General features: G+C 69.0%; 56 protein-coding genes, 1 tRNA gene and 2 pseudogenes (2 of these 59 only partly in view). 17 read left to right on the top strand and 42 right to left on the bottom strand.

Going from position 1 to position 56423, the window contains the following annotated elements:
* From ABH926_RS13185 to ABH926_RS13175, 3 genes are all read right to left on the bottom strand, one after another.
* Window positions 1-457, bottom strand: the beginning of a protein-coding gene (locus ABH926_RS13185) for a hypothetical protein (RefSeq protein WP_370365764.1). The gene continues 1052 nt to the left of window position 1, outside the view; only the first 457 of its 1509 coding nucleotides appear in the window; its start codon is at window positions 455-457; its stop codon lies beyond the left edge, outside the window.
* Complete coding sequence (locus ABH926_RS13180) at window positions 457-933, bottom strand: hypothetical protein (protein WP_370365957.1); 477 nt, start codon at window positions 931-933, stop codon at window positions 457-459. The genes ABH926_RS13185 and ABH926_RS13180 overlap by 1 nt, the downstream gene beginning before the upstream one ends.
* An 847-nt stretch (window positions 934-1780) precedes the next feature.
* Entirely contained in the window at window positions 1781-2614 is an 834-nt protein-coding gene (locus tag ABH926_RS13175) for an enoyl-CoA hydratase/isomerase family protein (protein WP_370365763.1), read from the bottom strand.
* Window positions 2615-3013: 399 nt separating this feature from the next.
* Between ABH926_RS13175 and ABH926_RS13170 the strand changes: the two genes are divergently transcribed.
* Window positions 3014-3772, top strand: a complete 759-nt coding sequence (locus tag ABH926_RS13170; RefSeq protein ID WP_370365762.1) for an SDR family oxidoreductase — start codon at window positions 3014-3016, stop codon at window positions 3770-3772.
* Window positions 3773-3804: 32 nt separating this feature from the next.
* Here the strand turns inward: ABH926_RS13170 and ABH926_RS13165 are convergent, their stop codons facing one another.
* The 7 genes from ABH926_RS13165 to ABH926_RS13135 all read right to left on the bottom strand — a co-directional run bounded on the left by ABH926_RS13165 (window position 3805) and on the right by ABH926_RS13135 (window position 11942).
* Window positions 3805-6150, bottom strand: coding sequence for an FUSC family protein (locus tag ABH926_RS13165; RefSeq protein WP_370365761.1), 2346 nt, complete (start codon window positions 6148-6150; stop codon window positions 3805-3807).
* Window positions 6151-6283: 133 nt separating this feature from the next.
* A complete protein-coding gene (locus tag ABH926_RS13160; protein WP_370365760.1) occupies window positions 6284-6901 on the bottom strand; it encodes a VOC family protein in 618 nt (205 codons plus the stop codon).
* A gap of 149 nt (window positions 6902-7050) precedes the next feature.
* Window positions 7051-7218 carry a hypothetical protein gene (locus ABH926_RS13155; protein ID WP_370365758.1) on the bottom strand — a complete coding sequence of 56 codons (168 nt, stop codon included), beginning with the start codon at window positions 7216-7218 and terminating at the stop codon, window positions 7051-7053.
* A 421-nt stretch (window positions 7219-7639) separates the two neighbouring features.
* Window positions 7640-8431 (bottom strand): alpha/beta fold hydrolase, encoded by a 792-nt coding sequence (locus ABH926_RS13150; protein WP_370365757.1) that lies wholly within the window; start codon window positions 8429-8431, stop codon window positions 7640-7642.
* Between the two features lie 533 nt (window positions 8432-8964).
* Entirely contained in the window at window positions 8965-9741 is a 777-nt protein-coding gene (locus ABH926_RS13145; RefSeq protein WP_370365756.1) for a hypothetical protein, read from the bottom strand.
* A complete protein-coding gene (locus ABH926_RS13140) occupies window positions 9704-10264 on the bottom strand; it encodes a SigE family RNA polymerase sigma factor (protein WP_370365755.1) in 561 nt (186 codons plus the stop codon). Before ABH926_RS13140 ends, ABH926_RS13145 begins: the two co-directional genes overlap by 38 nt.
* Before the next feature lie 235 nt (window positions 10265-10499).
* Window positions 10500-11942, bottom strand: coding sequence for a hypothetical protein (locus ABH926_RS13135; RefSeq protein WP_370365754.1), 1443 nt, complete (start codon window positions 11940-11942; stop codon window positions 10500-10502).
* A 654-nt stretch (window positions 11943-12596) separates the two neighbouring features.
* On the opposite strand from ABH926_RS13135, the gene ABH926_RS13130 reads away from it, so the two are divergent.
* Entirely contained in the window at window positions 12597-13784 is a 1188-nt protein-coding gene (locus ABH926_RS13130) for a non-reducing end alpha-L-arabinofuranosidase family hydrolase (RefSeq protein ID WP_370365956.1), read from the top strand.
* 26 nt (window positions 13785-13810) lie between these two features.
* Window positions 13811-14890 (top strand): glycoside hydrolase family 11 protein, encoded by a 1080-nt coding sequence (locus ABH926_RS13125; RefSeq protein WP_370365753.1) that lies wholly within the window; start codon window positions 13811-13813, stop codon window positions 14888-14890.
* A gap of 21 nt (window positions 14891-14911) precedes the next feature.
* Here the strand turns inward: ABH926_RS13125 and ABH926_RS13120 are convergent, their stop codons facing one another.
* Window positions 14912-15208 carry a circularly permuted type 2 ATP-grasp protein gene (locus ABH926_RS13120; RefSeq protein WP_370365752.1) on the bottom strand — a complete coding sequence of 99 codons (297 nt, stop codon included), beginning with the start codon at window positions 15206-15208 and terminating at the stop codon, window positions 14912-14914.
* On the opposite strand from ABH926_RS13120, the gene ABH926_RS13115 reads away from it, so the two are divergent.
* From ABH926_RS13115 to ABH926_RS13105, 3 genes and pseudogenes are all read left to right on the top strand, one after another.
* Window positions 15150-15485, top strand: a complete 336-nt coding sequence (locus ABH926_RS13115) for a hypothetical protein (protein WP_370365967.1) — start codon at window positions 15150-15152, stop codon at window positions 15483-15485. The two genes, ABH926_RS13120 and ABH926_RS13115, sit on opposite strands and share 59 nt — an antisense overlap.
* A 248-nt stretch (window positions 15486-15733) precedes the next feature.
* Window positions 15734-17614: a cellulose-binding protein gene (locus ABH926_RS13110; RefSeq protein WP_370365751.1), complete on the top strand. Its 1881-nt coding sequence runs from the start codon at window positions 15734-15736 to the stop codon at window positions 17612-17614.
* A 109-nt stretch (window positions 17615-17723) separates the two neighbouring features.
* Window positions 17724-17813: pseudogene (locus ABH926_RS13105) on the top strand (alpha/beta hydrolase fold domain-containing protein); the annotation flags it as partial.
* Between the two features lie 215 nt (window positions 17814-18028).
* Here ABH926_RS13105 and ABH926_RS13100 read toward each other — a convergent pair.
* Window positions 18029-18217, bottom strand: a complete 189-nt coding sequence (locus ABH926_RS13100; protein ID WP_370365750.1) for a hypothetical protein — start codon at window positions 18215-18217, stop codon at window positions 18029-18031.
* A gap of 77 nt (window positions 18218-18294) precedes the next feature.
* Between ABH926_RS13100 and ABH926_RS13095 the strand changes: the two genes are divergently transcribed.
* From ABH926_RS13095 to ABH926_RS13080, 4 genes are all read left to right on the top strand, one after another.
* Complete coding sequence (locus tag ABH926_RS13095) at window positions 18295-18501, top strand: hypothetical protein (protein WP_370365749.1); 207 nt, start codon at window positions 18295-18297, stop codon at window positions 18499-18501.
* A 703-nt stretch (window positions 18502-19204) separates the two neighbouring features.
* Window positions 19205-20044, top strand: coding sequence for a phosphoribosyltransferase (locus ABH926_RS13090; RefSeq protein ID WP_370365748.1), 840 nt, complete (start codon window positions 19205-19207; stop codon window positions 20042-20044).
* A gap of 1 nt (window position 20045) precedes the next feature.
* Window positions 20046-20909, top strand: a complete 864-nt coding sequence (locus tag ABH926_RS13085) for a DNA-processing protein DprA (protein ID WP_370365747.1) — start codon at window positions 20046-20048, stop codon at window positions 20907-20909.
* A 292-nt stretch (window positions 20910-21201) separates the two neighbouring features.
* Window positions 21202-22035, top strand: coding sequence for a hypothetical protein (locus ABH926_RS13080; RefSeq protein ID WP_370365746.1), 834 nt, complete (start codon window positions 21202-21204; stop codon window positions 22033-22035).
* A 35-nt stretch (window positions 22036-22070) separates the two neighbouring features.
* Here ABH926_RS13080 and ABH926_RS13075 read toward each other — a convergent pair whose 3' ends face one another.
* The 4 genes from ABH926_RS13075 to ABH926_RS13060 all read right to left on the bottom strand — a co-directional run bounded on the left by ABH926_RS13075 (window position 22071) and on the right by ABH926_RS13060 (window position 24134).
* Entirely contained in the window at window positions 22071-22751 is a 681-nt protein-coding gene (locus ABH926_RS13075) for a GntR family transcriptional regulator (protein WP_370365745.1), read from the bottom strand.
* 147 nt (window positions 22752-22898) lie between these two features.
* Window positions 22899-23087 carry a hypothetical protein gene (locus tag ABH926_RS13070; protein ID WP_370365744.1) on the bottom strand — a complete coding sequence of 63 codons (189 nt, stop codon included), beginning with the start codon at window positions 23085-23087 and terminating at the stop codon, window positions 22899-22901.
* 395 nt (window positions 23088-23482) lie between these two features.
* Window positions 23483-23554: transfer RNA gene (locus ABH926_RS13065), tRNA-Arg, on the bottom strand.
* Window positions 23555-23630: 76 nt separating this feature from the next.
* Window positions 23631-24134, bottom strand: a complete 504-nt coding sequence (locus ABH926_RS13060) for a PaaI family thioesterase (protein ID WP_370365743.1) — start codon at window positions 24132-24134, stop codon at window positions 23631-23633.
* A gap of 241 nt (window positions 24135-24375) precedes the next feature.
* On the opposite strand from ABH926_RS13060, the gene ABH926_RS13055 reads away from it, so the two are divergent.
* Entirely contained in the window at window positions 24376-24810 is a 435-nt protein-coding gene (locus ABH926_RS13055; RefSeq protein ID WP_370365742.1) for a hypothetical protein, read from the top strand.
* Between the two features lie 283 nt (window positions 24811-25093).
* Here ABH926_RS13055 and ABH926_RS13050 read toward each other — a convergent pair whose 3' ends face one another.
* From ABH926_RS13050 to ABH926_RS13000, 11 genes are all read right to left on the bottom strand, one after another.
* Entirely contained in the window at window positions 25094-25447 is a 354-nt protein-coding gene (locus tag ABH926_RS13050; RefSeq protein WP_370365741.1) for a chorismate mutase, read from the bottom strand.
* 239 nt (window positions 25448-25686) lie between these two features.
* The gene (locus ABH926_RS13045) at window positions 25687-25983 is read right to left on the bottom strand and encodes a WXG100 family type VII secretion target (RefSeq protein ID WP_370365740.1); all 297 of its coding nucleotides are present in this window, start codon (window positions 25981-25983) and stop codon (window positions 25687-25689) included.
* 13 nt (window positions 25984-25996) lie between these two features.
* Window positions 25997-26401, bottom strand: a complete 405-nt coding sequence (locus ABH926_RS13040) for a WXG100 family type VII secretion target (RefSeq protein ID WP_370365739.1) — start codon at window positions 26399-26401, stop codon at window positions 25997-25999.
* 145 nt (window positions 26402-26546) lie between these two features.
* Window positions 26547-28199, bottom strand: a complete 1653-nt coding sequence (locus ABH926_RS13035; protein WP_370365738.1) for a succinic semialdehyde dehydrogenase — start codon at window positions 28197-28199, stop codon at window positions 26547-26549.
* Window positions 28200-28330: 131 nt separating this feature from the next.
* Entirely contained in the window at window positions 28331-28858 is a 528-nt protein-coding gene (locus tag ABH926_RS13030; protein ID WP_370365737.1) for a hypothetical protein, read from the bottom strand.
* 93 nt (window positions 28859-28951) lie between these two features.
* Window positions 28952-29926, bottom strand: a complete 975-nt coding sequence (locus ABH926_RS13025) for an oxidoreductase (protein WP_370365736.1) — start codon at window positions 29924-29926, stop codon at window positions 28952-28954.
* A 44-nt stretch (window positions 29927-29970) separates the two neighbouring features.
* The gene (locus ABH926_RS13020; RefSeq protein WP_370365735.1) at window positions 29971-30459 is read right to left on the bottom strand and encodes a glutathione peroxidase; all 489 of its coding nucleotides are present in this window, start codon (window positions 30457-30459) and stop codon (window positions 29971-29973) included.
* A gap of 92 nt (window positions 30460-30551) precedes the next feature.
* A complete protein-coding gene (locus ABH926_RS13015) occupies window positions 30552-32261 on the bottom strand; it encodes a glycerol-3-phosphate dehydrogenase/oxidase (protein WP_370365734.1) in 1710 nt (569 codons plus the stop codon).
* 86 nt (window positions 32262-32347) lie between these two features.
* Window positions 32348-33457, bottom strand: coding sequence for a GuaB3 family IMP dehydrogenase-related protein (locus tag ABH926_RS13010; RefSeq protein ID WP_370365733.1), 1110 nt, complete (start codon window positions 33455-33457; stop codon window positions 32348-32350).
* 137 nt (window positions 33458-33594) lie between these two features.
* Window positions 33595-35091, bottom strand: a complete 1497-nt coding sequence (gene guaB, locus ABH926_RS13005) for an IMP dehydrogenase (RefSeq protein ID WP_370365732.1) — start codon at window positions 35089-35091, stop codon at window positions 33595-33597.
* A 173-nt stretch (window positions 35092-35264) separates the two neighbouring features.
* A complete protein-coding gene (locus ABH926_RS13000) occupies window positions 35265-35876 on the bottom strand; it encodes a response regulator transcription factor (RefSeq protein ID WP_012785233.1) in 612 nt (203 codons plus the stop codon).
* 842 nt (window positions 35877-36718) lie between these two features.
* Between ABH926_RS13000 and ABH926_RS12995 the strand changes: the two are divergent.
* Window positions 36719-37030, top strand: a pseudogene (locus ABH926_RS12995) (WhiB family transcriptional regulator); the annotation flags it as partial.
* A gap of 318 nt (window positions 37031-37348) precedes the next feature.
* Here the strand turns inward: ABH926_RS12995 and groL are convergent.
* From groL to ABH926_RS12980, 3 genes are all read right to left on the bottom strand, one after another.
* Entirely contained in the window at window positions 37349-38977 is a 1629-nt protein-coding gene (gene groL, locus ABH926_RS12990) for a chaperonin GroEL (protein WP_370365731.1), read from the bottom strand.
* Between the two features lie 106 nt (window positions 38978-39083).
* Window positions 39084-39383, bottom strand: coding sequence for a co-chaperone GroES (gene groES / locus ABH926_RS12985; RefSeq protein ID WP_041541161.1), 300 nt, complete (start codon window positions 39381-39383; stop codon window positions 39084-39086).
* Between the two features lie 181 nt (window positions 39384-39564).
* Window positions 39565-40095 (bottom strand): hypothetical protein, encoded by a 531-nt coding sequence (locus ABH926_RS12980; RefSeq protein ID WP_370365730.1) that lies wholly within the window; start codon window positions 40093-40095, stop codon window positions 39565-39567.
* A gap of 37 nt (window positions 40096-40132) precedes the next feature.
* On the opposite strand from ABH926_RS12980, the gene ABH926_RS12975 reads away from it, so the two are divergent.
* Window positions 40133-40372: a hypothetical protein gene (locus tag ABH926_RS12975; protein ID WP_370365729.1), complete on the top strand. Its 240-nt coding sequence runs from the start codon at window positions 40133-40135 to the stop codon at window positions 40370-40372.
* Window positions 40373-40402: 30 nt separating this feature from the next.
* On the opposite strand, the gene ABH926_RS12970 is transcribed toward ABH926_RS12975, so the two are convergent.
* From ABH926_RS12970 to tsaB, 5 genes are all read right to left on the bottom strand, one after another.
* Window positions 40403-41416, bottom strand: coding sequence for a polysaccharide deacetylase family protein (locus ABH926_RS12970; protein WP_370365728.1), 1014 nt, complete (start codon window positions 41414-41416; stop codon window positions 40403-40405).
* A 112-nt stretch (window positions 41417-41528) separates the two neighbouring features.
* Window positions 41529-41828 carry a hypothetical protein gene (locus ABH926_RS12965; RefSeq protein ID WP_370365727.1) on the bottom strand — a complete coding sequence of 100 codons (300 nt, stop codon included), beginning with the start codon at window positions 41826-41828 and terminating at the stop codon, window positions 41529-41531.
* The gene (tsaD, locus tag ABH926_RS12960; protein ID WP_370365726.1) at window positions 41825-42892 is read right to left on the bottom strand and encodes a tRNA (adenosine(37)-N6)-threonylcarbamoyltransferase complex transferase subunit TsaD; all 1068 of its coding nucleotides are present in this window, start codon (window positions 42890-42892) and stop codon (window positions 41825-41827) included. The genes ABH926_RS12965 and tsaD overlap by 4 nt, the downstream gene beginning before the upstream one ends.
* Window positions 42889-43359 carry a ribosomal protein S18-alanine N-acetyltransferase gene (rimI, locus tag ABH926_RS12955; RefSeq protein WP_370365725.1) on the bottom strand — a complete coding sequence of 157 codons (471 nt, stop codon included), beginning with the start codon at window positions 43357-43359 and terminating at the stop codon, window positions 42889-42891. The genes tsaD and rimI overlap by 4 nt, the downstream gene beginning before the upstream one ends.
* A gap of 16 nt (window positions 43360-43375) precedes the next feature.
* Window positions 43376-44032 (bottom strand): tRNA (adenosine(37)-N6)-threonylcarbamoyltransferase complex dimerization subunit type 1 TsaB, encoded by a 657-nt coding sequence (gene tsaB, locus ABH926_RS12950; protein WP_370365724.1) that lies wholly within the window; start codon window positions 44030-44032, stop codon window positions 43376-43378.
* 34 nt (window positions 44033-44066) lie between these two features.
* Between tsaB and ABH926_RS12945 the strand changes: the two genes are divergently transcribed.
* Window positions 44067-44696, top strand: coding sequence for a hypothetical protein (locus ABH926_RS12945; RefSeq protein ID WP_370365723.1), 630 nt, complete (start codon window positions 44067-44069; stop codon window positions 44694-44696).
* Between the two features lie 23 nt (window positions 44697-44719).
* On the opposite strand, the gene tsaE is transcribed toward ABH926_RS12945, so the two are convergent.
* Complete coding sequence (gene tsaE, locus ABH926_RS12940; RefSeq protein WP_370365721.1) at window positions 44720-45268, bottom strand: tRNA (adenosine(37)-N6)-threonylcarbamoyltransferase complex ATPase subunit type 1 TsaE; 549 nt, start codon at window positions 45266-45268, stop codon at window positions 44720-44722.
* A 172-nt stretch (window positions 45269-45440) separates the two neighbouring features.
* On the opposite strand from tsaE, the gene ABH926_RS12935 reads away from it, so the two are divergent.
* Together ABH926_RS12935 and ABH926_RS12930 are read left to right on the top strand one after the other, a co-directional pair.
* Entirely contained in the window at window positions 45441-46787 is a 1347-nt protein-coding gene (locus ABH926_RS12935; protein WP_370365719.1) for a lipopolysaccharide biosynthesis protein, read from the top strand.
* Between the two features lie 189 nt (window positions 46788-46976).
* Window positions 46977-48566, top strand: a complete 1590-nt coding sequence (locus ABH926_RS12930) for a hypothetical protein (RefSeq protein ID WP_370365718.1) — start codon at window positions 46977-46979, stop codon at window positions 48564-48566.
* A 75-nt stretch (window positions 48567-48641) separates the two neighbouring features.
* Here the strand turns inward: ABH926_RS12930 and ABH926_RS12925 are convergent, their stop codons facing one another.
* From ABH926_RS12925 to alr, 6 genes are all read right to left on the bottom strand, one after another.
* On the bottom strand, window positions 48642-50321 hold the full coding sequence (locus ABH926_RS12925; protein ID WP_370365717.1) for a DUF2142 domain-containing protein: 1680 nt from the start codon (window positions 50319-50321) through the stop codon (window positions 48642-48644).
* Window positions 50318-52252, bottom strand: a complete 1935-nt coding sequence (locus ABH926_RS12920; RefSeq protein WP_370365716.1) for an NAD-dependent epimerase/dehydratase family protein — start codon at window positions 52250-52252, stop codon at window positions 50318-50320. Before ABH926_RS12920 ends, ABH926_RS12925 begins: the two co-directional genes overlap by 4 nt.
* Entirely contained in the window at window positions 52249-52623 is a 375-nt protein-coding gene (locus ABH926_RS12915) for a DUF2304 domain-containing protein (protein WP_370365715.1), read from the bottom strand. Before ABH926_RS12915 ends, ABH926_RS12920 begins: the two co-directional genes overlap by 4 nt.
* Complete coding sequence (locus ABH926_RS12910) at window positions 52620-53342, bottom strand: glycosyltransferase family 2 protein (protein ID WP_370365714.1); 723 nt, start codon at window positions 53340-53342, stop codon at window positions 52620-52622. Before ABH926_RS12910 ends, ABH926_RS12915 begins: the two co-directional genes overlap by 4 nt.
* Before the next feature lie 92 nt (window positions 53343-53434).
* Window positions 53435-54592 (bottom strand): alpha/beta fold hydrolase, encoded by a 1158-nt coding sequence (locus ABH926_RS12905; RefSeq protein ID WP_370365713.1) that lies wholly within the window; start codon window positions 54590-54592, stop codon window positions 53435-53437.
* Window positions 54593-54644: 52 nt separating this feature from the next.
* The gene (gene alr / locus ABH926_RS12900; RefSeq protein ID WP_370365712.1) at window positions 54645-55826 is read right to left on the bottom strand and encodes an alanine racemase; all 1182 of its coding nucleotides are present in this window, start codon (window positions 55824-55826) and stop codon (window positions 54645-54647) included.
* A gap of 104 nt (window positions 55827-55930) precedes the next feature.
* Between alr and ABH926_RS12895 the strand changes: the two genes are divergently transcribed.
* Window positions 55931-56423 carry the 5' portion of a GNAT family N-acetyltransferase gene (locus tag ABH926_RS12895; RefSeq protein ID WP_370365711.1) on the top strand. The gene runs 314 nt beyond the window's last position, so the window shows 493 of its 807 coding nt (coding positions 1-493); it begins with the start codon at window positions 55931-55933; the stop codon falls past the right edge of the window.

Genomic DNA, 56423 nt, shown 5'->3' with positions numbered 1-56423 from the left:
TCACCACCGGCGCCGCGCCGGCGACCAGTTCGTGGTCCATGCCGTGCCATCCAGCCCGCGCCACGTCAGCGAGCCACGACCGCGCCGCAGCGAGCAGATTCGCAGGCTGCTGCGCCACCTCGCCACCGTCCGGCCACGCCCCCCGCGTCCGCCCCGTCACCTCGTCAAGCCGCGCCACCAGCGCGTCATGGACCGACCCGAGGATCGCGACCCGCGCACCCGCCAAGGCAACCAGGTGATCCTCCCCCGCCGCCCCAGCCGCAGCCTTCTCCGCCGCCTCAGCCACCAGCGAGCCAAGCGGCGTTCCCCCAACGGCGTCGGCAAGAGCGGCCAACGCGGCATCCGCCCCGGCCCGCGGCCGCAGCAGCCCGCCAGCCAGCACCCGATCGAAGCCGTCCACCACGGCCAGGGCCTCAGCACACCCGGCAATAGGCTCGCCCAGAAGATCGGCGCGCATCACGCAGCCACCCTCGACGGCGCGAACCACTGCATCTCCGGAAGCGGCTCCGTAGTCGGCTCCAACTCCAGATACGCGAGATGCCGCAGGAAGCGGCTGAACACCTGTGCCGCCGGCTTCGCGGCCGACGCCGAAGGCCCCGCCTGATCCATCAGGAACCTGATGGCAGTCGCATTCGGCGCCATAGAGCCGAGGTCTATGCGCAGATACCGGGCCACACGCTGGCCGCCGTACTGCACCACCGCCTCACCGATCATCGCATCGATGTGCTTGCAGAACGCCCCGCGGGCGCCCCCGCACGGCCGGTTGTTGTTAGTGCTGCACGCGAACGCAAAATCGCCCGCCTCAACCGAGGAGACATACACCCGCTCGATATCCGAGCCACTGGAGACCACCCCCTGCAACCGACCATCGGCCAGCTCCACAAACGGCACCTTCGCCAGCTTCCGCGGCCGCGCGGCTGGCAGCACCCGCATGCCGCTGAGCTCTTCCCACTCTGACAAAGCCCGAATCTCCTCACATGCAGGGGGTGTTCCGCCGGCAACTGCGGCAGCGCGAGTGAACCTACTAGCGCGTGGTGACAGGAGAGGGACGCCCGGGGCGAGGAAAGCGATCATGCCGAGGAGTTCTGGCTGCCGTGACTCAGAGCGCACCATCGTCTGCCCGGGTCGTTAGCCTCTGCCGCCATCTGGCACGTTCGTGAGCCCTCGGGCTGCTCCCCGCTTAGAGCTCTTGCTGTCGCCACCACCGCTGGCGCTAGGTGTGACCATCCTGGCGGTGCCATGGGTAGGATTCGAACCTACGTACCCACATCCGGAGTGGATCAAAGGTTCGACTCATCTGCGCATCTCAGAGGGCTTCGAGGTACCGTGAGTGCGGCTTCTCCATCTGGCACAGGTCGGGCAGCCAGTGAACTGCGGCGCGTTCTGGAGCAGTTCGACGTCGGCGTCGTGGTGCGCAGGATGGAGGTCGGGTTCGGCCGGCTGCCGGCCTACACCCGGTTCGAGTGGCCCGTGGATCGGACCGACGTGATGCGATGGAACGTCGACCTCCTACTGCGCTGGATAGTCAACGGGATCCCGCCGGACGGCTATCTGCGATCCGAGCTCCATGAGTTCCTGCGCGCCCGCGCTGTCGCAGGCCAGCCGATCGAGGACAGCATCCAGGTCTACCGCCGCGGTGCGCGCATGTTCTGGGAGGCAATGCTCGATCTGGCCGTTGACCAGGACCGTGCGGTGCTCCTCGCGGAGGCGGACATGGTCTGGGGCTGCCTGAAGGACTATCGCTTCACGCCGGAGGAGTCGGCCATCGACAAGGGCACGCTCAGGCCCTCAGACGCAGCCTTCCGATGGCAGTGCCGAGGTCGGTCTCGATACCGTCGGGCTGCTGCAGTCCCTTGTCGAAGAGCATCCGGATGAAGGGGCGGTTCTCCGGTCGGCCGGCAGTGGCGAAGTAGGCCGCGAGTCCGCGTGCGAACTCCTCGTCATCGGGCAGCGTGGCCATGTCGACCAGCTGCTTGATGCCGGTGACGGCGACCTTCTCGAAGGACGCGATCCTGCGGGCGAACGCGTCGGTGAACTCCTCGATCTGCGCGTCTGGCACGAGTCGGTTCACGTAGCCGTAGTCGGCGGCGAGGGCTGCGGGGATGTCGTCGCCGCCGAGCAGGATCTCCAGGGCGCGGCCGCGGCCGACGAGGCGGCCGAGGCGGGCCATGGGACCGCCGCCGGGAACGGTGCCCACCCCGATTTCGAACTGGCCCAAGGTCGCTTGTTCGGATGCGAATCGGATATCGGTGGCGAGCACGAATTCGCTGCCGGCGCCGCGGGTGCGACCGCGGATCTCGGAGATGGTGGCCAGCGGTAGCCGGCTGAGCCGTACGAAATTGTCCACGTACGGGTTCAGCCCCGTGGGGCCAGGCTGCATGCCCAGCACGCGCGCGCTGTCGGATGCGAAGTCCCAGTGGGCCATGAAGTAGCCGGGCTTCTCGCTGCGGAAGACCGCGACCGTCAGGTCCGGATCGTTTTCCATTCGGCCGACGAGTTCGGCGAGTTGCTCGACGCTGTCAGGATCCAACAGGTTGACGGGGCCGTTGTCGAAGGTCACCCGCCAATAGGAGCTGGAGACTTCGTCAACATGAAAATGTTCTGTTTCATTCATTGCTCCACGATTCGCTTTCTGCGACTGTCGGCAGTACCGGATTCCCGAAGGATCCGGAAATGAGCGGACCGGACCTGCATCACGAGCGAGCGAACACACCTTGGCGGATGCTCCAGACGCGACCGTGCAAGGTTGTAACCAACAGTACAACGCTGACGAAAAACCCGCCCGGTGACCACAAGGCCGTGTGTGATCACGTCTGAAATATGTTTTGGGATGAGAAACAGCCCGGGCCCTGGATGGCGTATGCGCACGAGCGGTGGTTCGCTACTCGTTCGATCGTGAAGGGAGTTGTGCCGCTGCCCGTCGAGTGACTCCGGTTCGCTGATGTCCCCGCCGTTCAGGCCTCCGCCTGACGCGGGTCGCGCAACCGCGACGGCCGCCTCGCGAGGAGGACGAATGAACACCCCGAACACCTCGACCGCGGCTCGGCGTGAACCCGAACTACTCGGGCAGACCGTCGTCCTGATAGGCGGAAGCGCGGGCATCGGCCTGGAAACGGCCCGACGCGCCCGAGCCGAGGGTGCCGACGTCGTCATCACCGGCCGCAACCCCGAACGGCTGGAGCGAGCTGCGCGAGACCTCGGCGTGCAACGCACCGCGGCCTTCGACGCCACCGACGCCGCAGCTCTGCGGAGTTTCTTCCGGGACCTGCCCGATCCCGTCGACCACGTGTTGGTCACGGCCGGCGGCCCGAGTTACACCCCGCTGCTGGAGATGGACGCGGACCAAGTGCGCGAAGCCCTCAGCGACCATGTCGTGCTCGGGCTCGAGATCGCGCGCAACGCGGCCGGCAAGATGAGACCCGGAGGCACGCTGCTGCTGATGGGCGGAACTGGAGGGCGGCGCGTCCGTCGCGGCCTCGGGATCGTGCCCGCCGCCACCGCCGCGCTTCCGCCGTTCGTCGCGGCGCTGGCGCTCGAGCTCGCGCCCGTTCGCGTCAACCTCATCGCGGCGGGTTTCGTCGACACCCCACTCTCGGCGTCACTGCTCAAGGACAAGCTCGACGAACGTCGAGAAGAACTACGGGAGAACCTCCCGATCGGCCGGGTCGTCGGCCCTGCCGATGTCGCCGCACTCGCCGTGCACATCATGGCCAACACCGCACTCACCGGGGCGACTTATGACATCGACGGCGGACAGCAGTTCGCCTTCTGACACCGGGCCGCGAGTACCCGTTCCGACGTTGATCACGCGGACGCCGGTTCTACGGATGTGCGCAGCAAGCGTGGTCCACCGCGGCGTGCCCGACCAGTGGCATGGACCTTCCCAACCGGTCCGGCCACGCCGACCTCCAAGCAGCGGGCCGTCTCGACGTGCTGCGCGGTCCAGATCATGCGTACCGCCGCTGCCGCGCCGCGTTCGTTGTCACCGTCGAGATCCCGGCCGAGCGCGGCGACCAGCCGCGTGCGCGAGGCATCGTCCCGACCGGCGGGCCGCGGCGGCTCGCCCGCTCCGAGCAGCGCGTCGGCCGCCTCGGCGAACCACGCGGTCATGCGGTCCGCCGTGCTTCGTACCTCCTGCCTGGCCTGCGCCCGGTCGCCGTCCGCCCTGGGCCCGACGTCGTTCCACAGATCCAGCACCGCATCCGCGGTCAGCCGCAGTTCCGCGACCACGTTGAGCAGGGTCGTGAGGTCAGCGAGCGGAAGATGCTTGGCGCCCCGCTCCGCGAGGTAGTTGCGGAACGCGTCGTCCAGGCGCCTGGACGACGCCGCCGCGCGACGCGCCTCACCTGCCGGCAGCGACAACGGAACCGGGACGCGGTCGCAGCGGCTCACTCCGTAGTCCACGGCTTTGCCGAGGTAGCGAGCGCTGTCGAACAGTGCCTCCGACAAGGACCGGGACAAAGCGCTGGCGGCACCGCGCGGCCAGAACAGCAACCCCACCAACAAGGCGACGGCGCAGCCGATGACCACATCTTCGACGCGTACGATCCCGATCTGCCACCCCGCCGGTTCAATGATGTTGTACAGGATCAGCACCGTCGCGGTGAACCCGGCCTGACCAGCGGCGAAGGAGATCACGGAAGGAGCGATTCCGGCGAAGAAGACGGCGATCGGCAGCAGCAGCCACAGCACCGACATCTGCGAGCCCAGGAAATACACCACCGCTCCGCCGACGACGATGCCGACAGCCGTGCCCGCGACGGCGCGCAGCGCGTTCTGCCCGGTGGTCAACGCGTTCGACCGCAGCACGGCCAGTGCACCGAGCACCACCCAGAAGGCATGTTGCACGTCGGAGACCTCAACGACCAGCACGGCAACGGCGAGCGCCGCTGCGCCGCGCAAGCTGTTGCGCAGCCACACAGAGTGGACCTCGACGTGCGCCGCTGCACGCTCCCGCGCGGAGGCGAGCGGCGAGCCCACCGCGTCCGGATTCCTCCGCCCGGTCAACCGCTGCCAGTTGGTACGGGTGAGATCAGCCACTGCTGACTCGGCTGTCGTCGCGATCGCGGTGACGGCGGAGGTCAGTTCTTGTGCCCGAAAGCTCGGCAGCAGATCGTCGACGAAGCCGGCGGCCGCCTGAGCGGGGCCCGCACCGGCCTGGGCGGCGAGTACCGCGGCAGAGTGTCGGACTGGCAGCCCTTCGGTGGTCAACTTCTCCATGTCCGCGCGTGCGCTGCGCAACCGGTCCAGACCCGTACCCAGCCGGGGTGCCGCGGCGGAGCCGGTCTGCAGGACATCGGCCACGCAATCGAGTACTTCCGCCGCCGCGAGCTTCACGCGGGTGACCACTTCATCAGCCGGCCCCTGCCCCGCCTCGAAGGGCATCCGCTCCAGTATCGACTCCAGCCGGATGATCTGGTCGACAAGACGCACCAGGATACGTGCCGACGCGGTCAGGCCGGTGGGACGGTATGGCGTGCGGAAGAAAGCGCTCCGCAGTGCGGCGACGGCTTTGTCCGCCTCGTCGGCGACGGAGCGCTCGGCTTGAAGGGCGCGCGGGTCGAAACCGCTTCGTACGCAACCAGTCTCGGCCCTCAACCGCTGCGCAGTCAGACGGCAGGCCTTAGCAGCCGGCGACCGTAGCGGCTCGCGGGTCGGGGCGGGCCACAGCAGGACGATCGCGACCAGTGACGCGGCCCCGGCCAGAAGCCACCCGAGCACCCGGTCGGATACCGTGCTCGGCGATCCAGGCAGCGTGACCGCCAGGACGAAACTGAGCAGCAGTGCGTTCGTCGCGGACGCCAGCGCCGAACTGACAGCCCCGGCGAAGAACACCGCGAACCCGATCACGAAGGTCACCGGCACGGCGAGCCAGATGTGCCGCGACGCCAGTGTGCCCACCACCACGAGAAGCGCCCCCACGGCCACCAGCCCGGTCTGCGAGGCCAGACGCTCGCGCATCGTGCCGGTGAAGTCGACGAACGACAAGGTGGCGAACGACCCGAACGCTGCGAAGGTCGCGAGAACCGGATTGCCGATCACCCTGTCGGCCACCGCGAACACGGCTGGCATGACCACCGCGGCCCTTGCGGCCCGCCTCAACGCGATGAAGCCGGGATCACGCTGTTTCAGCCAGACTCGCAGGTTCATCGCAGCCGTGGTCCGAGCGAACCGCCGCCCGCCGCGATCACACCGTCGGTGCCGTTCATTCACCACCTCCAGATTCCTGCGCCCCGACGATCGCTCCGGCAAGCGCGGCGCCGCGCTGCGGGTTCAACGGCACCTACGTCGGCAACTCGGTCCCAGCCTGTTCGCCGACCAAGTAGCGGGCGTACCAGTCCGGCCAGTCCGGGTCCTCCGTGCCAGTTCGCTTCTCGTGTTCGCCATGCGCGGCCGCCGCGCGGCGCAGCGCACCGGCGAGGTCCGAGGCCGAGGAGAAGGCCGTGACCGACGGATCGAGCCGTCCCGGCAGCCGGGTGGTGATCTCCTGGAGCACCCAACCGTTCCCGTCCGGGTCGCTGAATGAAAGGAACGAACCGTAGCTGCCACGCTGCGGGTCCGGACCCGGCACCCGAGCGTCTGTCCCGCCGTGGTGGAATACGCCGCCGGCATCATGGAACACCTCGCTCGGCTCAGCGCCGGCGCTCTTGAGCTCGTCGTGCGCGGCCTGGATGTCGTCGACGATCAGGTGCAGTCCCTGCGCCGTGCCCGGAGCCTGCGCGGTGACGCTCGTGCCGAAGATGACCGAGGCCGGAGAACCAGGCGGGGTCACCTGTACCACGCGGAAATCCTCGCCCGTGGGGACATCCGCATCCAGCCGCCAGCCCAGACCCGTGTAGAAGTCTTTAGCCCGCTCCACGTCCGCGACCGGTATCACCACCACTTCCAGCTTCATGTCCATGACCGGCGCTCCTCCCGCGCTTGAAAAGCGAATACCTTCACCCTCGTACGATCGCCCGCCGACCGCACGCCGGAGGGGACACCGAACCGGCCAAGCGGCGCCGCGGTGCAACGGGACGTAGAGTGCTAACGGATCTGTTTCGGGTGGCGTCAGACCCGAACGCCATGCGCGCGCCGACCGGCCAGGTCGGGAAGCCACACATGCAGCGAGAGGTTGTACGGCCCGGACGTGGCAAAGGCGCCGTGAACGGCTGGCTGTTCGGCCAGTAGACAACCGGCCCCGTCCAGGCCGTCCGGGCTGACTCGGAGCTTGAGCATGGCGTCGATCCTCCGTCAGCTCCCAGCCACTCCGGCGGTCCATCTCAGTGGAGACGGCCGTCGTTCTGCCCTGCGCGTCACCTCCGACGAACGGGATGTCGCCGCGGGCCGCGGGCGACGGCGCCGAGTTTTGTCGTGCCACACACGGATGTGCAGCATCTGCGCGCCCGACAGCCCGCCCTCCCGGGAACGGGCGATCAGCGAGATCACGACGCGTGAGATTCCCTCAGTCGTCATCGCCTGCCAGCGGCGCCTCCAACGGCACCTTCAGCGATGCAGTCGGTCACGCCCAGTTCGCCGCCGCAGCCGAGTTCACGCTGCTCACCCGCTGGATGGCCTACGACACCGGCAAATCCGACACCGCAGGGAACTGCTTCGCCCACGCCTGCTACACAAGCGAGTCTCACATCAGTCCAATTGCTCACCGGACCAGGTGCCGCTCCAGCTCGGCGGGAAACGCGTCCGGGTTCTCGAGATGACATGCGTGATCGCCGGGCAGTTCGAGGACTCGGGTGTCGGGCAACCGCTCATCGAGGACGGCGACGACCCGCTTGAGCCAGTCGGCGGTCAGGTTCCCGTGGACCAGCAGGACCGGGCACGAGACGCCCGCCAGGTCATCGACACTCCGCTCCGGGCGGTCGGCCTGTTCCGAGCCCCAGGACAAGGCCATCCGGTGCGGAACCCAGCTCGCCCAGTGGGCATTGTCCCGGGCCTTGTCTGCTGAGGAGGCGAGTCCGGCGAGCTGACAGAATTCGGCCAAGTCGTCTTCACTCACGTCTTGGCCGGCCAGCCCGTGAAAGAAACGGTTGAGATGAGCAACCTCTGGATCGGGCTCACCAAGCCCGTCGAGGATCCAGTAGGCCGCAGGTTCCACGAGCGTCAGCGTCCTCACCCGCTCTGGATACGCCAACGCGAACTCGATGAGTGCGCGCCCGCCACCGGACCATCCCACGAAGTCGGCTGTTCCAATCCCGAGGTCATCCAAGGTCATGAGCAGCGAGTCGCGCTCGATAGCCGCGGTGTACCCAGCCTCGCCACGCTCACCGGACGAACCGAGCTCGTTGTGGATCGGCTGGACGCGAACGGTCTGCCACCTCGACGCCAGCGAGTCGGCGTAGGACGCCCATGACACCCATCCTGTGAGGCCGCCCGGCAGCAGGACCAGCGGGGACCCCTCACCCTTCACCTCGTTGGTCAGAACCCTCGGCTCCATGGCCCACCTCTGACAAGTCGACAGCGGGATCCACATCAACGTACCCGTGGCCCAGAATCTCCGCACGCGATCACCAACGTTGGCGTGAAGGCAGCCTGTGTCTCGTCCGCGGCCGGCTGACGAGGCAATCCGCATCGGCGAGGGGAAAGAAGAGACCCGGCTTAGTTGAAGATTCAACTGGGACGGTCTGCAACGTGCCCCCGAAGGGGAACGCGGCAGACCAGCCCGCAGGCGACCTGCGGAAACAGGGTGGACATGTTCGCCTGGTCGGCCTCTATTACACCGGCTGAATGCGGGGGCGCAGCAACGACTGCCAGGAACACACCCATGCGTACAGGATGCTGCGGTACGCACGAACTGGGCAGAGCCCTCTAGCGCTGACGGTGTGATTCGGGGTCTGGCACGCTTCCGGCGGGTGGATCACTTCCGGGGTGTGCGGCGCCAGGGCGTGCTTCCTACGCTCGCCGGAGCGCTCGTCCCGGCAGGGCCGTGACGCCGACCCCGGCCACCGGTGCGCGACTTCCCAGGAGCGCTCACCCTCCGGACGCGAAGCCGCCCCGTACCGTGGCGGTCCGGCCGGCGGCTGTGGCCTCGACGAGAAAGGTGTCATTGCTCGCGTCGCGCTTGCCGGTGGCGTGGTTGAACTGGGCGGCGAAAAGCTGGCGTGCCGCCGGGATCGTCCGGCCGGGCTTCAGGGTCCAGCGGTAGACCAGATATCCGTCGGCCTGCGTCACGCTGACCGTGAAGTCGTCGGGCGGTGCTGTCTGCCAGCTTCCCGTGCTCTGCACTCCGGTGGACTGCGCGACCCGCAATTCCACGGTCAGCGCGTTCAGCGGCTGCGTCACATCGACGGTGAGATCGTTCTGCTCCCAGTAGACGGTGCTGTGCGCGTTGACGTCGCCGTGTGCCGCGATCGGCCCGTCAGCGGTCGTTGTGGGCGAGTGCCGTGGTGTGGACGGAGACGGGCTTTCGCGGGTCTGCACTGCCGGTTTGGTGGTCGGTGCGTGGGACTCCCGTGTGGCGCCGGATGCCTGGCTGGTCGGCATGACGTCCAAGGGGGCGGGGTGCTGGGGCGCCAGCTGCTTGACCCCGGCGGCGACCGCCAGTCCGCCCAGGCCCAGCACGCCGACACCCAGGAGCCCGGCGAGCGAGACCTTGAGCCAGGACGCCTGTCGCCGCCTGCGGTACGCCCGGGCCCGTTCGGCATCGGTGGAACGGGTCATTCCCTGTTCGATCCGGGCCAGCATCACGGCCCGATCGGGCTGGTGGGCCTCAGCGGCCTGGCGCAGAAGCTCGCGGGCGTCGTCCACTGAATCCCTCCTCCACCAGATCTCCGGACGCTTGTCCACCGAGCAGCCGTCGGAGCTCGGCCATGCCCTTGGACGTCTGACTCTTCACAGTACCGACCGATATGCCCAGCGCCTGCGCCGCCTCCTTCTCCGACAGATCGAAAGCATGCCGCAGAACGACACAGGAACGCTTGCGGAAGGGCAGCCGCGCCAGCGCCGCCCGCACATCCAGCCCCGCGGCCAGGTCCGGCTCGTCGATTCGCTCACTTCGGCCGGCCCACAGCACCCTGATGCGGCTCCGCTCACGCATCGCCCGGCGCGTGCGGTTACGCGCCATGTTCGCCACCACCCCGCGCGCGTACGCGACGGGATGATCCGCTCCGCGCAGCCGATCCCATCGATGCCACAGCGCGAGCATCGCATCGGCGGCCAGATCGTCCGCGACGTCCGCCTCGCCGGTCAGGAGAAAAGCCAGGCGGCTCAGCTCCGCATAGTGGCGTTCGAAGAAGTCGTGGAATTCCGCCGAGGCATCGTCGAAGACCATCTTCGCGAGGGAAGCCTCTCATATTGATGAACGTTCAACCGCTTTCGTGGACGAGCGGCTTAGCAGGCTGTGGCACGGCGGATCGGCGACGACCGATGGAGTTCATCGGGCGGTAACCGACACATGGCAGGCGACCCACGTATCGCATGGCAGGCATCGGGTAACGCAGTGCCCGTTGCCGGCCGTGGCACCGTCCCCGTATGCCGGTTACGACTGGCTACGACACCGTCCGGCGCTACCGGAGGGCGACGCCACCTGAGCCGTGATAGGCGATCGTCTTGCCGATCAGGTTCCCGCCGTCGGTCTCGACCGTCGTCTGTTCCTGTTGCCCCGCACCGAACAACAAACCGGCGACATGCGCGTTCGCCACCTCGTTCATGTGCGTGAAGAACCAGTCCACCTTGTCATCCTGATAGTGGTTCAGGGTGTTGTTCTGTGCCATGTTGCCCACGGGGATCTGCCACAGCACCACAGGCTTGCCCAGCGCTTCGGCCATCGTCTTGTAGAAGCCGAGGGCGGCGCGGGCCTTCTGGTCGGTCCAGAAGGTGTCGCGCCCCCCGTGCGCCGGCTCGGCATACCAGCCCGCGTCCCGGTCAGAGACGTCGGTGACCAGGAAGTCGGCGTTCTGCGCGCCGAGGGCCTGGTAGTCCCTGATGCATCCGGCAGTTTCAGTCTGCCAGTCCCAGCAGGTGAGGTGCAGACCCACGGCGGCGTTCGGCGCGTATTCGCGGGCCATGGCGACCAGGCAGCGGGCCAGGCCGGCGGCGCTGTTCTCCTGCGACCCGCAATCGGTCGGGTCCGCGGCCGAGACCTGCGCGGGCACCTGGTGCGGATCGCCGAGCGAGCGGACGTAGCCCCAGAAGTCAGGTTCGAGGTCGATCATGTCGTTCCTGCCGCCGATCTTCTGAAGGAAGAACCGGTAGTCGTTCAGGTAGCGGGTGAGCAGGTCGACCCTGTTGATGGCCACGACCTCCCCAGGACCGTCCCCCTGGCCGGCCAGGTCTCCGAGGTCGCGCAACGAGTACCAGGTCCAGAGCATCTTCTGCGGACGTGGGCTGCCCTTGTACGTCGCCTGAGCCGCACGGGATTCCGTCAACGTCAGCTGAAAGCCGGGTGCCGTGGTATCCCCGGTCCAGCAGCCCCACCAATTCGACCAGGAAGCCTGGCACAACGACGCCGTATAGGCGGCCGGCGAAGGCGCCGGCTGGCTGTGTATATAGGCGTATCGCACATCGAACGGCGCGGCGTTCGCCGAGGCGTCGGACATCGAGCCGCCGATGAGCACCGTACTGCTGCCCATGAAGCGTCCGGTAAGGCCGCCACCGGTCGCGGACGGCGGCGCGGGCGAGCCCGTGTTGCTACTGGGCACCCGACCGGGCGGAACACCGCCGCCCTTCGCGGTGGTCGTGCCGCCCGGTGCGTGGCTGGTGGGACCGGGCGTGGCGCTGCCGTGCGCAGTGGGTGTGGCGGCAGAACTACTCGACGCTCCCGGCAGGGACGTGCCGCCGTCGCTTGTCGGGGCCGTCCCGGCCGTGGTGCTGGACGTTGCCGCCACCGCCTGCCCGTGAGGCGTGGCGGTACCGACCATCCCGGCGACGACGCCGACCACCGCGACCACGGCGACGACCGACCAGACACCTCGATGCGCGAACAACGAACGACTGCGACGCCTGCTCACTTCTCATCACCCCGTGCCGGCCGGACGGGACGACAACCGGCGACGACCACGGGCGCGGCCACCGGCACGGCGGCCATCAGCGCGGCGCGCCACCGGTGAGGCGGGTGGGCGAGGGACATGTCTGTGCTCTCTTTCGACCGTTGCACCAGACCCGGCCGTCTGGCCGGACAACACTGAGTGGTCCGGGAAGCCGAAAAGGTTGCCGTCCCGCGAAGATTCACAGATCCATCCGCCTACCTGCGGCGCGTCTTCCTCACAACCGACTCGCGCACCATGGCTGGCGGCGTTCGCCAGCGGCACACGCAACGCTCGCGTATTGCTCGTGGTCCCGGCGCGCACGGCGCCTTGGAGAACTTCAAGGCGCGATGTTCTCGGGCGGCAACCTTTTCGGCTTCCCGGACCACTTGGTGTGGTCCGGCCAAGGTGGTCCGGGCCGACGCGGCGACTGAAAGAGAGCGCAGACATGTCCTTCCCTCGGCGATCCACGCCACGGCCGCTTGGCACACCGGCTGCGGCAACGCCTGCAGTAGTCGCCGGTCGCCCTGCTCGGCCGTCGCGGGGAGACGAAAAGTGCTGATTCCGGGCCTTCGCCGATTGTTCGCGCGCCGGGGTGTTTTGGCTGCCGCCGTCATAGCCGCGGTCGTGACCGTCAGCATGGCCGTCCTGGTCACTGCACCCCCGGGGTCGTCCCGTGCCGCCAGTGGCGCGACGCCGATCGGGACCAGCGGCTCTTCCGCGCCGGGACCGTCGGCCTCGCCCGGCAGGCCCATCGCGATCGCGGCAGGCAGCAGCGCGGCCACAAGCCACAGTCCGAGCGGCACGCGCCCCTCGTCGTCTGCGGCGTCGTCGTCTCCCCCGGCCGGCGGCGGCAGCTCGACGCCACGCTCCACGCCGACCGCGATCCCGACCACGTCCGGGAACAGCGTCAGCTGCTCGCTTCCGTCGACGTACCACTGGTCGTCGACGGGTGCGTTGGCCACGCCGCAGAACGGGTGGCTCTCGCTCAAGGACTTCACCAACGTGGTCTACAACGGCAAGCACCTCGTCTATGCCTCGGACGTCTCGGGGGCCTCTTACGGCTCGATGGCCTTCGCTCCCTTCACAAACTGGTCCGACATGGCCTCGGCCAGCCAGACCGGGATGGGCCAGGCCGCGGTGGCACCCACGCTGTTCTACTTCGCGCCGAAGAACATCTGGGTGCTGGCCTACCAGTGGGGCCAATGGCCCTTCGTCTACCGGACGTCGAACAACCCCACCGACCCCAACGGGTGGTCCTCGGCGCAGCCGCTGTTCACCGGCAGCATCCCCGGCTCCGGCACCGGCACCGGCCCGATCGACCAGACCCTGATCGGCGACGGCACGAACATGTACCTGTTCTTCGCCGGCGACAACGGAGACATCTACCGGGCCAGCATGCCGATCGGGAACTTCCCGGGCAGCTTCGGCTCCTCGTACACGACCGTCATGACCGACTCCACGCCCAACCTCTTCGAGGCGGTCCAGGTTTACAAGGTCCAAGGCCAGAACCAGTACCTCATGCTCGTCGAGGCGGAGGGGGCGCAAGGACGCTACTTCCGTTCATTCACCGCCTCCAGCCTGAGCGGTTCGTGGACCCCGCAGGCCGCCGCAGAGAGCAACCCCTTTGCGGGCAAAGCCAACAGCGGAGCCACGTGGACCAACGACATCAGCCACGGTGACCTGGTCCGCGACAACCCGGACCAGACCATGACCGTCGACCCCTGCCACCTGCAGTTCCTCTACCAGGGCAAGTCCCCCGGCGCCGCCGGCCCCTACGACCAGCTGCCCTGGCGGCCCGGCCTGCTGACCCTGAAGCACCAATGACCCGCGCAATGGCGACAGGAGAGGCCATGAACGACGCACCCGCCCATCCGGGCCGCCGCAGAAGCGGCCGCATCGGGCCGCTTCTGCGGCGTGCATGCGCCGCAGCTGTGATGATCGGGTCCCTGTTCGGCATCGCTCATGCGGACACGACCATCACCACCAGCCAGGAAGGCACCAGCAACGGCTACTTCTACTCGTTCTGGACCGACGGCGGCGGGTCGGTGACCATGACCCTCGCAGCGGGCGGCGCATACCGCACCACGTGGAGCAATGCCGGGAACTTCGTCGCGGGCACCGGCTGGAACACCGGCGGCCGCAAAAGCATGACCTACTCGGGCAGTTTCAACCCGTCCGGCAACGCCTACCTGTCCCTCTACGGCTGGACCACCAACCCGCTGGTCGAGTACTACATCGTCGACAACTACGGCAGCTACCGGCCCACCGGGACGTACAAGGGCTCCGTCACCAGCGACGGCAGCACCTACGACATCTACGAGACGACACGGACCAACGCACCGTCGATCCAGGGCACCGCGACGTTCAACCAATACTGGGCCGTCCGGCAATCCCGGCGAACCGGCGGCACCATCACCACCGGCAATTTCTTCGACGCCTGGGCCAGCCACGGAATGAACCTCGGCAACTTCAACTACATGATCCTGGCCACCGAGGGATACCAAAGCAGCGGCAACTCCGACATAGCCCTCAGCGGCTCCACCGTCCCGCCGACGCCCGTCGGGACGACGGCGGCCCCGCCTACCGCCGGGACGCCGTCGAGCGCCGGGTCGCCGATCCGGTCACTTTCAAGTGCCGCTTCGCCCGCCCGGACGCCATCGAGCGTTCCGTCTCCCTCCCGAGCGCCGACGACCATCGGGCCGACCCAGCCAAGCACCCCCTCAGCCGTCCCGACCGGCGGCGTGAGCACCGATTCGCCGGACACTCCGACGACCGCGACGGCCACCGCCCTGGCGCAGATCGGCATCGCCGAATCGCGCGCCGCGCGCTCGCCGTCCCTGTGGTGGGCACTGTTGCTGCTTCCTCTAACGCCCGCCGCAGTGTGGCTCGGCAGGCACCGTCGACGACGGGCGCGGCCCAGTCCGCGATGACGGACAGCTGCCCGTACCGCGCTATGCCAGCCGGTTGAAGCGCACCGTCACCTTCAGATCCCGCCCGGGCGCGCCGTGATAGATCCCTTTGTGCGGAAGGACATCCCCGTAGTCCCGACCATGCCCGACCACGATGTGGCGCGCGCCGGGCACGTCGCGGTTGCCGTCCACGTCACGGACCAGGTCGATGCCCGCGACATGCACACGCACGCCGTTGGCCGGATCGATGCCGTGCGCGGCGCGGTAGAATCCGCTGCCGGTGAGCATGACGGAGCGTGGGACGAGCCTGTCGGCCAGGATCGACTGCCGCCCATACACGTCGGCCAGGAACGCCTCCAGCGCGCGCCCGCTGCCGTACGCCGCGGTCGATCTCGTCCCATTCCGCCGCGGCGATCACCCGTGGCACCAGGTCGAGCGGGAAGGGTCGTTCCTCGCCCCCGAAGGCGAACGTCACACCGCCGTCGGTGAACGCCCGCGCCACTTGCTCGGCTCTGAAGCGCACCTCGTCGGGATCGAGATGTTCCAACGCCGCGAACACCCGCTCATAGGCGCGCCGGGTGTGCCCGGCGCCTCGAACATCTCGTCCCAGGCATGAGAGAGCGTATACGCATCGAAAGCGTCCGCCATGGCGAGAAGGTAGTGCCCCCGTGCTTCCAACACGTGTATGCGCTGCGACAAAGGATCAGCTCACGTGATCGGGCGAAGGGGAGCGGCCAGCGGGTGGAAGGGGAGTCGCCAGCCGGTGGTCTGTCGAAGATTTCTTGACCGGAGCGGCAACCTTTCCGCATCGGCCAGACCACTGAGGGAGCGCACAGTCCGCGTACTGCTGAAGGGATGCTCTCCGTGTCACCCACCGACCCGATCACCGTCCGACCACCGGCCCGGCGCAGCCGCATGCGCCGCCGCGCGATATCCGGAGCGGCCGCGGCCCTCGTCGTGGCAGGCGCCGCCGGCGTGGTGACCACTTCGGCGCAGGCGGCGCCTGCCGTCGCAGTGTCCGTGGACGCCGGCACCTCCCTGGGTACGGTGCCCGATACCGGGATCGGCCTCAACACCGCCGTCTACGACCAGCACATGACCGACCCGGCCGCGGCGTCGCTGATGAAGGCGGCCGGGATCCGGCAGTTGCGCTACCCCGGCGGCTCCGTCGGCGACGCGTACCACTGGAAGACCGGCACGCTCACAGCGGGGGCCGGCAGCTGGGTCGCCCCCAACACCGACTTCGACCACTTCATGGCCATGGCGAAGACGGTCGGTGCCCAGCCGATCCTGATCGCGAACTACGGCTCGGGCTCTCCCCAGGAAGCCGCAGACTGGGTCAAGTACGCCAACGTCGACAAGGGCTACGGCGTGAAGTACTGGGAGATCGGCAACGAGATCCCGGGCAACGGGCACTACGGCAGCGCCTGGGAGATGGATCAGCACGCCGACAAGAGCCCGACTGCCTATGCCAACAACCTGGTCGCCTACGCCAAGGCGATGAAGGCCGTGGACCCCACGGTGAAGATCGGCGCGGTGCTCACCACCCCCGGAGGCTGGCCGGACGGCCTCACCGGACCTGGCGACCAGGCCGACTGGAACCACACGGTGCTGTCCATCGCGGCCAACTCGATCGACTTCGTCATCGTCCACTGGTACCCCGGCGCCGGCGCCGGGGTCGGCAGCGGCGCCGGCAGCGGCGGCACCGCCGCCAACCTGCTGAACACACCCGGCAGCCAGGTCGCGTCCATGACCGCCACGGTGCGCTCGCTGATCGCCGCCTACGCCGGATCGCGCGCCTCGTCCGTACAACTCGCCATCACCGAGACCAGCGCCGGCGGCTCGGTGGCCCAGACCAGCCAAGCCGCCGCGCTGTTCGCGCCGGACGCGTACATGACCTGGTTCGAGCACGGCGCTGTCAATGTCGACTGGTGGGATCTGCACAACGGTCCCGGAAACATCAGCACCGTCGACGGCCAGACCGACTACCAGGACGGCGGTGTCCTCTCCAGCGGCGGTTGCAACAACGGCGCATGCGAGCCGGCGCTGGAGACACCGTTCCCGACGTACTGGGGCATCCGCTCACTGACCGCGCTGGCCGCACCCGGCGACACCATGGTGAAGGCGTCCTCGGGCAGCACGTCGCTGGCCGTGCACGCGGTGCGCACCAGCAACGGCGGGCTGAACGTCATGCTGATCAACAAGGATCCGGCGAACCCGGTGACGGTGTCGCTGTCCTACACCGGATTCACGCCCGCGCCGGGGACGGTCAGCACCGTCTCGTATCTCAAGGGCGGCACCGGGCTGACAACCGCATCAGCAGGCACCGCGGCCGCGCAGACGCTGCCGCCGTACTCGATCACGACCCTTCAATTGAAGTCCACTGGGCCGGTCACCGCTCCGACGACTACCGCTACCGGGACGTCCCCCGCCCAGCCCCTGACGCCTTCTTCTGCGGGCACGGGGCCAGCCGGGCACCGGCCGTCCCAGTCACCACACGGCTCAACAACCTCCGCCGCTCCCGGCTCGAACTCCAGCGGCGGCGTGGCACGCGCACCGGCTTCCAGCGGATCGAGCAGCGCGGCCGCCGATGACGCGCAGGCTCGCAGCAGCAGCGGTTTGCTGGCCTTCACCGGGGCCGGCAGCGGCGTCACCTACGGCATGATCGGAAGCCTCGTCGCCATCGCCGCCGGCAGTGTCCTGGTGACGCGCCGACGCCGCGCGAAGTCCGCGCACCGGCGGTGACGAACCCGGACGGCTGACCACGAGCCCGTGGTCTGAGTCCTCTCCCCGACCGGAGCCGGCGGCTCCGGTCGGGGAGAGGACGTCAAACCCCTGCAGACGTGGACGACTTCGCGCCGCCGGGCTGCGGGCAACCTTCGTGGACTACCGGCTGGCTCCCGAACACCCCTCTCCCGCGGCCGTCGACGACGGGCTCGCAGCCCTGTGCCCTGCCCGCCGCGACGACGGGAGCGGCTGCCCTGTGGATGCCGCGCTGACGCCGGGGCTCAGATGCTCCTCAGGTCCGCCTGCAACGTGGCAATACGCCATCTGCTGCACCCCGCCCTATACGCAGTGCATCCACTGGTCGTCGTAGCCGAGGATCGGGATGGCCTGTCGGCCCTCGACGCTCTGGTTCTGCCAGTCGGAGACGAGCGTTTACGCCTGGCCGGCCTGGAACTGCTCCATGGCGTTCGTCGGCACCTGGATGCCCACGTAGACGCCACCGAAGTAGGCGATCGCCTGCCGCAGCGAGTCGAGCGAGTGCACATTGACCGGCGCGCACCAGGCGATCTTGTTGCCCCACAGGCCCGAGCTCATCCACTTCTTCAGGACCTGCGACTCCACCAGGCCGGTCCGGAAGCCTTTACACAACGCCGGAATCAGGTATCGCCGTGGCGACAGGCGCGAAAATCGCTTCAACCATGCTCGCCACCTCCAGCAGTACCGGCACTCCTCCGAAGTCCATCCGCATCTCCAGCACCAACCGCAGCACCACCTCGATCGCAGCTCCCGGCAAGGCCCCCCGGTCGGCACGCCACACCGTCATCACCGGCTACGGCCTGAATGTGGACATCCCGCTGGAACCCATGTTGGCCTCGCCGAAGCAGGCTGCGCTATCTCACGGATGACAACCCCCTGACCGCCGGTATCGGTGCCGAGACAAAGCCTTCCTCGGCCGAACGCGTCCAAGACCGCCGCCAACGCCCTCAGCGGCCCGAGCTTCAGCGCACACATGGAGCTAGCAGCTCAAGGCGGTTGACTCCAGATGGCCCGCACCTGATCAGCCCTGGCGAAAAGCTGTCGCGCAGTGCCCCACGACTAGAGCGACCCAGCGCTACTAGCGCTCGCCAGCAGACAACGTGCCTGCGATCTGCGAGCTTCGTAAGTAGCCCGCGGTCAAACCTCCGGGCGCGATTATTCGGATCTTCCGATCACCATATGTGCCCCCGGTAGGATTCGAACCTACGCACCCGCCTCCGGAGCAGAGGGCTGATCTACTCGAACGCCCTGCTCACAGGCTGTTGCCGATCTGGGCAGTATTTCTCAGACACGTGTCAGACAGGCGATCAACGCAACCCAGCAAGCCCGTCGCTTCCGACCGGCAGCCTCTGCACCTCGGACGTGCGGCGGTCACGGACACCCACAACTGGCCTCAGCTCTCTACGGCCGTCGGCCCCGTCGCCCCAATCGCACCGCAGCATCGCCACTGCCCCAAACGGAGGTATGACCCCCAAGTGGCTTCCCCGTGTCAGCGCTGAGGGGCAGACTCTAGGGCGAGCGAGACGGAGACAGGTCGAACGCACCCAGGCTGCCAGGAAGTGAGTTTAGATTATGGGGCGAACGGTTATTCCAGCGTACTTTCCCGACAGTCGCGCAAACAAGCTCCTCGACTATCAAGTATGGGAAGTAACCGGAAATGCCACCCCGGACAACTGGCTGTACCTCAAAGGCTCCAATGAAGTCGCACGTCAGTTTGAGGTCCTTAATGGGAATAGCTGCTATTCAATTAAGGACCGGCAAATGCGAAGCGGGAACTGGTCTCATGGCTACCACTTCCCCCAAGGGATGAACTTTAAGAATAATCGAATGGCGAACCTTCTAAAGGAGGTGCTGACGATGACGCTGGTCCGCAATGCGAGCATAGATTGCGCGATCGCATTTGACTGGTATAAAATACCTCCAGAAGCTGGCACGCAGTCAGAAAAATGGGATAACACCGAGACTGGCGAGTTGGTCCACCGGGGCAAATACTACAAAGGCGTCAGCAGGGCCAAGGAGATGGCGAGGGCGGCGCTCTCGGAAAAATATCTTCTGTTTGTGCAGCGACACCCACTCTACGCTCAATGCGAAACAATCATTACTGTGCCGGGACACAATGCCGACGGCGCTAGTTTTGGCGAAACCATGGCCCAAGAGGTTGCGGACCTGGCAGACAAAGAGCTTGTTCTAACGAAAAGCCTACACGGACCGAGACCGCAGGCTAAGTCAGGGTCAGAGTCACCGTCAGCCGAGCAATTCCATATCCCCATATCGCTAGCAGGAGACGTCATCATTCTCGATGACGTCTATAAGAGTGGAGGAACAATGAACGCAGTAGCCGAAGCGGCGAAGAGAGCGGGCGCGAGTCGCGTCTTTGGCGTCGCCGCCGTACGAACCATGAAGAGAAACTGAAATGCAAACAGAGCTACAGCGTTCTATTTACCTTTCCCTGGTCGCATTCCACGCAGCACGTACCCCCACGCGAATTGACGAACTTCTTCGCACTCAGGGCAGAGCTGGCCTAGAAGCTCTCACTGAGGAGGTAGATGCTAGCGATGCTGCGGCGCTTCACACTGCGGCGAACAAGCTTGCCGAAAGCAGAATCTATCCAGTGATGCGGGGTGACGCAAATTATCCCGATAGGCTGATCTATAGAGACCGCACCAGTTCTCCAATTCTGTACTGCATGGGGAACCTAAACCTACTGAACCATGACGGCGTAGGAATGTGCGGGTCCCGGTCTGCCACAGAGCTTGGACTACGGGCTGCCGCAGAATGCGGCGAAGAGGCCAGTCTAAAGAACCTGACAGTCATCTCCGGGTACGCGAAGGGCGTCGATACGGCAACTCATCTTGCGGCATTGAACTCAGGCGGAAGTACCGTCATTGTCCTCGCGGAAGGCTTTGATCACTTCCGCATCAAAAGCTCGTTCAAGGGCCAATTCGACCTAAGCCGCATCCTAGTTATTTCGCAGTTCCCGCCCTCGCAGCCATGGTTAGCCCATGCCGCTATGACCAGGAACAAAATTATTTTTGGCCTGGGGAGAGCGCTGGTCGTGGTCGAGGCCGGAGAACGTGGCGGCACGCTGGCGGCCGGCGAAGGAGCGTTGCGTATGGGCCGTCAAGTGTTCGTGCTTAATTTTGGCCCAGACACTCCACCCGGCAATGTCACCCTTCTAAAGAAGGGAGGCGTTGCAGTACGTTCACGCGAGGAGCTAGGTCGAATGCTAGAATCTTCGCCCGCCGAGTCGGACTGGTATACCGAAGCGCTCTTTTAGGGCAGCATGCAAAAGCCGGTACGGTCGTTTGAGTTTACTCGCCGCTCTGGATACGTCCAGACAACGGACGTTCGCCAGATCGCGCGCGGCCTTGGGCTCGGTTATGCGTCCACGGCCGCCTGCCGTAGGTCACGTCCGCTGTCACTCACTTCGACGCGCGGCTGAGATATCGTCCAGCCATGGGGACCAAGCGTCTCGTGTTGGGGCTTGACCCACCCGTGAGGGCCCCGGACGAACAGGCACGGCCGTGATAACCACCCCATCAGACCTCGGATGGGGCACAATGTCTGACATGGCAGGGCTAGCCTTGACGACGGAGCGTCGCGACCAACTGGCAAAGCTACTGAACGATGAACGGCTGCTAGAAGCCAAGTACCCGAAGGTGGCGGACTACCTTGACACGGCAATGCGCCTGTCAGGAAGCGGTGACGATCAAGCAGATGCGGCATTTGATCTGCGTTTCGTTCACTTCATGACGGGCGGACAGTCAGTCAGCGCTAACCCGTACTGGGACATCGTCGCACCGTCAGTGCACGAGCGGGATGGTCGCCGCGTAGTAGATGGCGGTAACGCCGATGGAAGCCCGCGCCTGCTGTTTGCACAGATGGCGCTTCAAGCGGCGTACGCTTACGCCATCCCATCGCCAGAAACCCTCAAGTGGGTATCGGGCTTCTGCGATGGACGCCCAATCAGCGAGCTGGGGGCAGGACGGGCCTACTGGGCCGGGCAGCTATCACGGGCTGGGCAAACCATCAGTGCGTACGAGCTAGAGCCACCACACGAAGCCGAAAACGTCTCGTTCCCTCACGCCGAGGGGCAGGCAGACGTGTGGCACCGCGTGTCTGGCCTCGATGGCTTCAGCTTCGACGGCCACGCGGACGACGTATTGTTTCTCTGCTGGCCGCCCGGTTGGGGAAACTCGATGGCGTCAACCGCGCTCGCAGATTTCGAATCGAGCGGGGGAAGTCGGCTCATTTACATCGGAGAGCCAAAGGGCGGCAAGACCGGCGACGACGCATTCTTCGATGCACTGTCGGACCGGTGGCGGCTGGACTCCGTCGATCCCCAATTTGTCTCATGGTGGAACTTGGCGGACACAGCGCAAGGCTGGGTCCGCCAACGATAAGGAGCGCTTGCCCCGTGGCCATGCAGCCACCAGTACTACTCCGAAGTTTCGGGCCTGAGACTCATCCGGAACAGAAACGAGTCGTAACGTCCCTGCGGGTACGAGATGTCAGACCTCATGATGAGACGCCCATCCGGTGCGAGGAACCGCTGATGAACCGTCTTGATCAGGTCGCCGGGAGAGGTACGCAGCCACTCACCGTGTGAGGGCGTAGGCAACCGGTCCGCGATACTTTCCTCCAGCTCAGTGGCCATGGCAATGCCATCGATGTCGATGGGCTGATAGGTGTCTGAGATCGAGACGGGTTGCCCGTCCTCGGTCACGCTTGTAACGACACGCGTGACCATGTCGCCGGCGGTGAGGCCAAACGCTTCCACCAGCTCATCCGTCGCGGGGATCTGTTCGACCTCGCGATTGATCTGAACATCCCGGTCAGATTCATGGCTGAACGTTGCCTCAGCGGATTCCGTCTGCCGTTCGGGCGAGACCCGGACAAGGTTCGGGCGATCGGTCACGAAGTTGCCGCGCCGGCGGACCGATCGAACGAGGCCCTGGCTCTGCAACAGGTCGATGGCCTTCCGCGCCACGATGTCGGAGACCCCGTGTCGCTCAGCGATCTCAGCGAGACTCGGGAGCTGCATGCCGGGGGGCATTTCGCCGGTGCGAATGGCCCGCGCGTAGGTGCCTGCGATGTTGACGTAGGCCGGTTGAGTCATGACTCGGTCCCTTCAGATGCACTGTGACGTGCGGTTTCAAGTCTTCGTATACGTAGAGCTTGTGCGTATACGAAGCTTCGTATACGTTAAGCCTAGCAACTCACGGCGACGAAGCAACACGCCGGAGGAGCACATCGAGAGACCTGTTCAGCCCACAACTGAAGTAGCTGCGACGCCGTCGGGGTGACGCTCCACCAAGAACCACGAAGTCCCCGGGCCGCGAGTCAACGCAGCAGGCAGCACATCGGCGTCGTCGGCGATGCCGTCCGCGCGGTCGGCGTGGTACCTCGCGGCATTGGCGTTGTGCGCCCATTCCTGCTTGCTGGACAGCTCCATGGGCGGTTCCCCTCGCGCTCCTGGTGTTGGTGGGTGACACCCGAAAAGCCCCGGCCGAAAGGCCGGGGCATCAGTGGCGTGCGGGATTGGGTCATGCCCGGATCCGGGTTCAGTCCTCGGCGTCGTGGTCGAGGTCCAGGTAGCGGCCCACCGCCAGCGGCGGCCGACGCACACGCCGGCCGCCGCTTCGGCGTGCCCACAGAAGGGCTCAGCACCCTATGAACCTCCCGGTACCAGACCACCGATACGACTACGACGACGCCCCGGCCGACCACGACCCATCACAGGGGTGGTCGGGTCCAGCGCGTCCAGCTCCCAGGAGGAGGGGCCGTGCACCTTGATGTAGTCGGTGCAGCGCGAATCGGTGAGCTTGGCCGGGTTCGGCGGCGGGTAGGTGCCCCCGGTAGGATTCGAACCTACGCACCCGCCTCCGGAGGGCGGTGCTCTATCCCCTGAGCTACGGGGGCTCGGGACGTAGAAACGATATCAGGTCCGCGGTGGGGGTTGCGCCACTGTTTCGGTGGGTGCGGCGGGGCTGGGGTGTCAGGCGGGGAGTGCGTGGACGGTTGTGGCGTGCGCTGCTGGTGGGGCTGGGGGTGCTTCCGCCGGCTCCGGTGCCGTTTGCTCCGGTCCCGCAGCCGCGGTCACTCCGCCCTTCGGCGCCGGCGTCATCGTGACGTCCGTGAATGCCAGGGTGCGGCCGAGTTTCGTGACGTGGGCCGTGATCAGGACGTCCGCGTCCTTGATGGGTCGCTGGAAGGTGGTGTTCTGCTGGACGGTGGTCATCGGGCAGAAGGCGCCTCGGGCGGCGCTGATGGCGATGACTGTCGCTGTGTCCGCTGCTGCCATCAGGGCTTGGCCGCAGAGGGTGCCGCCTTCGCGGGCCAGGGTGCTGCTCCAGGGGAGGCGGAGGGTTGTGGTGGTGAGGGTTGTTTTCTCGACGGTGAGGTTGAGGGTTTGGATCCAGGGGGCGAAGTTTTCGGCGAGGATTTTTGCTGCTTCGGATTCGGTGAGGGGGGTTGGGGGGTGGGGGCTGCTCACCGTCACACCATAGGGCGGGGTGTGGTGGTGGGGTGGAGTGGTTGGGGTGTTCTGGTGGGGATTTTCTGTGGGGTGGTCGGGGTGGGGTTCTGCTGTCAGATGTCTGAGGGCGAGGTGGTGGAAGGCGTCTTGGCGGCCGGGCTGGTTACGGTAACCTAAGCGCTCACTACTCGGCCGCACGTCGGGCCCCGGGCCGTGCGTCCGGTCCGTTGCGGTCTACCCTCTACCGCGTTCGAGGACATAAACAATGGGACAGACTCTGCAGGAGAGCCTCCTCAATCCGACCAACCGCCCGCAGGTCGTGAAGGACTGCGCGCAGCTGGTGGATGAGCAGGTCAAGGACTCGGGGCTGATGGTGAAGGGCGCCTACAAGGTCGTCACCGCGTTCAAGTCCGACATCATCCCGGATGCTGTGGACACGCTGGTCGATGACTTCGTGGCGCGGCTGGAGCCGTTCCACGAGGACTTCGTTTCCGCCGGTGGCGGTTCGTTCGGCGACTACCTGGCCGGGAGGGGGCCGGAGGTCTCGAACGCGCTGCTGGGGGTGACCGACGACCGGGCCGCTCAGTCCGACCGCGCCACGCTGCGCAAGGCGTACGAGCAGGTGCGTCCGAAGGGCCAGGACAACATCGAGAAGGCGCTGCCGAAGCTGGGCAAGATCGTCGAGAAGTACACCGCCTGATTGTGCGGTGCCGCGGCGGCTGTCCCGGGCGTCCCCGGGGCAGCCGCCGCTTTTCCCTGGTGGCCGGCCCGCTGTCCCCTGCGGTTGGACCACTGGCACCGGCGAGGTGTCCCACATCGCCTTCACCGGCCGGGCGCATGAGCGTGGGGCGCCGACCGGGCTCCGCGATCCGCACCGGTGATTCGAGCGGTTCAACGAGCCGGGGACCCGGCGGTTACGGCCCTGCGCGCGCGAGGTTCGTGGGGGTTTCGGGGAATGCGTCCGGGAGGTGCCCCACAGCGCTTCAGACGCGCCCCCGGCACAGCTCCAGGACCGCCATGGCGACGGTCACGCCGGGACGGCCCAGCGCCTCCCGGTAGCGGGCGATGATTTCCGTCTCGCGCTTGAGGTCGAGGCGGCGGCCGCCCTCGGCGATGCGGGCCGCCTGGATGTCGGCGGCGGTGGTGACGCGCTCGGTGATCAGGGCGAGGATGCGTGCGTCCAGGTCGTCGATCTGGGCGCGGCCGGTGCGCACGCCGGCGGGCGTCGGCTGGCCGGGGGACACAGCCTGGCCGGTGGATACAGACTGGCCGGTGGACACAGCGTCGAGGGACACAGAGTCGGGCGAGGTGGGGTCGGCGGTAGCGCTGGCGGTCATGGGTGGGGCTCCTCGGGCTCGGCCCGGGCTCCGACCGGCCCGGCAGCCCCCGCCAACGGCGAGCGCCCCGAACCGGAAGGGGTCCGAGGCGCTCGTTGGCTTGTTCTGCTCAGCAGCCGACGATGGCTAGGGACCCTGGTCCGTAGCCATAGAAAAATCGGCGGTTCGCGAGCATGCCGCCATGCTGCCACGGCGTCCGCGGCGCGGTCCAGTCGGTCCCGCGATCCGGACGGCGCCGCTCAGCCCCACACGTCGATGTTCGCCCGTTCGGCGTCGCCGTACTGCTGCTGGGCGACCTCCAGCACCTTCCCGATCTGCTGCAGCACCTCGTTCAGGTCCGCCTGCGCCTGGTCCCACTGCCGCTGCCGGTCCTGGTAGTCCGCGGCCGCCTGGCCGCTCCAGGTCTGCGTCAGCGGCTGCAGCAGCGTCCGCAGATCGTGCAGCTTGCTGTTCAGCTCGTTGTGCGCCGCCGCCACGTTCTGTGACGCCGAGGACAGCGTCTCGGCGTGGACGAGCAGTTCGCCTCCGTAGCTCATAGCCGCTCCTCCCTCAGCCGATCAGGCCGGCGACGCGGTTGACGGCGGTGGTGTTCGACTCCTCGGCCGCCGTGTAGCGGCGGTGGGTGCCGGACAGGGACTCGGCGATCCCGCCGAGCGCGGCGTTGAGTTTGCGGGCGTCGGCGTTCCAGCGCTGATGCAGGTTCTGGAACGCGCCCGAGGCGGCGCCCTTCCAGGTGGAGGCGATCGGCTCCAGCTGGGCCAGCAGCGTGGCCAGCAGGGTGGCGATCTCCTCGTTGACCGTGCCGACGTGCGCGGCGGCCTGCGCCATCACGTCCAGGGTGGCGCCGAACTGCGCCGGTGCCTGGGGCACCGATGCCTGGGGCACGGGTCCCTGGGACGCCGGCGCCGCGCCGGCGGGCGCGGGGACGAAGGCGGACGAGGCGGGTTCCGTCATGCGGATCACCATCCCCTCTGGTGCGATGCGGTGACGTCACAGAGGAGGCGGTCGGTGACCTTGGGTGACGCCGGACCACCACCGTAGCGTCCGGCACCGACAATCGGAACCGAACGGTCGCGGCGTCACCCGTTCTGCGGAACGGCTATTTCATCCGCAACGTCTTGAGAAGCTTCAGCGAGCGCAGCATCAGCGCGCCCCACCGCTGCTCCGGCATCCCGAACCAGGGCGCGATCGGCAGCAGCCGCTGCCGGGCCGCGGTCTGGGCCTCGGTGAAGCGCAGGATGCCCTCGGCGCCGTGGCGGCGGCCGAGGCCGGACTGGCCCATGCCGCCCATCGGCGAGTCGACCGAGCCCCAGGCCGCGGCGTAGGCCTCGTTGACGTTCACGGTGCCGGCGTGCAGTTGCCGGGCGATCTCGCGGGCGCGCTTGTGGTCGCGGGTCCACATCGAGGCGTTCAGGCCGTACGGCGTGTTGTTCGCGTCCGCTATCGCCTCGCCCTCGCTCTTGAAGGAGTACACGGACACCACCGGTCCGAAGGTCTCCTCGCCGTAGACGCGCATGGTGGTCTTGACGTCTCCGAGCACTGTCGGCTCGTAGAACAGCGGACCGATCTCCGCACGGCGGCGGCCGCCGGAGAGCACCTTCGCGCCCTTCGCCTTGGCGTCCTCCACATGCAGCGTCACGTTCTCCAGCTGCTTGGTGTTCGTCAGCGAGCCCATGTCCGCGGAGTAGTCCAGACCGGATCCCAGACGCATCGCGCGGACCTCCGTGAGGAACCGCGACAGGAACTCGTCGTACTTGGTGTAGTGCACGTATATGCGCTCTATGGATATGCAGAGCTGTCCGGCGGAGGAGAAGCAGCCACGCACCGCGCCGGACACCGCCTTCTCTATGTCGGCGTCGTCGAGCACGAGCATGGCGTTCTTGCCGCCGAGTTCCAGCGAGCAGCCGATCAGGCGGGAAGCAGCGGCCTGAGCCACAGTGCGCCCGGTGGCGGTGGAACCGGTGAAGGCCACGTAGTCGGCGTCCGCGACGACCGCGGGACCGACGACCGGTCCGTCGCCCACGACCACCTGCCACAGGTCCTCCGGAAGCCCGGCCTGGACGGCCAGCTCACGGAGCCGCAGACCGGTGAGCGCGGTCTGGGTGTCCGGCTTGTGCACCACGGCGTTGCCGGCGATGAGTGCCGGGATGACGTCGGAGACGGCGAGCGCCAGCGGGTAGTTCCACGGCGTGATGACGCCGATGACGCCCTTGGGGATGCGGTTCTCGGTGACCTTCGTCAGGATCGGCAGGACGCCGCGGCGGCGCTTGCTGCGGATGTAGCCGCGGGAGGCGTACGCGTAGTGGCGGGTCGCGGCGGCGGCCGACAGGATCTCGTCCAGGGCGTGCTTGCGGGCCTTGCCGGTCTCGATCTGGACCAGGTCCAGCAGCTGGTCGGAGCGCTCCAGGAGCAGGTCGTGCAGGCGGGCGGCGACCTTGGTCCGGTGCGAGATGTGGGTGCTCCCCCACTCCCGCTGTGCGGCGCGGGCCTTCGCGTAGGCGGCGCGGACGTCCTGCGGCGCGCTGGCGGGGAAGTCGGCGATGAGTTCACCGGTGAGCGGACTGTAGGACTGCGTCCGACCGCCCACCGCCCCGTGGATGGCCACTTTCCCGATGAGCCGCTCGACCAGGTCGGCGGACAGTCGGGTGTGGATGCTGTCGAGGCGGGTGGCTTCCTGGGGGCCGGCGCCGGCCGGAACGTCCTGAGCGTCCTCGGATATGCCGTTGCCGGGGTCGATGGTGTCGGCGGTCATGGCGATGAGCCTCCCAGAAAAAACCGCCTGTGTCAGCCGTCGATGGCAACACGTGAAGACCGGCGTGACATCGGGCCCCTTCCGAAGTCCCAGGCACTTCGGAAGGGGCCCGACGCTTTCGGGCGGAACCGTCAGCCGACGCTGATGGCCGCGTTCTTGACGCCGTCGATCACCTGGCGGGAGCCCAGCGGGGCGTCCAGCTTCGCGGTGGACTGGCCGTCGCGGGAGAAGTCGGGGCACATGATCCCGACGCGGTAGTGCGAGACGGTCTTCAGCTCGACGACGACCTTGGTCGCGTCCTGGCTCTTGATCACCAGCTGCGGCTGGTCGTTGCAGCCGCCCCAGCTCACCTCGGTGACCAGGGTGACGCCGTCCTTGTCCAGGGACAGGCCCTGCAGCGGGACGTACTTCACCGTGCCGGGGTTCGAGGGGTTGGACGGGTTCGACGAACTGGAGCCCCCGGTCTGGCCGGGGCTCGACGGGGCCGTCGGGTTCGACGACGAAGAGGACGAGGGGGACGTGGGCGACGACGCTGAGGTGGACCCGCCGCCGGCACCGGGGCCGGACGCGTCGGAACCTCCCGAGCTGCGGGATGCGCACCCGGCCAGCGCCGCGAGCACGACGGCGGTGGTCGCCACGGACTTCACCAGGGCCTTCATTTCGCTCCATCTCCTAGTCGACATTGTCACTGGCAGTTGGACGCAGCGACTGTCGCGCCGGTTCCCCGCTTCTTCGGGGATCTTTTGGAGCGCTTAGCGGGACAGTTCCTCGTACCCCACTCCGGTGGCGGCCACGGACTGGTCCCACAAGGCAGCGGCCACCATCTCGTCCTCAGCGATCGGGCTCATGGCCGCCTGTGCGGGCGCCCCACGCATCTCCCCAGGCCCGCGCGGTCCGATGTACTCGCCGCCGAAGAGGTCTACGTGAGTCGCGGCGTATAGAGAGGGCCACGCGCCAGTGGCGGAGCTCTGGCCGGTCGCCCAGGTGACCACATGGGACAGTCCGGACACGACGCGGTGGTGCCGACTGAAGGAGGTCTTGGTGAACAGCCCGGTAGCCGTATAGCCGGGGTGCGCAGCGACGCTGGCCAAGCCGAACCGCGCTCGTTTCGCTCTACGGTCCAGCTCTCGCGCGAACAGGAGGTTGGCGAGCTTGGAGCGGCCATAGGCGGAGACCCGATGGCGGTGCCACTCGGCCTCGCTGTAGGACTCCTTAGCGTTCGCCGCCGCGGGCTCGAAGTCCCAGACCGGCCGGGCGCGGCGGTGCGTGAGGCTGGAGACGGTGACGACCCGCGCGGACTCGGCGGCCAGCAGCAGCGGCAGCACCCGGCCGGTGAGCGCGAAGTGGCCCAGGTGGTTGGTCCCGAACTGGAGCTCGAAGCCGTCGGAGGTGGTGCGGCCGTCCGGCACCATGACTCCGGCGTTGTTCACCAGGATGTCCACCGCCGCCGTGCGGTCGGCCAGGTCCGCGGCGGCGTCCTCGATCGAGTCCAGGCTCGCCAGGTCGACCGGGACGACCTCGACGAGTCCGCGCGCGGAGGGGACCACCGCGGTGATCCGCTCGCGCGCGTACTCTCCTCTGCCCGGATCACGGACGGCGAGCAGGGTCCGGGCTCCGTGACGCGCGAGCTCCAAGGCTGTGTGGAACCCGATACCGCTGTTGGCCCCCGTGACCATGGCGACTCGCCCCGTCAGATCCGGCATTTCCTCCGGAGTCCAATGCGGCATAGCGCCATCCTGGCGTGATCAGCCGCGTATGTCACTACCTGTAACTAGGCCGGGAGCGCGGCTTCAATGGCCTCGACCACTTCGGACGCCTCCGGCTCGGTGCGCGGACGGAAGCGCTTGAGGACCGTTCCGTCGGAACCGATAAGGAACTTTTCAAAGTTCCACTGGATGTCGCCGTTGTTGCCCTCGGCGTCGGCCGTCTTGGTGAGCTCGGTGTAAAGGGGGTGCCGGTCGTCGCCGTTGACTTCGATCTTCTCCAGGAGCGGGAAGGTCACGCCGTAAGTCGCGGAGCAGAACTCCTGGATCTCCTCGGCGGTACCCGGCTCCTGGCCCATGAACTGGTTGCAGGGGACGCCGACCACGGTGAAACCGCGGTCCGCGTAGCGCTCGTGGAGGCGCTCCAGGCCCTCGTACTGCGGCGTGAGGCCACAGCGCGAGGCGACGTTGACGAGCAGGATGGCCTTGCCCTCGTAGTCCTTCAGGGAGGCCGGCTTGCCGTCGAGGGTGTTGATCGGGATGTCGTAGAGGCTCATGTCGGTATCAAAGCACGCGGGCTTGAACAGATTCCCCGCGACCATGTGTTCCCGGCGACCATGTGTTCCCGGCGACCACGGATTCCCCGCGGCTACTTGACCGGGACGATGTCCGGCGCGCCGAGGCGCGCGGCGTCGGCGGTGGCGTCGTCCGGCTGCTCCTGGGACTCCCGCTCCGCGCCCACCCGCGCCACGTAGTGCTCCACCTCGCGCTGGATCTGTTCCTCGGTCCAGCCCAGGACCGGGGCGATGAGGCGTGCGGTGGGTTCGGCGGCGCCGACGCCCCGGTCGAAGGTCTCGATGGACACGCGCAGGCGGCGGGCCAGGACGTCGTCCAGGTGCAGGGCTCCCTCCGCGGCGGCCGCGTACACGACCTCCGCCTTGAGGTAGTCCTCGGCGCCGGGCAGCGGCTCGGCCAGCTCGGGCTGCTCGGCCATGAGGTCCAGGAGCTCGTCGATCAGCGAGCCGTAGCGGCGCAGCAGGTGCTCCACCCGCGCCACGTGCAGTCCGCTGCGCGCGGCGATGCGTCCGCGGTTGTTCCACACAGCCCTGTAGCCGTCCGCTCCGAGCAGCGGGACGTTCTCGGTGATGGAGGCGGGCACGCCGCCTCCGAGGCCGTGCACGGCCGCGTCCACGGCGTCCTGGGCCATCACGCGGTACGTCGTGTACTTGCCGCCGGCGACCACGACCAGGCCGGGGACGACGTGCGCGACGACGTGCTCCCGGGACAGCTTCGAGGTCTCGTCCGACTCTCCGGCGAGCAGCGGACGCAGTCCCGCGTACACGCCCTCTACGTCGGCCCGGGACAGGGGAACGTTAAGCACCGAGTTCACGTGGTCCAGCAGGTACTGGATGTCGGTCTGCGACGCCGCGGGGTGCGCCTTGTCGAGGGTCCAGTCGGTGTCGGTGGTCCCGATGATCCAGTGCCGGCCCCACGGGATGACGAAGAGCACGGACTTCTCCGTGCGCAGAATGAGTCCGGTCGAGGAGTGGATGCGGTCCTTGGGGACCACCAGGTGGATCCCCTTAGAGGCGCGCACGTGGAAGCGTCCCCGCTCCCCCACCAAAGCCTGAGTCTCGTCTGTCCACACTCCGGTGGCGTTCACCACCTGCTTGGCGCGGATCTCCTGAGTATTGCCGGTCTCCAGGTCCGTGACGATGACCCCGGTGACGCGCTCCCCTTCGCGCAGGAAGCCGGTAACGCGGGCCCGGGACGCCACGTGCGCGCCGTAGCTCGCCGCGGTGCGCGCCAGGAAGGTGACGTAACGCGCGTCGTCGACCTGGGCGTCGTAGTACTGGATCGCCCCCACAAGCGAGGAACGCTTAAGCGCGGGCGCGATACGCAGAGCACTGCGGCGCGTCAGCTGGCGATGCAGAGGCAGACCCCTGCCGTGACTGGACGACGTAGCCATCCCGTCGTAGAGCGCCACACCGGAACCCGCGTATAGGCGTTCCCAGCCACGCCCCGTCAAGGGATAGAGGAACGGCACGGGACGCACCAGATGCGGAGCCAACCGCTCCAGCAACAGGCCGCGTTCCTTAAGCGCCTCGCGTACCAAGCCGAAGTCGAGCATCTCCAAATAGCGGAGACCGCCGTGGATGAGCTTGGAGGAGCGGGAGGACGTCCCCGACGCCCAGTCCCGCGCCTCCAACAGACCCACACTCAATCCCCGGGTCGCGGCGTCCAACGCCGTCCCGGTTCCCACGACACCGCCGCCCACGACCACGACATCGAGCTCACGCTCGGCCATGGCGGACAGCGCCGCCTCCCGCTCCGCCGGTCCCAACCGCAAACTACGCACGCTACAAGCCTGCCCTAGAACCGGGCGCCGCACGCGATCACATGTGTCACATCACCCGTGAAGCCGATCACAAGGTGCGGAACGGCTCAGGTCGCGACAGTGACCTCGACGCGCTGGAAGCCCTTGAGCTCGGTGTAGCCGCAGGTCCCCATCGCCCGGCGCAGCGCACCGGCGAGGTTCATCGTGCCGTCCGGGGAGGAGGAGGGGCCGACGAGGATCTCCTCCAGCGTCCCCACGGTGCCGACCGCTGTGCGGTGCCCGCGCGGAACCGATGCGTGGTGCGCCTCCGCACCCCAGTGGAAACCGCGCCCCGGCGCCTCGGCGGCACGGGCCAGCGGCGAGCCGATCATCACCGCGTCGGCACCGCAGGCGATCGCCTTGGTGATGTCGCCGGAGACGCCCATGGCGCCGTCCGCGACGACATGCACATAGCGGCCGCCGGACTCGTCCAGGTAGTCGCGGCGCGCGGCGGCCACGTCGGAGACCGCGGACGCCATCGGCACGGCGATGCCCATGACGTCGCGGGTGGTCTGGGTCGAGCCGCCGCCGAAGCCGACCAGGATGCCCGCGGCGCCGGCGCGCATCAGGTGCAGCGCCGCCTGGTAGGTCGCGCAGCCGCCGACCACGACGGGGATGTCGAGCTCGTAGATGAACTGCTTGAGGTTCAGCGGCTCGGCGTTGGCCGACACGTGCTCGGCGGACACCGTGGTCCCGCGGATGACCAACAGGTCCAGACCCGCGGCGACGGCCACGGAGTGGAACTCCGCTGTGAGTTGCGGCGACAGTGCTCCCGCCACGGTGACCCCCGCAGCGCGGATCTCCTTGATACGCGCGGAGATCAGCTCGGCCTGGACCGGCGCGCTGTAGATCTCCTGCATGCGCTTGGTGAAGGCGTCGGCCGGCAGGTCCGCGATCTCCTGGAGCAGCGGCTCAGGGTTCTCGTAGCGGGTCCACAGGCCCTCCAGGTTGAGGACCCCCACGCCGCCGAGCTTGCCGATCTGGATCGCGGTCGCCGGGGACACGACGCTGTCCATCGGCGCGGCCATGAACGGCGTGTCGAACCGGTAGGCGTCGATCTGCCAGGCGATGGAGACCTCTTCGGGGTCCCGGGTCCGGCGCGACGGCACTACTGCCACATCGTCGAACCCATAAGCCCGGCGGCCACGCTTGGCCCGGCCGATCTCGACCTCGGTCACCTGGAGTACCTCTGCTCTTTCCCACGGACTACTTACGTCTGGGCCCATACGCACCCGATCAAACGGGCGCCAACGGCGCCCAATTGATCGGGCATGTAGGGACGCTACAGCGTCGGGCCGTTGAGTGCTCTATGTGGTCAGCGCTTGGAGTAGTTCGGCGCCTCGACCGTCATCTGGATGTCGTGCGGGTGGCTCTCGCGCAGACCCGCCGCGGTGATCCGGACCAGCTGCGCGTCCTGCAGCTGCGGGATGGTGTGCGCGCCGCAGTAGAGCATCGACTGGCGCAGGCCGCCGATCAGCTGCAGCACCACCGAGGCCAGCGGGCCGCGGTAGGGGACCTGGCCCTCGATGCCCTCGGCGATCAGCTTCTCGTCGGACTCCACGTCGCCCTGGAAGTAGCGGTCCTTGGAGTAGGACTTGTTCTCGCCGCGGGACTGCATGGCGCCCAAGGACCCCATGCCGCGGTAGGACTTGAACTGCTTGCCGTTGATGAACAGCAGCTCGCCCGGGGACTCCTCGCAGCCGGCCAGCAGCGAGCCGAGCATCACCGAGTCGGCGCCGGCGGCGATCGCCTTGCCGATGTCGCCGGAGTACTGCAGGCCGCCGTCGGCGATCACCGGGACGCCGTGCTCCCTGGCCGCCTCGGCGACCTCGTAGACCGCGGTCACCTGCGGCATGCCGACGCCGGCCACCACGCGGGTGGTGCAGATCGAGCCCGGGCCCACGCCGACCTTGATCGCGTCCGCGCCGGCGTCGATCAGCGCCCGGCCGCCGGCCGCGGTCACCACGTTGCCGGCGATCACGTCGATGTGCGGGGCCTCGGCCTTGACCTTGGCGATCATGTCCAGCTCGACCTTGGAGTGGCCGTGCGCGCTGTCGATGACCAGGAAGTCGACGCCGGCGTGCACCAGGGCCTGGGCCCGCTCGAAGGAGTCGCCGAGGAAGCCGATCGCGGCGCCGACCCGCAGCCGGCCGTTGTCGTCCTTGGTGGCCAGCGGGTACTTCTCGCTCTTGTCGAAGTCCTTGACGGTGATCAGGCCGGACAGCCTGCCGTCCGGCGCGACCAGCGGGAGCTTCTCGATCTTGTGCTGGGCCAGCAGCTTCATCGCGTCCTCGCCGCTTATCCCGGCGGGGCCGGTGACCAGCGGCATGGGCGTCATGACATCGGCCACCCGGCGCGATTTGTCGACCTCGAAACGCAGGTCGCGGTTGGTGATGATGCCCAGCAGGGTGCCGTCGGCGGCGGTCACCGGCAGGCCGGAGATGCGGTACTTGGCGCACAGCGCGTCCACCTCGGCCAGCGTCGCGTCCGGCGCGACGGTCACCGGCTGCGTGACCATGCCCGACTCCGAGCGCTTGACCAGGTCCACCTGCGCGGCCTGGGCCTCGATCGACAGGTTGCGGTGCAGGACGCCGACGCCGCCCTGGCGGGCCATGGCGATGGCCATCCGCGCCTCGGTGACGGTGTCCATGGCCGCCGAGATCAGCGGCACGTTCAAGGTGATGTTGCGCGACAGCCGGGCCCCGGTGTTCAGCTCGGTCGGCACCACTTCGGAGTAGGCCGGGATCAGCAGGACGTCGTCGTAGGTCAGGCCGAGAGTCGCGAACTTGGCGGGCAGGCCGGCGTCAGACATGTCACCATCCGAATGTCAAGGGGGACCGATATGCAATCTTCCCCCAGGAATCCGGCCCGACCAAACCGATCAACGGATGATCGCCTCCGGCGTGCTCGGAATCACACCGGCACAGCGCGCCGTACCCGCCGCCGGGGATGGCCGCGGCCGGGGCCGCGCCGGCCGGTCCGGCCTCAGCGGACCAGGCCCCAGCGGAACCCGAGCGCCACGGCGTGCGCCCGGTCGGAGGCGCCGAGCTTCTTGAACAGCCTGCGCGCATGGGTCTTCACCGTGTCTTCCGAGAGGAACAGGTCCCGGCCGATCTCGGCGTTGGAGCGGCCGTGGCTCATGCCCTCCAGCACCTGGATCTCCCGGGCGGTCAGGGTCGGGACGGCGCCGATCTCGGCCGGGCGCAGCCGGCGCGGGGCCAGCCGCCAGGTCGGGTCGGCCAGCGCCTGGCTGACGGTGGCCCGCAGCTCGGCGCGCGAGGCGTCCTTGTGCAGGTAGCCGCGGGCGCCGGTGGCCACCGCGAGCGCCACGCCGTCCAGGTCCTCGGCCATGGTGAGCATGATCACCCGGGCGTTGGGGTCGTTGGACAGCAGCCGGCGCACGGTCTCCACGCCGCCCAGGCCGGGCATCCGCACGTCCATCAGGACCAGGTCGGAGCGGTCGGCCGTCCACCGGCGCAGCACTTCCTCGCCGCTGTTGGCGGTGGTGACCTTGTCGACGCCGGGCACGGTCGCCACGGCGCGTCGCAGCGTCTCCCGGGCCAGCGGGGAGTCGTCGCAGACTAGGATGGACGTCATTGGTCAAGCCTCCACATTCGTGAGGTTGTGACACCTATTGAGCTTATGGCGGACAGGTCCCCGTAGTCGATGGTTCGCGCCGCTTCGCCACCCACCCATGTGCGGACCGCTGCGCGAAGCGCCTCCGTGGGAGGCGGCCGGGCGGGGGGCGGGGACGCGGGCCATCGTCACTCCGAGATGGAAAACGAGCTTCACCCGAAAGCGTTACGCGCTCCGCGATGTTTTTTTCAGACGGCGCTGCTTCGGGATCAGGCCCCGCTCCGCCGACTTCGCCTGGCGCGGGATCGGGGTCCAGGGCCGGTCCTCCGGACTTCCCGCGCGGCTGCCCTCCACCTCGTCACGACTGTCACCGTCGTCCCCGGCGCCCCGGGTGCCCCTGCCGCCACGGCCGCCCCCGCCTCCGCTCTCGGGGAGCCGGCCGGCGTCCAAGGCCCGCACCCACCCGTCTTCATCCCAGCTGTCACTCACGGGGAGCCCGCTCAAGTCGCCGCGCCTCTCGTTCCGGCGGGCGGTTCATCGCCTCGCCGTTGCTCACAGTCCGTAGTCGATTGCGACAACTCAGTGACAATCGAGCACGGTTCGGGGCATGATCGGTATGACCGCTCGCAGGATCAGGTATTGGACAACTGACACCTGGTTCACCACGAGGTAGGGCCGCCGCCGCGGCACCGATGCATGTCCCGACTCACTCTCACCGGGATCATGCACCCACCGCGGCTGCGGCCAACACGATGCAGCCGAAGACCACTCCATCCAGCGACTCGCCGTCGGTCGTCCGACAACAGGACGACTGACCTGCGGGTTCTCCGGTTGGGGAGGGTCGACGGAAGGAAGGGTTTGCCATGGCCGACGTGTCCCGTCTCCCGGGTCCCAACGCGGACTTCTGGGACTGGCAGTTGCGCGGCTCCTGCCGCGGCACCGACAGCGACCTGTTCTTCCACCCGGAAGGCGAGCGCGGCCAGGCGCGGACCTCGCGGGAGGAGGCCGCGAAGGAGGTGTGCCTGCACTGTCCGGTGTGCAAGCCGTGCCGGGAGCACGCCCTGCGCGTGCACGAGCCCTATGGGGTCTGGGGCGGTATGACCGAGGAAGAGCGCGACGAGTACTACGCGCGCGAGAAATCGGCGGCTCGGGCGGCGAAGCTGGCCGCGCTGGCCAAGAACACCAAGCCGACGCGCAAGCCGCCGACGAAGGTGCCGGTGAAGCTGCAGGCGAAGCCGTCCGGCGCGCCGGCCACCGCGCCGAGCAACGGGATGACGATGACTCGGCCGGCGAACACCGTGTCGGCCGGGGTCCGCGCCAAGGCGAAGACGAAGCCGTAGGCGGTGGCCGCACAGCCCAAGCCGTAAGTGACTACAGAGCCCAGGCCATAAGTGGCTGCACAGGAAGCGTGAAGAGGGCGGCTCTGTACGGAGTTCCGTACAGAGCCGCCCTCAACGCTCTCTATAGGCGTCCGCTATAGCGCGGGCGATCCCTTAGTGAGAGTGGCCGTGGCCGCCGTGCGAGTGGCCGTGGCCCTCGTCGTCCTTGGGCTCCGGCTTCTCGACGACCAGGGTCTCGGTCGTGAGCAGCATCGAGGCGATGGAGGCGGCGTTGGCCAGCGCGGAGCGGGTGACCTTGACCGGGTCAATGACACCGGCCGCGACCAGGTCGACGTACTCGCCGGTGGCGGCGTTCAGGCCGGAGCCGACGGGCAGGTTCGAGACCTTGTCGGTCACGACGTAGCCCTCGAGGCCCGCGTTCTCGGCGATCCAGCGCAGCGGCTCGACCGCGGCCCGGCGCACGACGCGCACACCGGTCGCCTCGTCGCCGGTCAGGCCCAGGTCGCCGTCCAGCACCGACACGGCGTGCACCAGAGCGGAACCGCCGCCGGAGACGATGCCCTCCTCGACCGCGGCGCGGGTCGCGGAGATGGCGTCCTCCAGACGGTGCTTCTTCTCCTTCAGCTCGACCTCGGTGGCCGCGCCGACGCGGATGACGCAGACGCCGCCGGCCAGCTTGGCCAGGCGCTCCTGCAGCTTCTCGCGGTCCCAGTCGGAGTCGGTGGTCTCGATCGCGGCCTTGATCTGCTTCACGCGGTCGCTCACGGCCGAGGCCTCGCCGGCCCCGTCGACGACGGTGGTGTCGTCCTTGGTGACGGTCACGCGGCGCGCGGTGCCCAGCACCTCGACGCCGACCTGGTCCAGCTTCAGGCCGACCTCGGGCGCCACGACCTGCGCGCCGGTGAGGATCGCCAGGTCCTCCAGGATCGCCTTGCGGCGGTCGCCGAAGGCCGGGGCCTTGACCGCGACCGAGGTGAAGGTGCCGCGGATCTTGTTCACGACCAGGGTGGACAGCGCCTCGCCGTCGACGTCCTCGGCGATGATCAGCAGCGGCTTGCGGGACTGCGCGACCTTCTCCAGCAGCGGCAGCAGCTCGTTCAGGGAGCTGATCTTGCCCTGGTTGATCAGGATGTAGGGGTCCTCCAGGATCGCTTCCATGCGCTCCTGGTCGGTCACCATGTAGGGCGACAGGTAGCCCTTGTCGAACTGCATGCCCTCGGTGAACTCGAGCTCCAGGCCCATGGTGTTCGACTCTTCGACGGTGATCACACCGTCCTTGCCGACCTTGTCCATGGCCTCGGCGATCAGGTCGCCGATCGCCTTGTCCTGCGCGGAGATCGCGCCGACCTGGGCGATGGACTCCTTGGTCTCCACCTGCTTGGCGGTGGACAGCAGCTGCTCGGCGACGGCCTTGACGGCCGCGTCGATGCCGCGCTTGAGCGCGATCGGCTGCGCGCCGGCCGCGACGTTGCGCAGACCCTCGCGCACCATCGCCTGGGCCAGCACGGTCGCCGTGGTGGTGCCGTCGCCGGCGATGTCGTTGGTCTTGGTGGCGACTTCCTTCGCCAGCTGCGCGCCGAGGTTCTCGTACGGGTCCTCGAGCTCCACCTCGCGGGCGATGGTCACGCCGTCGTTGGTGATGGTCGGGGCGCCGAACTTCTTGTCGATGACGACGTTGCGGCCCTTGGGACCGATGGTCACCTTGACCGCGTCGGCGAGCGCGTTGACGCCGCGCTCGAGCTTGCGGCGGGCGTCCTCGTCGAATTCGAGCATCTTCGCCATGAGCGAGTACGTTCCTTGTCTTTAAGGGAAAGAAAATCCGCCCCGGCATGAAGGCCGGGTCCCCGGCCGCCCGGGGCGGAAATGCAGCTTGAGGGTCGTGCGAGAACTACTTGTTGACGATCGCGAGCAGGTCGCGCGCCGACAGGACGAGGTACTCCTCGTTGTTGTACTTGACCTCGGTGCCGCCGTACTTGCTGTAGAGGACGATGTCGCCCTCCTTGACGTCGAGCTCGACGCGCTTGCCGTCCTCCCAGCGGCCCGGGCCCACGGCCAGGACGACGCCCTCCTGCGGCTTCTCCTTGGCGGTGTCCGGGATGACGAGGCCGGAGGCGGTGGTCTGCTCGGCGTCGAGCGGCTTGACGACGACGCGGTCCTCGAGCGGCTTGATGGCAACGGTAGCCACGATGTGTGACCTTTCGTTCGCGTGACGGATCGGCGATGGTGAACTGGTTGCGGAACCTGTCGTCGCGGGTGCCAGGGTCCGGCCGTATCGCGCTGGCACTCTCGGTGCGAGGGTGCCAAAGCGAGATTAGGCGCGCCTTTAGCACTCGGTCAAGTGGAGTGCCAGGGGGCGCGTCGGGTCGTGATCATGGTGGTACGCTCTCGCGGCTCGGCACGCAGCGGGCCGGGGTGGACAGGGGAGCGGGAATGACGATGTCGCGGCGGGCTCGGGCGCTCGCACCGGCCGCACTGGCAGTCGCGGGGACACTGATGGCGGCCGGCTGCGGGGGCGGTGGCGCAACGGTGGCGAACGCCGGAGCGGCGAGTTCGGCCTCGGCCTCGGCCACGAGCCAGGGGCCGACCGCGGACCCGGACACCTCGGGAAGCCCTGTTCCGACCAACCCGCTCACGACCACGGCCGCGTCGGCGCCGGCGCCGGCGAGCGACGCCTCGTCCGGGAGCGCCACCACCACCGCCGGAGCGGCTGCGACACATCCGCCCACGGCGGCCACCTCGCAATCGGCCGCCGCGCCCCGCTCTTCGGCTCCGTCGGCCCCGCCGGCGAAGCCGACGTCCACGGACCCTTGCTCGCACCCGACGACGCCCGAACAGGCGGCCCGCTGCCCGGCTCCGCGCCCGACGACGACCGACCCCCGGCCGGTTCTGATCAGCCTCACCGGTGACAGCTGCAGTTGGGGCCCGACCCAGGTGACGATGCGCGCGACAGCGGTGTTCGGCAGCGCTCTGGGCGACTGGGTGGCGCACTACACCGGCGGCAGCGCGTCGCAGAGCGGGAACACGGTCGTGCTCACGGAGACGGATCCGTTGGTGAGCACGGGTGGGGTGGTGCCCAGCGCGCCGGCGTCGTCCACGATGACGGGGACGCTGGGGTTCGTCGGGCCGAGCGGTGGGCAGGCAGGGTTTCCGGTCAGTGTGACCGTGTCCTGCCGCTGAGGTTCTGCCGCTGAAGCCCCTGCCGCTACATCAGACGTAGTCCTCCAGGCGGGCGAACGTATAGCCCTGCTCTTGGACGATGCGGAAGAGGTTGGTCATCAGTTCGTGCATCTCGGGCCAGCCCTTGCCGTTGGCCTTGGGACCGCGGAAGTGCGCCAGGAGGATGTCCCCGGGGCGGAGCTTCTTGTCGGCCGCCTGCCACTGGAAGCCCTGCTTCTGGAAGGTGGCCCGCCAGTAGCAGATGGCCTTGAGCCCGTTCTGCTTGCAGGCCTCCTGGGTGGCCTTGTTGGAGTTCCCGAAGGGCGCCCTGAAGAGGTAGGGGTGGGTGTTGTAGTTCTTGACGAGCTTCTGCTGCTGGCCGGTGACCTCCGTCAGTTGGCGCTGGGCGTTGAGGGTCGTCATGTCGGGGTGGTGCAGCGTGTGGTTCTGGATGGTGCAGTAGCCGGTGTCGCGGAGCTGGGTGAAGTAGTTGTAGTCGTCCTGGATGAAGCAGTCGGCCAGGAACATCGTGATCGGTATGCGGAAGTCCTTGACCATCTGGAGGAAGGCCGGGTCCTTCTCCGCTCCGTCGTCGATGGTGAGGAAACAGATCTTCTGGTCGGTCGGGATGTGGCTGATGACCGGCGGGAGATCGACGTTGGTGTTCACCGGTTTGGTCGCCGGGGGCGGCGGGGCCGGGGCGAAGGGCTTGAGGCCGTCGTAGCGGGATGCCAGCAGGGCCGCGTCGGCGGTTTCGGGGCCGGGCACGCCGGAGCCGTTGGTGGAGGAAGCGCTGGACGGCTGCGAGGGCGCGCCGGGCGACCCGCCGTTGCTGCCGGTGGTCGTCGGTGCGCCGGCACCGGTGTTCTGCTTAGCGCCCGTCGAGGAGGAGCTGCCGGAGCCACAGGCAGCGGCCAAGAGGGTGGGCGCCGCCATAGCGAGGCCCGCGGCGCTGCGCAGGAAGCGTCGGCGGGAGGCGTTGGTGTAGGCCGCGCCTGAGGGCGGTGTCAGGTCGTGGTCTTCGCAGCCGCAGCCGATGGGAAGGTCCTGGTCCTCGTACGTCACGCCGATGCCTCAGTTCAGTTAGGCGGGCCCCCGGAGCCCGCCTGGTTTCACTACTGAGGGAGGACGTTTGTGGAACCTGAAGAGTTGCTTAAGACGGTTAATCCGAGGACATTCACACGTCAAGGCGTTGGAAAACCCACGCGTGCGGAGGGCGGGCGATCAGCCGCTCCGGCGGGTCGGCAGCCAGGGTGGCCGGGGCCGCGCCGAGGTAGTCGATGACCACCACCACGCGGTCACCGTCCTGTCCCACGGAGCTGTACGCGTTATAGGAGGCGACTTCTTCGTCCTCCCACAGCGGCGGGACGATGATTGCGCGGACCCACTCCTCCACCGCCGGTGCTTTGCCCGGCTCGCAGCGGACTTCCCACATCAGGCTCTGGTTCTTCGCGGTCTTGCCGCCGGGACCGGTCATCGGGCGATCACATCCACTACTGGTTGGGAGGAGTCCGCTGGGAAATCGAGGGTGGAGGGGGTGCGGCCGCGGCGGACCAGTTCGGAGCCGAGAGCGGCGACCATGGCGCCGTTGTCGGTGCAGAGCCCGGGGCGCGGGACACGGACGCGGATGCCGGCCTTGGCGGCGCGTTCCTCGGCCAGGACGCGCAGGCGGGAGTTGGCTGCGACGCCGCCTCCGATGAGCAGGTGGTCCGCACCTTGCTCCTTGCAGGCCAGGATGGCTTTGCGGGTGAGGACGTCCACCACCGCTTCCTGGAAGGAGGCGGCGACGTCGGCGATGGGGACCTTCTCGCCGGCGCGTTCGCGCTTCTCCACCCAGCGGGCGACCGAGGTCTTCAGGCCGGAGAAGGAGAAGTCCAGGGGGGCGTCCCGGGGGCCGGTGAGGCCGCGGGGGAAGGCGATCGCCTCGGGGTCGCCGTCGCGGGCCGCCTTGTCGATCAGGGGGCCGCCGGGGAAGCCGAGGCCCAGGACCCGCGCCACCTTGTCGAAGGCCTCGCCGGCGGCGTCGTCGATGGTCTGGCCCAGGGGCTGGACGTCGCCGGTGACGTCGGGGACGAACAGCAGCGAGGAGTGGCCGCCGGAGACCAGCATGGCGACGCAGCCCTCGGGCAGGGGGCCGTGTTCGAGCTGGTCCACGCAGATGTGGGCGGCCAGGTGGTTGACGCCGTAGATGGGCTTGTCCAGGGCCAGTGCGTAGCCCTTGGCGGCGGCCACTCCGACCAGCAGGGCGCCGGCCAGGCCGGGGCCGGCGGTGACGGCGATGGCGTCGATGTCGGCCAGGGTCACGCCGGCCTCGCTCAGCGCGCGCTGCACGGTGGGCACCATGGCCTCCAGGTGCGCGCGGCTGGCGACCTCGGGCACGACGCCGCCGAAGCGCGCGTGCTCGTCCACGCTGGAGGCCACCGCGTCGGCGAGCAGGGTGTGGCCCCGCACGATGCCGACGCCGGTCTCGTCGCAGGAGGTCTCGAAGCCGAGGACCAACGGTTCGTCGGCCGGGTTCTTCGATGGGTGCAGTGCCGTCACGCCAGTGCCTTCCTCATGATCAGCGCGTCGTGGTTGCCGGGCTGGTAGTACCCGCGGCGGATGCCCGCGGGCTCGAAGCCGTGGCGGGTGTACAGGCGCTGCGCGGAGTCGTTGTCTGTGCGCACTTCCAGCCAGACCTCTACGCACTTCCGGCGCACAGCCTCGTCCAGAAGCGCTTCCAGGAGGACCGTCCCGAGTCCTCGGCCCTGGTGCGCGCGGGCCACCGCGATGTTCTGGACCCAGCCCTCGACGGTGCCCACTGCGGCGCCGGGTTGGGACATCAGGCCGGCGTAGCCGGCGATGTCCCCGTCGGCTTCCGCGACGACGTAGTAGCGGGAGTGCGGGACGTCCGCGAGTTCGGACCAGAACATCTCCACGGACCAGGGGTCCTCGGGGAACAGGTCCTGTTCCATCCGCCGGACCATCTCGATGTCCCACCAGCGGAACGGACGCAGCGTCGGCGCCATTGTGGACATCGTGCCGTCAGCTCGTGGAGACACGCTTGCGGGTGCCTGGTTCGACGGCGTCCGGGCGGCGCAGATAGAGCGGCTCGGGGAAGAGCAGGGAGCCGGGATCGCTTTGCAGACGCTTGATAGTGAGTTCTGCCAGAGCCGCGGCAGAGGGGTGGCGGGGCTCGATCGCTGTGGGGAACGCGTCCGGGTACAGGCGCGCGCCCTCCCCCGCGACCGGGAGTCCGGTGAGGCGTTCGGCGATGAGTGCGGGGTGCGCCACGTCCGGTTCGGTGGAGCGGGTCAGGTGGTCCGTGTACTGGGCCCAGTAGACCTCTTTACGGCGCGCGTCAGTGGCGACGGCGAAGGGCTCCGTACTGCCGGTCTGATAAGCGACCACGTCGAGGGTGCAGACGCCGTGCACCGGGATGCCGAGGGCGTCGCCGAGGGCGCGCGCCGTGACCAATCCCACCCGCAGTCCGGTGAAGGGGCCGGGTCCGACTCCGACGGCGACTCCGGTGAGCTCCCCCGGTTTGCGCCCGGCGGCGGTCAGGACCGCGGTGATGCCGGGTGCGAGCAGTTCCCCGGTGCGCCGGGCGTCCACGGTGGTGGATTCGGCGAGGATGTCAGCGCCGTCGTGCAGGGCGACGGTGATGGCCGGGGTTGCGGTGTCGAACGCGAGCAGGAGCACCCGCACAGCCTATCTTTCTGGCACCATACGACCCATGACCAGCCAGCAGCAGAACGGTCCGCGGTCGGCGGCGCGGGCCAGTCGCGGCCGCGTGAACCCGATGGCCTCGGTCGCCCTGATCACCGCCGCGGCCCTGGTCGGAGTGGGCGTGCTGGCCGTGCAGGCCAACGGTTCGGCGCCGAACAAGGCCCCGGCGGCGGCCGCCGCCAAGCAGCAGCCGCCGGCCTCGACGAACTCGGCCGGCCAGACGGTGACCCCGGCTCCGGACCCGGCACTGGCGCTGCCGGCCTCCAGCGGCACGGGCAAGCGCATGGTGTACAGCCTGTCCAAGGCGCGGATCTGGCTGGTCGGCCCGGACGAGAAGGTCCAGCTGTCGGCGGCGGTGGTGCCGAGCACGGTGACTCCGGCGGCGGGCACCTACGCGGTGTCGAAGCGGATCGCCAACAACCAGTCGGCCGACCGCGTCGCCGTGCAGTACGAGGTGCTGTGGGGCCCGAAGAACGACACCACGAAGTTCGCCATGGAGGCGGTCGCCTCGCTGGCCGGCGACGAGATGCCGCCGAAGCCGGAGGCGAAGACCGGCGGGGTGCGGCTGACGCAGAACGACGCGCTGGCGGTGTGGCAGTTCGCGGCGTTGCAGACACAGGTCGTCGTGGTGGCGTAGGGCTCTGCCCGGGGCGGGCCGGCTCAGCCGGCCGTGTCCTCGAGCGCGGCCAGGTCGCGGTCGGTCCACCGCTCCCCGATGCCGCGCACCACGACCCACCGCACGTCAGAGTCGCCGGGCTCGTCGAGCTCCTCGGCGAACTCCCGCGAGATGACGATGTCGAGCCGGTCGTCGGTCAGGACCTCGGCCTTGCCCTCGCCCCATTCCACGACCGTCACCGACTGCTCGACCGAGGCGTCCAGGTCCAGGTCGTCGAGCTCGTCCAGGGAGCCGAGGCGGTAGGCGTCGACGTGCACCAGCGGGATCCCGCCGTCGGCGACCGAGGGGTGCACGCGGGCGATGACGAAGGTCGGCGAGGTGATCGGGCCGCGGACGCCCAGGCCCTCGCCGAGCCCCTGGGTGAAGGTCGTCTTGCCGGCCCCGAGGTCGCCGGTGAGCACCACGAGGTCGCCGCGGCGCAGCCGCGCGCCGAGGCGGCGGCCGAGTTCTTTCATCTCGCCCGCGGTCGCGACCGGGGTCTCCAGGACGGGTCCGGGCAGCCCGGGTCCGGCTTGGTCAGGGATCACCGACATGGGTCCACCGTACCGGGCCCCGCGGATCTCAGGAGTTGCGCGCGTCGAGACGCTGTGGGCTGACCGAAGTTCGCGTAGGGCGCATATACCGCCTTCTGTGCTTATTGCCCTGATTACCCGCATTCCGCGCCGGGCATGATCGGCGCCGAGGACTCCCGCACCGGAGGTGAGCATGAGGGCCTCCGTCGGGATGGCCGCGGGGCTGCTGCTGGTGGGTTTGTCAGGGTATGTGTTCCTGGCGGTCACCGGGCACTCCTCGACGTCCACGGACGCCGCCGCGCTGTCCTCGCTGTACTTCCTGGCCGGGCTGGTGACGCTCGGGGTGTTCGTCGGGCTGGAGCAGGAGACCAGCCGGGCCACGAGCCGGGCCATCGCGGAGCGGCGTCCGGTGGCGCCGGTGGCCCGGACGGCGCGGCTGCACGCGGCGTGCCTGTTCGGTTTGACGCTGGTGGCGCTCCTGGCGCTGTCGCCGGTGCTGGTGTCCGGTCCGCTGCGGGGGCAGTGGGACCTGTTCGCCGCGCTCGTCCTGGCGGCGGGGGTGGGATCGGCCTGTTATTGGGTGCGCGGGATCCTGGGCGGGCGGCAGGAGTTCCACGGGTACGCGGCGACGCTCGCGACCGAGGGGCTGGGGCGGCTGGTGCCGTGCGTGGCGGTGTTCGTGCTCACCGGGCGGGGCGGGCCGGCGTGGGCGTACGCGCTGGCGTTCGCCGCGGCGCAGGGGTTCGCGACGCTGGCCGGGCTGTGGTGGCTGCGCGAGGGGTTCGAGGACGGCGCGCGGGACCGGATGGACGTCGAGGTCTCCTCGTTCGAGACCGGGGAGCGCTCGGCGGCCGGCGGCCTGGCGCTGCTGGTGGCCGGGAGCCTGCTGACGCAGCTGGTGGCGAATCTGCCGCCGCTGGTCGCCAGCACGCGGCTGACGAACTCCGACGCGGTGGCGGCGGCGTTCGGGCAGGCGTTCGTCCTGGTGCGGATCCCGCTGCTGCTGATCTCGCCGATCCAGGCGATGCTGCTGCCGGACCTCACTCGTTCGGCGGCACGCGGGAACCACGCCGCGCTGCGCGCCCGGGTGCGGGTGGCGCTGGGGGCGGTGGTGGCGCTGGGGCTGGCCGGGACCGCGGTGCTGGCGCTGGCCGGACCGTGGGTGCTGCGGGTGTTCTTCGGGACGAAGGCGGTGCTGTCCCACGAACTTCTGGCGGTGCTGGGGATCGGGACGGTGTTCCTGATGACGGCGGCGATCCTGCAGCCGACGCTGGTGGCGATGGACCGGCACCGGCTGGTGCCGATCGCCTGGGGCGCGGGGGCGGTGGTCATGGTGGTCCTGGTGGAGCTGCCGGTGGATCCGCTGCACGCGGCGGCCGCCGGCGGGGTCGGGGGGCCGGTGACGGTGGTGCTGGTCATGGCGTGGGGGCTGACGGAGGCGCTGAGGGCGGCCGAGGGCGTGCCGGAGGCGATGGGCGCCCTGGGCGGGCGCCGGGGCGGCGGGCCGGTCCGGCACCTGCGCAGGGGCAGGGTTCGATGATCGGTGCGACCGTGACCGGCGGCGATCTCGGTCGTTCCCCCGGCAGCGGGGCCGAGCACGCGGCGAAGGGCAGAGCGCGATGACCAGCGGGAGAGCGGGGCGGTGGTCGGGGGTCCGGCAGGCGGTCGGCCCGGCGGTCGGCCCGGCCGTGCGGCGGGCCGCGGTCTTGGCCGGCCAGGGCCGAACACGATGACCGCCGGCACAACCGGACGCTGGTCGACGGTCCGCCCGACCCTGCGGCGGGCCGCTCTCCCGGTCGGCGAGGTGGTCGCGGCGCTGGTCGGGGCGCTGGTGATGCCGGTCGCGGCGCGGTTCGTCGATGTGGATCCGCTGGATCGGACCGGGCAGGTCAGTGCGTTGGCGGCGTTGCAGGTGCGGTTCACCGTGCTGGGGGTGCTGTTGCTGGCGGCGTTGATGGTGGCGCACCGGTGGCGCGGAGGGCGGCTGTATCGGGCGGTGAAGCACCTGGTGTGCGCCGCTTTGGCGGGCTTGGCGTCGGGGTTCCTGGCTGGGGGGATCGTGGTGGCGTTGAAGGGGACGCCGTGGCCGTTGTTCGGCTTGAACGGGGATACCGGACGGCTGGTGGAGTGGTCGGAGTCGATCGTGCACGGGCACGGCAATCCGAATCCGACGTATCCGCCGCTGACGCTGCACGCACTGGCGTGGTGGGCCCAGCTGTTCCACCACGGCGACACCGCTTCGGCGTTCCGGGACATGGAGATCGGCGGTGCCGCGGTCACGGGGCCGGCGGCGTATGTGGCGTGGCGTTTCGTGCTCAGTCCGGTGTGGGCGCTGGTGGTGGGGGTGGTGCCGGCGTACGCGATCATCGATCCCTACAAGCCGTATGGCGCCATTGTGATGATCGTGCTTTTGCCGGTGTTCGTGGTTTCGGTGCGGCACACCATGCGCGTCGGGGACATGAGCTGGCGCCGGGTGCTGGTCAGTGCGGTGCTGTTCGGGCTGCTGTACTCCGTCCTGTTCCTGATCTACCCGGGGTCCTCTTTGTGGAGCGCGCCGGGGTTGGTCGCCGCTGTGCTTCTGCTGTTTCCCTGGGCTAAGGCGCGGGTCTGGAAGCTGCTGGCGTTCGTCGGGGTGACGGTGGCCGTGTTCGGGGTGTTGTGCGGCTGGTACGTCAAGGACCTCACCGGTTCCGGGAACGTGGACCGCGCTTATGGCTTCGACGCTTATACGGATCCGGCGTTCTTCTCCATGTGGCGGACCGACATGCCCGGGGATGTGGGGCAGTGGCCGCCGCCGGGCGAGTTGGCCGGGGTGGGGCTGTTCAGCGTGCTGACGTTCGCCGGGCTCGGGGTGGCGCTGTGGCTGGGGTGGCGGCGGCCGTTGGCGGTGACGGTGGCCTGCGTGTTCGGCGGGACGTGGCTGTGGCGGATGGAGGTGGCCTCGCGGATGTGGGCGACCGGGACCGTGCAGCTGTGGCCGCGCACCGGGAACCAGTTGCTGTACTGCATCCTGGTGCTGGGTGCGGCGGCGACGGCCTTCGCCGCGTCGCGGCTGGGAGCCTGGCCGCCGCTGCCGTCGCGGCTCGGGGCGCACGTCGGGGTGCTGGCCGCAGTGCTGCTGGTGTTGGGGAGCGCCGCGTCGTCGGTGTCGGACTACTGGATGCCCGCCAAGACGAACAGCTACAAGATCCTCGCCTACGTGTCGCAGACAATGCGCAAGCCCGATGGCAGCTGCCCGAAGTACGCGCCCAACCACGAGTGTTCAGCCACTGGGGACCAGTCCTGGATGAACAACTTCGCCGGGCCGCGGAACCACTGAGGGAATCGCTAAGGGATTCGCCGAGGGATTCGCTAAGGGAAACCGGCGAAGAAGACCCCTAAGGGAAACCAGCATTCAGGGAGCCGGAGGAGCCGGCGGCGGATGCCACAGCGCGTCCCGCCGTCGGACCGCGACCGCCGCGACCAGCACCGCGAGCCCTGCCACGTACACGATCCACCACAGGAGCCAGCCGCCGGGCGGGCTCCACTCGATCGGGGCGATCGCGTACTTCCGCCAGCCGCCGTGGGCGTAGCGCGTCATCGACCAGTAGAAGGCGCCGAGGCCGGCCAGTGCGAGCACGATCGTGGCCGCGACCGGGGCCCGCCGCTCCAGGGCGTTGGGCAGGTCCGCCCCGATGCGGCGGGCCATGAGCAGCCCGGCCAGGACCGGCAGGCCGAGGACCCAGGCCAGGATGTAGCGGCCCTGCCAGCCGATGCCGAAGCGCTTGGCCTCCAGGACCTGCGCGACCAGCGGGATCGCCACGGTGCCGATGATCAGCAGGGCGATCACCACCGCCTCCCGCCAGCGGGCGACGCCGAAGGCGCACAGGACCAGCAGCCCGGCCACGGCGAACCAGGCGATCGTGGTGCCCGGCGGCAACGCCACGTCGAGCCAGCCGAGGGTGCCGACCACCTGGATGATGTACGTGCCGGAACTCCAGAACACCTCGTTGAAGACGGTCCCCGCCTTCAGGTCCGGGAAGGACACAGTCGAGGTCACGAGGGTGTCGGCGTAGCGGTTCCACAGGAACGCCGCGACGCCGCCCAGCACCAGCACCCCCATCATGATCTGCACCCCGCGGAACCGGGCCAGCCAGACGAGCTTGCGCGGGCCGGCCACGATCACCAGCGCGATCAGCACGGAGGCCACGAAGGCGATGCCCAGGCTCCTGGTGTTCGCCAGCAGCGCGCCGCCGACGGCCAGCCCGATCGCGCGCCGCGTCACCTGGCCCGGTTTCGGGTCGTCGTCCAGCGCCAGGGACATGGCGGCGGTCCAGGCCAGGACGGCGGCGCTGGCCTCCATCCCGTTGGGGTTCACCGTGCCGCTCAGGAAGAGCGCCATCGGGGTTCCGCACGCCACGACGCCGAGCACCGGCCAGCCCGGTCGGCGCCAGCCGGCGGCGAGGCCGACCGCCGCGGCGAGCAGTGCGGAGTTCAGCAGCGCGGACGACAGGCGCATTCCGTATAGCGCTGAGACTCCAGGGAGGAACAGGCTGGGCACCCCTACAGGGAAGTAGTACAGGGGGTTGTAGTTGCCCGCGGAGGTCTCCACGATCGCCGTGGAGTTGTCGGTCCCGAACTTCTGCCCACAGGACGCGGACAGCAGCTGGAAGCGGAAGCAGGCCGACATCGCGTCGAGGGTCCCGTACTTGGCCGGGAGCGGATAGCCGAGCCAGGTCTTCTCGAAGCCGTTGGTGATCTCGTGGCGCGTGGTGGAGTTCACGAACTCGCCGCGCGCGGTCGCGACCGCCTTCACCATGTGCGACGGCTCGTCCGGCGAGGTGGACATCGGGGAGGCGAAGGCCCAGCCGGCGGAGACCAGGAAGAAGCCGACCAGGGCCAGCAGCCAGGGCCGGCCGACGACGGAGGCGACGCGACGCCGTACTCTCGCGCCGCGGCGTTCCGGCGGCTCGGCAGGAAGGATCGGCGCCGGTTCCGGTCCTGGTGGCGGTGGGGGCGCCGGGGGCGGTGGCGGAGGGGGCGAGGACGGCGGCAGGGGCGGCGACGGCGGCTCCAGCGCTCCGGGTCCGCTCACCGGGCCGCTCCCCCGGCCGGCCCGCCGGCCGGCCCGCCGGGCGGCCCGCCGCGCCGGTTCGGCATGAACGCGTAGCCGGCCAGCGCCCGCACCCCGTCGCGGCTGCCCCGCCGCAGCGCGCCGGGCAGCAGCGTCGCCGCGTGCAGCCGCGAGGACAGGTGCACCCGGGCCGCGCGCGCCGCGTGCCGCCAGCCCAGGCCCTCCATGCGGACGGCCTCGTCGAGGAAGAAGTCGCGCTCCTCGGCGAAGCGCGCGCCGCTGAAGGCCTGTTCGCTGGAGACGCTGACGGCGTGTCTGCGGTACTGGAAGCAGACGGTGTCGCTGACCACGATCTGCGCCCCGGCGCGCACCCACTCCAGGGTCAGGGCGAGGTCCTGCACGACCCGCAGGTCCGGGTTGAAGCCGACCTCCGTGATGACCTCGGCGCGCCAGCAGATCGCCGGGAAGTACATCCAGTTGCCGCGCAGCAGGCTCACGGCCAGGGATTCGCCGCCCAGGACCAGGGCCCCGTGCACGCGCGGGGCGTAGACGCGGCGCTTGACCTTGTCGACCCAGGGTTCGACGACCTCGCCGGCGCCGTCGATGACCTCGACGCCGGGCTGGGCGAGCGAGACCCGCGGGTAGTCGCGCATCAGGGCCCGGACGGTGCCGATGTAGTCCGGGAGCATGCGGTCGTCGCAGCCGATCATGGTGACCAGCGGATGGCTGACCAGGCTCAGGCATTTCTGGAAGTTCCCGGTGATGCCGAGGTTGGCCTCGTTGCGCTGGTAGCGGATCTTGGTGGGGCCGTGTTGCGCGATCAGGCCGGCGAACCACTCCGGGACGCCGGGCTCGGTGCCGTCGTCGACCACGGTCAGGCGCCAGTGCGGGTCGTGCTGGGCCAGGACGCTGCGCACCGCCTCCTGCATCATGGCGACGTCGCCGTAGTAGGGCATCAGGACGTCGACGACCGAGACCGGCCGGACGGTCGCCGACCGGGTCGGCGCGGGCAGGCCGGCCCGGACGCGGGCCCAGGTGAGCGCGTCGCGGACGCCCTCGGCGACGGAGTACCTCGGCGTCCAGCCCAGGAGCCGGCGGTCTTTGGCGGTGCTGACGGTCGTGCCGTCCCCGGCGCCGAGGTTGATCACCTCGTAGGGCACGGTGCCGGATGCGTGGCGCGCCACGATCGCGTCGAAGTCCCGCAACGCCGCGACGTGCGCCTCGGCCAGCTCTCCCACCCGGATGACGTCGCGGAGGGCGGCGGCCTCACGGTTCGGCCAGTCCACGCCGGTGATGTGGAACGGCTCGTCGCTCCGGTAGGCGGTGATCATCTTCCCCAGGACGTGCGGCGCCCCGGGGTCGGCGCCGATCGGGTTGAAGTAGCGCAGCGCGATGGCGTGCAGGTCGCCGGTGCGCGCCACGTCCTCCAGGACCCACTCGGTGATGGCCTTGGTGCGCGCGTAGGGGCTGGGCGATCCTGCCCCATAGCCCGAAGTGAACGCGGCATAGGCCGAGGCCGAGGAGGAGAAGACCAGGCGGCGGCAGCCGTTGCGGACCAGGCCCTCGATCAGTTCCAGGGTCTTGGTGACGTTCTCGCGGTAGTAGCGGATCGGGTTGGCGACCGACTCCGGGACGATGGTCAGCGCGGCGCAGTGCACGGCGGCGGTGATGTCCGGGTGCTCGGCGAAGATCTGGTCCAGCAGGGTGGTGTCGGCGATGTCGCCCTCGTAGAAGATCCGGTCCTCGGTGAGCTCCCGGCGGCCGGTGGACAGGTTGTCCAGGATCACCGGGACGAGGTCGGCGTCGAGGCAGGCTGAGGCGACGGCGGAGCCGATGAAGCCGGCGCCGCCGGTGATCAGGATCTTGTCGCCGGCGATCGCCCCGCTCGGCCCGCTCGGCCCGGCAGCATCGGTCGGTCCGCTAGGCCCGGCGGCATCTGTCGCCCCGCTCATCGCCGCCCCTCCCGCACCGGCCCGCGCCCGAGGCGCTGCGCGTTCAGCTCGGTCGCGTCCCGCACGGCGATGGCCCGGGCCAGCTCGGTGAACCGCGCCTCCTGGGTCTTCAGCCGGAAGTAGGTGTTCACCGAGACGAAGACGAAGGCCACCGCCAGCACGTAGAGCACCAGGTCGGTGCCGCGGCCCACGCCGACCTTGTGGGCCACGGAGTTCACCCAGTTGGGCCGCAGGACCGCGATCACCATCATGGCGATGAAGACCAGGAACGCCAGCCGCTTCAGGGCCCTGGTCTGCACCGAGTACCAGTTCCGGATGAACAGCAGCAGGAAGACCGCCGCGACCACCAGCAGGATGGCCTGAATGATCATGGCGTCCTCCGGGACCGCAGGGACAGGTCGAACAGGATGTTGACACCGTTGATCAGGGACTGCCCCTTGGCCTTGGAGTAGTCGGTGTAGAGCACGGTCACCGGCACCTCGGTGACCGCCAGCTCCGAGCGCGCCAGGTAGTCCACGATCTCCGAGGCGTGGGCCATGCCGTTCATGGTGATCTTGAGCTGGGAGGCGGCGGCCCGGTTCAGGACCCGCAGGCCGTTGTGGGCGTCGGTCAGCTGCAGGCGGCGGGCCGCGGGGCTGAGCGCGGCGACGGTCTTCAGCAGCGCCCGCTTGAGCCACGGCACGTGCACGGTGCCGCTGAGGAAGCGGGAGCCCAGGGCCACGTCCGCGCCGCCGTCGCGGACCGCGCGCACCAGTTCGGCGGCGTCCTCGACGCGGTGCTGGCCGTCGGCGTCGAAGGTGACGAAGTACTCCGCGCCGTCCTGCAGCAGCGCGTACTCCAGGCCGGTCTGCAGCGCGGCGCCCTGGCCCAGGTTCACCGGATGGCTGACTAGGTGCGCGGCCGTGCCGACGATGTGTTGGGCCGAGTCGTCGCGCGAGCCGTCGTCCACGCACACCACGTTCGGGAACGTCGGCAGCACGCCGGCGACGACGTCGGCGATCACCGAGCCCTCGTTGTAGACGGGGATGACGACCCAAACGTCGTCGAACTCCGAAGTCCCGGGCGGGCCGGAAGCCTCCGCTGTCTGCACAGCTCCCACATTGTGCGGTCAACGCACGACGCGCAGAGTGATTAGGCCTAATGGGCCTATTGGATCCAACGGACCTAATGGATCTGTCGGACCTATCGGCTTGATGCGTCCGCGCGGGCCAGGACCCGGCGGATCGCGCTGTCCACGGCGTCGGGGTGCTCCAGCGGCAGAACGTGGCCGCCGGCCGGGACGATCTCCAGGCCGGCGTGGCCGCCCTCGTCCGGCGCGGCGGCGTCGATCGCCGCGGCCATCCGCTCGCTGTGGAACGCCGGCGTCAGCAGGTCGTGGTCGCCGACGATGATCTCCACCGGCACCCGGCCCAGCGTGACCAGCGCGGTGACCTTCTCGTGCGCGGAGAAGGTCGGGAAGAAGTCGGCGATGACGTCCATCGGGGTGCTGGACAGCATCTCGTCGGTGAAGCGGACCAGGCCCGGCGGCACATCGGAGGCGAAGGCGTAGCGGCGGGTCAGCAGCTGCGCCAGGTCCGTGCCGGCGCGGCGGGTCCGGTCCACCAGGCTGTGGCCGCGGCCCAGCAGCGCGAACACCCCGGGGGCGGTGCGCTGGAACAGCTGCGCGGCCCGCGCGGGCAGGCCGAGCGTCATCTCGTCCCAGTGACCGTCGGTGGTGGAGCACAGCACGACGCCGCGCACCCGCGCGTGCTCGCCGGCGTCCGGGCCGCCGAACAGCTCGGGATGCTCGGCGGCCAGCGCCATGATCGTCATACCGCCCATGGAGTGGCCGATGAGGACCACGTCGCCGTCCGGGCACACCGCCTCCAGGAGGGTGTACAGGTCTCGCCCTATCTGGTCGATGGTGTGCGAGGCGGCCGTGCCGCGCTCGGAGCGGCCGTGGCCGCGCTGGTCCCAGAACACGCAGCGGTGCGTCGCGGAGAACTCCGCGCGCTGGTAGTGCCAGGTGTCCTGGTGCAGGGCGTAGCCGTGGCAGAACACCAGGGTCGGGCCGGCGTCGGCCCGGCTGGCGGCGCGACGGCGGGCCCAGCCGGCGCCGCCGGTGAACAACTGCGGGCCGTCGACCTCGACGTACAGCCCGACGCCGTCCTCGGCACGCACCGTCAGGGGCCTGCCGCGCAGGGTGCCGTAGGGCTCGGCCAGGCGGCGGGGCTCGGCCAGCCGGCGGACCGCCCGGCCGATGGTGGCGCGCTCGATGGCGAAGCCGGCGGCCGCCCCGGCGGCGATCACCCCGACCGCGGCCCCGGCGATGCCCGCCTTCTTCGCGGTGCTCACTGCCATGACACCCCTTCCGCTCGACGGGCCCGGCGGTGGAAACCCCCCGGCCCTTACGTCACGAGTTCCCGAGGTAGACCCGCGGGACACGCGGACCGATGCGGGTGACGATCTCGTAGTTCAGCGTGCCGGTGGCCCGCGCCCAGTCCTCGGCGGTCGGCTCGCCGCGATCGCCGGGGCCGAAGACCACCACCTCGTCGCCGACGTGCACGTCGCGGACGGCCTCGGGGTCTTCCAGGTCGACGACGAACTGGTCCATCGCCATGCGCCCGGCGACCCGGTGGCGCTTGCCGCCGATCAGGACCTCGCCGACGTTGGAGGAGTTGCGGGGCAGGCCGTCGGCGTAGCCGAGCGGGACCAGCGCCAGGGTCGTGGGCGCGGCCGTGTGGTGGATGTGGCCGTAGGACACGCCGTGCTCGGCCGGGGCGTTCTTGACCAGCGCGACGCGCGCCACCAGCGTCATCGCCGGGCGCAGGCCGAAGTCCGCCGGGGTGGTGTCCGGCAGCGGGGTCAGGCCGTAGAGGGCCAGGCCCGGACGGACCAGGTCGAAGTGCGCCTCGGGCAGGCTCAGGGTGGCCGGGCTGTTGGCGATGTGCCGGACCTCCGGGCGCAGGCCCGCGTGGTCGGCGGTGGCCAGCGCCAGGTGGAAGAGGTCCAGCTGGGCCCGGATGGAGGGGTGGCCGGGCTCGTCGGCGCAGGCGAAGTGCGACCACACGCCGGTGACCCGGATGTGCCCGGCGGCCTCGGCCTTGGCGGCCAGCTCGACCAGTTCCAGCCAGTCGTGCGGCTGGGTGCCGCCGCGCCCGAGGCCCGTGTCGGCCTTGAGCTGCACGCGCGCCGGGGTGCCCAGGCGCTGCGCGGCGGCGGTGATCTCCTCCAGGACCCAGGGGGCGTAGGCGGTGACGTCGATCTCGTGGGCGATCAGCTGGTCCCAGGGCCCGCCGGCCGGGTGCAGCCAGGCCAGGATCGGGCCGGTCAGCCCGGCGGCGCGCAGCTGCAGCGCCTCCTCGGGCAGGGCCGTGCCGAGCCAGGCGGCGCCGGCCTGCTTGGCGGCGCGGGCGCACGGGACGGCGCCGTGGCCGTAGGCGTCGGCCTTCACGACCGCCATGACCCCGGCCCCGGACTCGGCGACGATCTGGCCGACGCGGCGGGTGTTCGCGCGGATCGCGTCCAGGTCGATCCGCGCCTCGGCGCGCAGTGTGGCGCCGGACGGAAAATCGGTGGCGGTCAGGTCTGTCATCGACGGTAGTCTGCCAGGCTGTCGCGGTCTTGATGGTGACGGCCGTCTCCATGGGCCGGGTCCAGGGCCCTCGTAGCCCTGCTCAACGGTGGGGGTTCTCGATTTTGGAATCGCTGGAAGCGAAGGTCAACGGCTACCTGCACGGCAACGCGCGCAGCCGGGCGGTGAACGAGGCGTGTGGGCCGTTCCACATCGGGTTCGACGCCGGCAACGCACATCCCTTCATGAACTACGCGGTTCCAGAGGCCGACGCTGTAGTGACGCCCGAGGACATCGAGGCGTTGCTCGAGGCTTTCGCGAAGCGGGAGCGGATTCCGCGGCTGGAGTTCGCGCCGGGCGGCGCGCCGGGGGTCGAGGAGGCGCTGCTGGCCGCCGGGTTCGAGGTGCAGCAGCGGCTGCCGTTCATGGTGGTGACCTCGGCCGAGCTGGACGGGCCGGCGGCGCTGGACGGCATCGAGGTCAAGGTGCTGGACAAGTCGGCGACGGACGAGGAGCTGCGGGGCGTCGCGCTGGCCCAGCAGGAGGCGTTCGGGGAACGGGCCGGTGAGTCGCTGGCGGACGCCGACCTTTCCAGCGAGGTCGCGGGCCTGCGGGAAA

This window comes from Catenulispora sp. GP43 (genome assembly GCF_041260665.1).
GTDB lineage: Bacteria > Actinomycetota > Actinomycetes > Streptomycetales > Catenulisporaceae > Catenulispora.
This window is presented reverse-complemented; position numbering and strand designations above follow the sequence as displayed.

Bases quoted from the DNA above. Each gene is read 5' to 3' on its own strand.
- ABH926_RS12935 (WP_370365719.1), top strand. From the start codon at position 45,441: ATGAGGGCCTCCGTCGGGATGGCCGCGGGGCTGCTGCTGGTGGGTTTG.
- ABH926_RS13070 (WP_370365744.1), bottom strand. From the start codon at position 23,087: ATGGAGCTGTCCAGCAAGCAGGAATGGGCGCACAACGCCAATGCCGCG.
- ABH926_RS13175 (WP_370365763.1), bottom strand. From the start codon at position 2,614: ATGAATGAAACAGAACATTTTCATGTTGACGAAGTCTCCAGCTCCTAT.
- ABH926_RS13125 (WP_370365753.1), top strand. From the start codon at position 13,811: ATGAACGACGCACCCGCCCATCCGGGCCGCCGCAGAAGCGGCCGCATC.
- ABH926_RS12965 (WP_370365727.1), bottom strand. From the start codon at position 41,828: ATGACCGGTCCCGGCGGCAAGACCGCGAAGAACCAGAGCCTGATGTGG.
- ABH926_RS12975 (WP_370365729.1), top strand. From the start codon at position 40,133: ATGCGCGCGACAGCGGTGTTCGGCAGCGCTCTGGGCGACTGGGTGGCG.
- ABH926_RS13035 (WP_370365738.1), bottom strand. From the start codon at position 28,199: ATGACCGCCGACACCATCGACCCCGGCAACGGCATATCCGAGGACGCT.
- ABH926_RS12920 (WP_370365716.1), bottom strand. From the start codon at position 52,252: ATGAGCGGGGCGACAGATGCCGCCGGGCCTAGCGGACCGACCGATGCT.
- ABH926_RS13140 (WP_370365755.1), bottom strand. From the start codon at position 10,264: ATGGTCTTCGACGATGCCTCGGCGGAATTCCACGACTTCTTCGAACGC.
- ABH926_RS13045 (WP_370365740.1), bottom strand. From the start codon at position 25,983: ATGAGCTACGGAGGCGAACTGCTCGTCCACGCCGAGACGCTGTCCTCG.
- alr (WP_370365712.1), bottom strand. From the start codon at position 55,826: ATGACAGACCTGACCGCCACCGATTTTCCGTCCGGCGCCACACTGCGC.
- ABH926_RS13055 (WP_370365742.1), top strand. From the start codon at position 24,376: ATGGGACAGACTCTGCAGGAGAGCCTCCTCAATCCGACCAACCGCCCG.
- ABH926_RS12915 (WP_370365715.1), bottom strand. From the start codon at position 52,623: ATGATCATTCAGGCCATCCTGCTGGTGGTCGCGGCGGTCTTCCTGCTG.
- ABH926_RS13130 (WP_370365956.1), top strand. From the start codon at position 12,597: ATGGCCGTCCTGGTCACTGCACCCCCGGGGTCGTCCCGTGCCGCCAGT.
- rimI (WP_370365725.1), bottom strand. From the start codon at position 43,359: ATGGCGCCGACGCTGCGTCCGTTCCGCTGGTGGGACATCGAGATGGTC.
- ABH926_RS12945 (WP_370365723.1), top strand. From the start codon at position 44,067: ATGACCAGCCAGCAGCAGAACGGTCCGCGGTCGGCGGCGCGGGCCAGT.
- ABH926_RS13160 (WP_370365760.1), bottom strand. From the start codon at position 6,901: ATGGACATGAAGCTGGAAGTGGTGGTGATACCGGTCGCGGACGTGGAG.
- ABH926_RS13150 (WP_370365757.1), bottom strand. From the start codon at position 8,431: ATGGAGCCGAGGGTTCTGACCAACGAGGTGAAGGGTGAGGGGTCCCCG.
- ABH926_RS13020 (WP_370365735.1), bottom strand. From the start codon at position 30,459: ATGAGCCTCTACGACATCCCGATCAACACCCTCGACGGCAAGCCGGCC.
- ABH926_RS13050 (WP_370365741.1), bottom strand. From the start codon at position 25,447: ATGACCGCCAGCGCTACCGCCGACCCCACCTCGCCCGACTCTGTGTCC.
- ABH926_RS13025 (WP_370365736.1), bottom strand. From the start codon at position 29,926: ATGCCGCATTGGACTCCGGAGGAAATGCCGGATCTGACGGGGCGAGTC.
- ABH926_RS13000 (WP_012785233.1), bottom strand. From the start codon at position 35,876: ATGACGTCCATCCTAGTCTGCGACGACTCCCCGCTGGCCCGGGAGACG.
- ABH926_RS13170 (WP_370365762.1), top strand. From the start codon at position 3,014: ATGAACACCCCGAACACCTCGACCGCGGCTCGGCGTGAACCCGAACTA.
- ABH926_RS12905 (WP_370365713.1), bottom strand. From the start codon at position 54,592: ATGGCAGTGAGCACCGCGAAGAAGGCGGGCATCGCCGGGGCCGCGGTC.
- guaB (WP_370365732.1), bottom strand. From the start codon at position 35,091: ATGTCTGACGCCGGCCTGCCCGCCAAGTTCGCGACTCTCGGCCTGACC.
- ABH926_RS12930 (WP_370365718.1), top strand. From the start codon at position 46,977: ATGACCGCCGGCACAACCGGACGCTGGTCGACGGTCCGCCCGACCCTG.
- ABH926_RS13095 (WP_370365749.1), top strand. From the start codon at position 18,295: ATGCTCGCCACCTCCAGCAGTACCGGCACTCCTCCGAAGTCCATCCGC.
- ABH926_RS13085 (WP_370365747.1), top strand. From the start codon at position 20,046: ATGCAAACAGAGCTACAGCGTTCTATTTACCTTTCCCTGGTCGCATTC.
- ABH926_RS13180 (WP_370365957.1), bottom strand. From the start codon at position 933: ATGCGGGTGCTGCCAGCCGCGCGGCCGCGGAAGCTGGCGAAGGTGCCG.
- groL (WP_370365731.1), bottom strand. From the start codon at position 38,977: ATGGCGAAGATGCTCGAATTCGACGAGGACGCCCGCCGCAAGCTCGAG.
- ABH926_RS13165 (WP_370365761.1), bottom strand. From the start codon at position 6,150: ATGAACCTGCGAGTCTGGCTGAAACAGCGTGATCCCGGCTTCATCGCG.
- ABH926_RS13090 (WP_370365748.1), top strand. From the start codon at position 19,205: ATGGGGCGAACGGTTATTCCAGCGTACTTTCCCGACAGTCGCGCAAAC.
- ABH926_RS13155 (WP_370365758.1), bottom strand. From the start codon at position 7,218: ATGCTCAAGCTCCGAGTCAGCCCGGACGGCCTGGACGGGGCCGGTTGT.
- tsaE (WP_370365721.1), bottom strand. From the start codon at position 45,268: ATGTCGGTGATCCCTGACCAAGCCGGACCCGGGCTGCCCGGACCCGTC.
- ABH926_RS13080 (WP_370365746.1), top strand. From the start codon at position 21,202: ATGGCAGGGCTAGCCTTGACGACGGAGCGTCGCGACCAACTGGCAAAG.
- ABH926_RS13030 (WP_370365737.1), bottom strand. From the start codon at position 28,858: ATGAAGGCCCTGGTGAAGTCCGTGGCGACCACCGCCGTCGTGCTCGCG.
- ABH926_RS13040 (WP_370365739.1), bottom strand. From the start codon at position 26,401: ATGACGGAACCCGCCTCGTCCGCCTTCGTCCCCGCGCCCGCCGGCGCG.
- ABH926_RS13075 (WP_370365745.1), bottom strand. From the start codon at position 22,751: ATGACTCAACCGGCCTACGTCAACATCGCAGGCACCTACGCGCGGGCC.